The sequence below is a fragment of the Streptomyces flaveus genome (genome assembly GCF_014647675.1).
Taxonomy (GTDB): domain Bacteria; phylum Actinomycetota; class Actinomycetes; order Streptomycetales; family Streptomycetaceae; genus Streptomyces; species Streptomyces flaveus.
Genome location: NZ_BMPQ01000026.1, coordinates 1 through 55,217 on the forward strand (window position 1 = coordinate 1; position 55,217 = coordinate 55,217).

53 protein-coding genes and 4 pseudogenes (1 of these 57 running past the window's edge) are annotated in these 55,217 nt (G+C 69.4%); 27 read left to right on the plus strand and 30 right to left on the minus strand.

From position 1 onward, the window contains the following. A pseudogene (locus tag IEZ21_RS48030) lies at positions 1-164 on the minus strand (phosphotransferase); the annotation flags it as partial. A gap of 630 nt (positions 165-794) precedes the next feature. On the opposite strand from IEZ21_RS48030, the gene IEZ21_RS35100 reads away from it, so the two are divergent. Both IEZ21_RS35100 and IEZ21_RS35105 read left to right on the plus strand, forming a co-directional pair. Beyond that, positions 795-1,406, plus strand: coding sequence for a hypothetical protein (locus IEZ21_RS35100; protein ID WP_246568456.1), 612 nt, complete (start codon positions 795-797; stop codon positions 1,404-1,406). 146 nt (positions 1,407-1,552) lie between these two features. Further along, positions 1,553-2,455, plus strand: coding sequence for an SAM-dependent methyltransferase (locus tag IEZ21_RS35105; RefSeq protein ID WP_189325861.1), 903 nt, complete (start codon positions 1,553-1,555; stop codon positions 2,453-2,455). A gap of 21 nt (positions 2,456-2,476) precedes the next feature. On the opposite strand, the gene IEZ21_RS35110 is transcribed toward IEZ21_RS35105, so the two are convergent. From IEZ21_RS35110 to IEZ21_RS35120, 3 genes are all read right to left on the minus strand, one after another. Continuing rightward, complete coding sequence (locus IEZ21_RS35110) at positions 2,477-3,403, minus strand: aminoglycoside phosphotransferase family protein (protein WP_189325862.1); 927 nt, start codon at positions 3,401-3,403, stop codon at positions 2,477-2,479. Positions 3,404-3,676: 273 nt separating this feature from the next. After that, positions 3,677-4,516, minus strand: coding sequence for a helix-turn-helix domain-containing protein (locus IEZ21_RS35115; RefSeq protein ID WP_189325863.1), 840 nt, complete (start codon positions 4,514-4,516; stop codon positions 3,677-3,679). Positions 4,517-4,544: 28 nt separating this feature from the next. After that, entirely contained in the window at positions 4,545-5,408 is an 864-nt protein-coding gene (locus IEZ21_RS35120) for a peptidoglycan-binding protein (RefSeq protein ID WP_189325864.1), read from the minus strand. A 299-nt stretch (positions 5,409-5,707) separates the two neighbouring features. Between IEZ21_RS35120 and IEZ21_RS35125 the strand changes: the two genes are divergently transcribed. After that, positions 5,708-6,145, plus strand: coding sequence for a peptidoglycan-binding domain-containing protein (locus tag IEZ21_RS35125; RefSeq protein ID WP_189325865.1), 438 nt, complete (start codon positions 5,708-5,710; stop codon positions 6,143-6,145). Positions 6,146-6,221: 76 nt separating this feature from the next. On the opposite strand, the gene argS is transcribed toward IEZ21_RS35125, so the two are convergent. Next, on the minus strand, positions 6,222-8,000 hold the full coding sequence (gene argS / locus IEZ21_RS35130) for an arginine--tRNA ligase (protein WP_189325866.1): 1,779 nt from the start codon (positions 7,998-8,000) through the stop codon (positions 6,222-6,224). Positions 8,001-8,595: 595 nt separating this feature from the next. On the opposite strand from argS, the gene lysS reads away from it, so the two are divergent. After that, positions 8,596-10,341 (plus strand): lysine--tRNA ligase, encoded by a 1,746-nt coding sequence (lysS, locus tag IEZ21_RS35135; RefSeq protein WP_189325867.1) that lies wholly within the window; start codon positions 8,596-8,598, stop codon positions 10,339-10,341. A 101-nt stretch (positions 10,342-10,442) separates the two neighbouring features. Here the strand turns inward: lysS and IEZ21_RS35140 are convergent, their stop codons facing one another. The 3 genes from IEZ21_RS35140 to IEZ21_RS35150 form a co-directional block, all read right to left on the minus strand. Further along, a complete protein-coding gene (locus IEZ21_RS35140; protein WP_189325868.1) occupies positions 10,443-11,840 on the minus strand; it encodes a DUF2637 domain-containing protein in 1,398 nt (465 codons plus the stop codon). A gap of 148 nt (positions 11,841-11,988) precedes the next feature. After that, positions 11,989-12,840 carry a DUF3558 domain-containing protein gene (locus IEZ21_RS35145; protein WP_189325869.1) on the minus strand — a complete coding sequence of 284 codons (852 nt, stop codon included), beginning with the start codon at positions 12,838-12,840 and terminating at the stop codon, positions 11,989-11,991. Positions 12,841-12,958: 118 nt separating this feature from the next. Then, positions 12,959-13,885, minus strand: a complete 927-nt coding sequence (locus IEZ21_RS35150; protein WP_189325870.1) for a DUF3558 domain-containing protein — start codon at positions 13,883-13,885, stop codon at positions 12,959-12,961. 170 nt (positions 13,886-14,055) lie between these two features. Between IEZ21_RS35150 and IEZ21_RS35155 the strand changes: the two genes are divergently transcribed. Further along, entirely contained in the window at positions 14,056-15,249 is a 1,194-nt protein-coding gene (locus IEZ21_RS35155; protein ID WP_189325871.1) for an RtcB family protein, read from the plus strand. Positions 15,250-15,295: 46 nt separating this feature from the next. On the opposite strand, the gene IEZ21_RS48670 is transcribed toward IEZ21_RS35155, so the two are convergent. Both IEZ21_RS48670 and IEZ21_RS48675 read right to left on the minus strand, forming a co-directional pair. Then, positions 15,296-15,727 carry a hypothetical protein gene (locus IEZ21_RS48670; protein ID WP_308429667.1) on the minus strand — a complete coding sequence of 144 codons (432 nt, stop codon included), beginning with the start codon at positions 15,725-15,727 and terminating at the stop codon, positions 15,296-15,298. 279 nt (positions 15,728-16,006) lie between these two features. Next, positions 16,007-16,162: a hypothetical protein gene (locus IEZ21_RS48675; RefSeq protein ID WP_308429668.1), complete on the minus strand. Its 156-nt coding sequence runs from the start codon at positions 16,160-16,162 to the stop codon at positions 16,007-16,009. A gap of 542 nt (positions 16,163-16,704) precedes the next feature. Here IEZ21_RS48675 and IEZ21_RS35165 point away from each other — a divergent pair. Beyond that, positions 16,705-17,562 (plus strand): ChbG/HpnK family deacetylase, encoded by an 858-nt coding sequence (locus tag IEZ21_RS35165; RefSeq protein WP_246568458.1) that lies wholly within the window; start codon positions 16,705-16,707, stop codon positions 17,560-17,562. A gap of 156 nt (positions 17,563-17,718) precedes the next feature. Here IEZ21_RS35165 and IEZ21_RS35170 read toward each other — a convergent pair whose 3' ends face one another. Continuing rightward, positions 17,719-18,348 (minus strand): TIGR03086 family metal-binding protein, encoded by a 630-nt coding sequence (locus IEZ21_RS35170; RefSeq protein ID WP_189325872.1) that lies wholly within the window; start codon positions 18,346-18,348, stop codon positions 17,719-17,721. An 85-nt stretch (positions 18,349-18,433) separates the two neighbouring features. Here IEZ21_RS35170 and IEZ21_RS35175 point away from each other — a divergent pair, with 85 nt between their 5' ends. Next, on the plus strand, positions 18,434-19,255 hold the full coding sequence (locus tag IEZ21_RS35175; RefSeq protein WP_189325873.1) for a helix-turn-helix domain-containing protein: 822 nt from the start codon (positions 18,434-18,436) through the stop codon (positions 19,253-19,255). A gap of 30 nt (positions 19,256-19,285) precedes the next feature. Here the strand turns inward: IEZ21_RS35175 and IEZ21_RS35180 are convergent, their stop codons facing one another. Continuing rightward, the gene (locus tag IEZ21_RS35180; protein ID WP_189325960.1) at positions 19,286-19,786 is read right to left on the minus strand and encodes a MarR family winged helix-turn-helix transcriptional regulator; all 501 of its coding nucleotides are present in this window, start codon (positions 19,784-19,786) and stop codon (positions 19,286-19,288) included. 127 nt (positions 19,787-19,913) lie between these two features. Here IEZ21_RS35180 and IEZ21_RS35185 point away from each other — a divergent pair, with 127 nt between their 5' ends. The 3 genes from IEZ21_RS35185 (at position 19,914) to IEZ21_RS35195 (ending at position 21,312) form a co-directional block, all read left to right on the plus strand. Beyond that, positions 19,914-20,252, plus strand: coding sequence for a YnfA family protein (locus IEZ21_RS35185; protein WP_189325874.1), 339 nt, complete (start codon positions 19,914-19,916; stop codon positions 20,250-20,252). A 110-nt stretch (positions 20,253-20,362) separates the two neighbouring features. Beyond that, positions 20,363-21,133 (plus strand): SDR family NAD(P)-dependent oxidoreductase, encoded by a 771-nt coding sequence (locus tag IEZ21_RS35190; protein ID WP_033319468.1) that lies wholly within the window; start codon positions 20,363-20,365, stop codon positions 21,131-21,133. Next, positions 21,133-21,312, plus strand: coding sequence for a hypothetical protein (locus IEZ21_RS35195; protein ID WP_189325875.1), 180 nt, complete (start codon positions 21,133-21,135; stop codon positions 21,310-21,312). The genes IEZ21_RS35190 and IEZ21_RS35195 overlap by 1 nt, the downstream gene beginning before the upstream one ends. A gap of 24 nt (positions 21,313-21,336) precedes the next feature. Here the strand turns inward: IEZ21_RS35195 and IEZ21_RS35200 are convergent, their stop codons facing one another. Then, complete coding sequence (locus IEZ21_RS35200) at positions 21,337-22,572, minus strand: glycosyltransferase family 4 protein (RefSeq protein WP_189325961.1); 1,236 nt, start codon at positions 22,570-22,572, stop codon at positions 21,337-21,339. Between the two features lie 191 nt (positions 22,573-22,763). Between IEZ21_RS35200 and IEZ21_RS35205 the strand changes: the two genes are divergently transcribed. From IEZ21_RS35205 to IEZ21_RS35215, 3 genes are all read left to right on the plus strand, one after another. Beyond that, positions 22,764-23,471 (plus strand): response regulator transcription factor, encoded by a 708-nt coding sequence (locus tag IEZ21_RS35205; protein WP_189325876.1) that lies wholly within the window; start codon positions 22,764-22,766, stop codon positions 23,469-23,471. Continuing rightward, the gene (locus IEZ21_RS35210) at positions 23,472-24,887 is read left to right on the plus strand and encodes a sensor histidine kinase (RefSeq protein WP_246568460.1); all 1,416 of its coding nucleotides are present in this window, start codon (positions 23,472-23,474) and stop codon (positions 24,885-24,887) included. It begins immediately after the preceding gene. 143 nt (positions 24,888-25,030) lie between these two features. Next, positions 25,031-26,227 (plus strand): MalY/PatB family protein, encoded by a 1,197-nt coding sequence (locus IEZ21_RS35215; protein WP_189325877.1) that lies wholly within the window; start codon positions 25,031-25,033, stop codon positions 26,225-26,227. A 21-nt stretch (positions 26,228-26,248) separates the two neighbouring features. Here the strand turns inward: IEZ21_RS35215 and IEZ21_RS35220 are convergent, their stop codons facing one another. The 4 genes and pseudogenes from IEZ21_RS35220 to IEZ21_RS35235 all read right to left on the minus strand — a co-directional run bounded on the left by IEZ21_RS35220 (position 26,249) and on the right by IEZ21_RS35235 (position 28,654). Then, complete coding sequence (locus IEZ21_RS35220) at positions 26,249-26,959, minus strand: transglutaminase domain-containing protein (protein ID WP_308429669.1); 711 nt, start codon at positions 26,957-26,959, stop codon at positions 26,249-26,251. Between the two features lie 122 nt (positions 26,960-27,081). Continuing rightward, positions 27,082-27,555: pseudogene (locus IEZ21_RS35225) on the minus strand (STAS domain-containing protein); the annotation flags it as partial. A 184-nt stretch (positions 27,556-27,739) separates the two neighbouring features. Continuing rightward, complete coding sequence (locus tag IEZ21_RS35230) at positions 27,740-28,174, minus strand: DUF7144 family membrane protein (RefSeq protein ID WP_373302347.1); 435 nt, start codon at positions 28,172-28,174, stop codon at positions 27,740-27,742. A 222-nt stretch (positions 28,175-28,396) separates the two neighbouring features. Then, on the minus strand, positions 28,397-28,654 hold the full coding sequence (locus tag IEZ21_RS35235; protein ID WP_189325878.1) for a hypothetical protein: 258 nt from the start codon (positions 28,652-28,654) through the stop codon (positions 28,397-28,399). A 235-nt stretch (positions 28,655-28,889) separates the two neighbouring features. Between IEZ21_RS35235 and IEZ21_RS35240 the strand changes: the two genes are divergently transcribed. From IEZ21_RS35240 to IEZ21_RS35250, 3 genes are all read left to right on the plus strand, one after another. Beyond that, positions 28,890-30,290, plus strand: a complete 1,401-nt coding sequence (locus tag IEZ21_RS35240) for a DUF2252 domain-containing protein (RefSeq protein ID WP_189325879.1) — start codon at positions 28,890-28,892, stop codon at positions 30,288-30,290. Positions 30,291-30,790: 500 nt separating this feature from the next. Then, positions 30,791-31,996, plus strand: a complete 1,206-nt coding sequence (locus tag IEZ21_RS35245; RefSeq protein ID WP_213089393.1) for an RNA-guided endonuclease InsQ/TnpB family protein — start codon at positions 30,791-30,793, stop codon at positions 31,994-31,996. Between the two features lie 35 nt (positions 31,997-32,031). Beyond that, positions 32,032-32,403, plus strand: coding sequence for a carbohydrate ABC transporter permease (locus IEZ21_RS35250; protein WP_213089394.1), 372 nt, complete (start codon positions 32,032-32,034; stop codon positions 32,401-32,403). A gap of 144 nt (positions 32,404-32,547) precedes the next feature. On the opposite strand, the gene IEZ21_RS35255 is transcribed toward IEZ21_RS35250, so the two are convergent. Then, positions 32,548-33,306 carry a DUF2382 domain-containing protein gene (locus IEZ21_RS35255; protein WP_189325881.1) on the minus strand — a complete coding sequence of 253 codons (759 nt, stop codon included), beginning with the start codon at positions 33,304-33,306 and terminating at the stop codon, positions 32,548-32,550. A 142-nt stretch (positions 33,307-33,448) separates the two neighbouring features. Between IEZ21_RS35255 and IEZ21_RS35260 the strand changes: the two genes are divergently transcribed. Further along, positions 33,449-34,027 (plus strand): phosphatase PAP2 family protein, encoded by a 579-nt coding sequence (locus IEZ21_RS35260; protein ID WP_246568462.1) that lies wholly within the window; start codon positions 33,449-33,451, stop codon positions 34,025-34,027. Positions 34,028-34,160: 133 nt separating this feature from the next. Next, a pseudogene (locus IEZ21_RS47220) lies at positions 34,161-34,376 on the plus strand (trehalase-like domain-containing protein); the annotation flags it as partial. Positions 34,377-34,480: 104 nt separating this feature from the next. Here IEZ21_RS47220 and IEZ21_RS35265 read toward each other — a convergent pair. The 6 genes from IEZ21_RS35265 to IEZ21_RS35290 all read right to left on the minus strand — a co-directional run bounded on the left by IEZ21_RS35265 (position 34,481) and on the right by IEZ21_RS35290 (position 39,984). Then, on the minus strand, positions 34,481-35,854 hold the full coding sequence (locus tag IEZ21_RS35265; RefSeq protein WP_189325882.1) for a diacylglycerol/lipid kinase family protein: 1,374 nt from the start codon (positions 35,852-35,854) through the stop codon (positions 34,481-34,483). A gap of 22 nt (positions 35,855-35,876) precedes the next feature. Beyond that, positions 35,877-36,344, minus strand: coding sequence for a DUF7144 family membrane protein (locus tag IEZ21_RS35270; RefSeq protein WP_189325883.1), 468 nt, complete (start codon positions 36,342-36,344; stop codon positions 35,877-35,879). A gap of 30 nt (positions 36,345-36,374) precedes the next feature. Further along, positions 36,375-36,842: an SHOCT domain-containing protein gene (locus IEZ21_RS35275; protein WP_189325884.1), complete on the minus strand. Its 468-nt coding sequence runs from the start codon at positions 36,840-36,842 to the stop codon at positions 36,375-36,377. 143 nt (positions 36,843-36,985) lie between these two features. Further along, entirely contained in the window at positions 36,986-37,849 is an 864-nt protein-coding gene (locus tag IEZ21_RS35280) for a YhjD/YihY/BrkB family envelope integrity protein (RefSeq protein ID WP_189325885.1), read from the minus strand. A 3-nt stretch (positions 37,850-37,852) separates the two neighbouring features. Then, positions 37,853-39,202: a hypothetical protein gene (locus tag IEZ21_RS35285; RefSeq protein WP_189325886.1), complete on the minus strand. Its 1,350-nt coding sequence runs from the start codon at positions 39,200-39,202 to the stop codon at positions 37,853-37,855. A gap of 122 nt (positions 39,203-39,324) precedes the next feature. Further along, positions 39,325-39,984, minus strand: a complete 660-nt coding sequence (locus IEZ21_RS35290) for an HdeD family acid-resistance protein (protein WP_189325887.1) — start codon at positions 39,982-39,984, stop codon at positions 39,325-39,327. 222 nt (positions 39,985-40,206) lie between these two features. On the opposite strand from IEZ21_RS35290, the gene IEZ21_RS35295 reads away from it, so the two are divergent. Together IEZ21_RS35295 and IEZ21_RS35300 are read left to right on the plus strand one after the other, a co-directional pair. Further along, entirely contained in the window at positions 40,207-40,848 is a 642-nt protein-coding gene (locus IEZ21_RS35295) for a potassium channel family protein (protein WP_189325888.1), read from the plus strand. A 72-nt stretch (positions 40,849-40,920) separates the two neighbouring features. Continuing rightward, positions 40,921-41,205, plus strand: a pseudogene (locus IEZ21_RS35300) (DUF2252 family protein); the annotation flags it as partial. 55 nt (positions 41,206-41,260) lie between these two features. Here the strand turns inward: IEZ21_RS35300 and IEZ21_RS35305 are convergent. The 5 genes from IEZ21_RS35305 to IEZ21_RS35325 form a co-directional block, all read right to left on the minus strand. Then, positions 41,261-41,458, minus strand: a complete 198-nt coding sequence (locus IEZ21_RS35305; protein WP_030039028.1) for a DUF8691 family protein — start codon at positions 41,456-41,458, stop codon at positions 41,261-41,263. Between the two features lie 137 nt (positions 41,459-41,595). After that, positions 41,596-42,123, minus strand: coding sequence for a hypothetical protein (locus IEZ21_RS35310; protein ID WP_189325889.1), 528 nt, complete (start codon positions 42,121-42,123; stop codon positions 41,596-41,598). Between the two features lie 18 nt (positions 42,124-42,141). Beyond that, positions 42,142-43,770 (minus strand): MFS transporter, encoded by a 1,629-nt coding sequence (locus IEZ21_RS35315; protein WP_189325967.1) that lies wholly within the window; start codon positions 43,768-43,770, stop codon positions 42,142-42,144. A gap of 193 nt (positions 43,771-43,963) precedes the next feature. After that, on the minus strand, positions 43,964-46,654 hold the full coding sequence (locus IEZ21_RS35320) for a winged helix-turn-helix domain-containing protein (protein ID WP_246568464.1): 2,691 nt from the start codon (positions 46,652-46,654) through the stop codon (positions 43,964-43,966). A gap of 500 nt (positions 46,655-47,154) precedes the next feature. Beyond that, on the minus strand, positions 47,155-47,844 hold the full coding sequence (locus tag IEZ21_RS35325) for a hypothetical protein (RefSeq protein WP_189325891.1): 690 nt from the start codon (positions 47,842-47,844) through the stop codon (positions 47,155-47,157). Between IEZ21_RS35325 and IEZ21_RS35330 the strand changes: the two genes are divergently transcribed. Continuing rightward, positions 47,843-48,139, plus strand: a complete 297-nt coding sequence (locus IEZ21_RS35330) for a hypothetical protein (protein WP_189325892.1) — start codon at positions 47,843-47,845, stop codon at positions 48,137-48,139. The two genes, IEZ21_RS35325 and IEZ21_RS35330, sit on opposite strands and share 2 nt — an antisense overlap. 210 nt (positions 48,140-48,349) lie before the next feature. Here IEZ21_RS35330 and IEZ21_RS35335 read toward each other — a convergent pair whose 3' ends face one another. Next, positions 48,350-49,009, minus strand: a complete 660-nt coding sequence (locus IEZ21_RS35335; protein ID WP_078491685.1) for a hypothetical protein — start codon at positions 49,007-49,009, stop codon at positions 48,350-48,352. A 147-nt stretch (positions 49,010-49,156) separates the two neighbouring features. Here IEZ21_RS35335 and hemL point away from each other — a divergent pair, with 147 nt between their 5' ends. The 6 genes from hemL to resB all read left to right on the plus strand — a co-directional run. Then, the gene (gene hemL, locus IEZ21_RS35340; RefSeq protein ID WP_189325893.1) at positions 49,157-50,473 is read left to right on the plus strand and encodes a glutamate-1-semialdehyde 2,1-aminomutase; all 1,317 of its coding nucleotides are present in this window, start codon (positions 49,157-49,159) and stop codon (positions 50,471-50,473) included. Continuing rightward, entirely contained in the window at positions 50,470-51,144 is a 675-nt protein-coding gene (locus tag IEZ21_RS35345) for a histidine phosphatase family protein (protein ID WP_189325894.1), read from the plus strand. The genes hemL and IEZ21_RS35345 overlap by 4 nt, the downstream gene beginning before the upstream one ends. Positions 51,145-51,302: 158 nt before the next feature. Further along, positions 51,303-52,586, plus strand: coding sequence for a polysaccharide deacetylase family protein (locus tag IEZ21_RS35350; RefSeq protein WP_189325895.1), 1,284 nt, complete (start codon positions 51,303-51,305; stop codon positions 52,584-52,586). A gap of 66 nt (positions 52,587-52,652) precedes the next feature. Continuing rightward, positions 52,653-53,294 (plus strand): TlpA family protein disulfide reductase, encoded by a 642-nt coding sequence (locus IEZ21_RS35355; RefSeq protein ID WP_189325896.1) that lies wholly within the window; start codon positions 52,653-52,655, stop codon positions 53,292-53,294. A gap of 6 nt (positions 53,295-53,300) precedes the next feature. Further along, positions 53,301-54,065: a cytochrome c biogenesis CcdA family protein gene (locus IEZ21_RS35360; RefSeq protein WP_189325897.1), complete on the plus strand. Its 765-nt coding sequence runs from the start codon at positions 53,301-53,303 to the stop codon at positions 54,063-54,065. Positions 54,066-54,068: 3 nt separating this feature from the next. Beyond that, on the plus strand, positions 54,069-55,217 hold the 5' portion of the coding sequence (gene resB, locus IEZ21_RS35365; RefSeq protein WP_189325898.1) for a cytochrome c biogenesis protein ResB. 660 nt of this gene lie beyond the right edge of the window; the window shows 1,149 of its 1,809 coding nt (coding positions 1-1,149); it begins with the start codon at positions 54,069-54,071; the stop codon falls past the right edge of the window.

Consider the following 55,217-nt stretch of genomic DNA (forward strand, 5'->3'; position numbering starts at 1 on the left):
ACAGACAGCTCCTCCCCCAGCCGGTGGATCACATGGTCCGAGCCGGCCGGATCAAGTAACTCGAGGGGCAGTTCGGCCCACTGCGGGAACCGCGTATCGACCAGGCGCCTGGCCAGTGCGGCATCGATCGCGGGATGGATGTCCGCGGTTCTCCCGGTCGCCAAGAGCAGCTCCTGCGGTCGGCCCGCTCCGTGCGGCGGGCAGTCTGGGGCCATCACAGTAGGTCGCGACCTCGCCTGTCGACCGGTTTTCTCGACGCATTCGATATCTCGGCCGGCATGTCGGCATCTGACACAGGCACTCATTGATCAGTAACGGATACACCGCGGTCGCGAGGGCAGGCACGCGATCACCCTGAGTGAACTCCACTCGTCCAGGGCCTGGTTCAGAGAAGATCTGTGCAGTGCTTGGTCGTCAACTGGCTGCCGCACCTCGCGCCGGAACCAGTCGTACTCGTGAAGACGGCGGAAGGTGTCCTACGTGGCGGCGGGTCAGTGGGCGCGGTGGTGGGTCCTGGGGGTGTGCAGTCCACGGCGTGAGCATTTCTCCTCGTCGTGTTCACGCGTCGCTCGTTTGAGCGCCTGAAGGGCAAACTCCCCCTGGATGTTCACCCTTTTGCGAAGTGCTTGTCTGGAACGCGCGCAACCCGACCCAGATCGCTTCGGCTGCCTGACGGCCTGTAGCGTGCCAGCGGCCAGGTGCAACGGAGTGGGCACACAGCGGTGGGGATGACAGGGAGCATGATGGCCGGGGGCATACGAAGCAGCCGGATCACGCCACTCAGCAGGATGGGCATGCCGGTCGTCAATCCGTGGAAGTCGGTGCGGCGTACGGCCGCGGTGATGGTGTTCGGGTGGGCGTCTGCGGCAGGCACCACGTGGGTCGCATACCTGGCTCTGGGGATGAAGGCGGTTCCCATCATGGCCGGGGTGCCTCTCTGCATCCTCTTCGCCGTGGCGCTGATCCTGCTCCACCGCGCCGCGTGGCTGGCCGTATTGTCCGCGGTGCCCTCCCTGTTCGTCCTCGTCGGGGCCGTCCAGTACGCCCCCGAAGCAGCCCTGGAGCAGCGCGGAGTGCGCGAGAGCGTTGTCATCGTGGCCGACAGCGCCGCCGGTACATCGAGCGACAACCACCGCTTCACCCTTCGGGGCAAGGACGGAAGCGAGCTCGAGGAGAAGCTGGAGTACAACGGCGACGCTTGGGCTCCAAAAGTGGGCGACCGGCTCGACGTCATCAGTGACCCGCAGGGCGAGGTGCCGATGGAGGAAGCGGACGAGGTGGATGCCTCGGGACGGCTGGACGGCCTGATCGGCGGCACGGTGACGTGGACCCTGATGGTGGTCCTTGCGGGCTGGCGCGGCCATGTCCGCCGCCGCCGAGGCATCGAGTACGACCTGCCGGTGTGACTGACCTCCGTACGGCGGTCAGCGGCTCGCACCGGAACCCCGCCCAAGCCGAGCGCAGCGGCCGGGCACCATCAAGTCGCCCCAGGAGTTAGGTTGTTGCCGATTTGATGAGCTGCGTTCTGATGAACTGAAGAGGGAAGGTCTCCATGAGCAGTGATGCTCTCAGCCAGGACCCCGCCGGGCTGAGGAGGCGGATCGACACCACCAAGGCGCACCCGGCACGCGTCTACGACGTCTTCCTCGGGGGCAAGGACAACTACCCCACCGACCGCGCCGCCGCGGCCGCGGCGCTCGCGGCCAACCCGCGCGGTTACCTCGATGTGCGGCACAACCGTGACTTCATGCGGCGGGCCGTGACCCGGCTGGTCCAGGAGGACGGCATCCGGCAGTTCCTCGACATCGGCACGGGGCTGCCGACCGCCGAGAACGTCCACCAGATCGCCCAGCGGATCATCCCCGAGTCGCGGGTCGTGTACGTCGACAACGACCCGGTGGTACTCGCGCACGCGCGCGCCCTGCTGACCAGTGGGCCCGAGGGGCGTACGGACTACATCGACGCGGACTTCAAGAACCCCGCGCAGATCCTCGAACTGGCCGCGAAGACCCTCGACTTCGACGAGCCGATCGCGCTCGCGCTGGTGGCGATCCTGCACTTCGTCGAGGACGAGGAGGCCTACCCGGTCGTACGCGAGCTGATGGACGCGCTGCCGTCCGGGAGCCGTCTCGTACTCAGCCACATCACCGAGGACCTCAACCCGGACAAGATCCGCGCGGTGCAGCGGACGTACACCGAGCGCGGGTTCACGTTCGTGCTCCGCTCCAAGGACGAGGTCGAGCGGTTCTTCACCGAGACGCCCGGCGTGCAGCTCGACGAGCCCGGTGTCGTCCCCGTCCACCACTGGCACCCCAGCCCGGCGCCCGCCCCCGAAGCCGCGGCCCCGGCCGACTTCGAGACCCTCGACGACATCGAGAAGATCCGCTACCGGGACATCAACGACGTGACGGACGCCGACATCAACGTCTACGCGGCGGCCGGCCGCAAGGCATAAAGGCAGAGGGCCGGGGCGCCGTCAGTACGTGCTGAACCACGTCTCCGCGAGCGCGTCCAGCGTCGGCTTCGGCGGGGCGGGGAGTTCGCGGAGGCACCAGGGCAGATTGCTGTAGATGTGCAGGAGGGCGTACGCCATGAGGGTGCGGGGATTGAACGGGGGGCGGCCGTACGCGTCGTAGAACCGCTTGAACAGGCGTGGGTCGCAGCTCGTCAGGAACAGGCCCGCGCCGACGAAGTCGTACGCCGGGTCACCGATCATGGCCGGTTCGAAGTCGAACAGGCCGGTCAGGCGCCGGCCTTGGGGGTCCACCGTCAGGTGCTGGCGCGTGAACTCGGTGTGCAGGAGCACGCGTCGCGGCGGAGGCGGCAGCGGGACCGTGTCCAGGAACCAGGGGATCTGTTCCAGCCACGCCGGTGAGAGGCCGACGGCCCGTTGCTGCTCGACTGCCTGCGCCCGCTGCGCGGCGATCAGCGTGCGCCAGTCCGCCGGGCCCACGGCGGCCGCGATCGGTGCCGGGTCCAGGGCGTGCAGCGCGGCGAGGGCCTCGGCGGCCTCCGTGATGATCCGGTCCTGGTCCGCGGAAGGGATCCGCGGCCACTCCTGATCGAGGTCCACACCGGGCAGACGGGACATCAGGACGTAGTGCCAGCCGTTCTTGTACGCGCCCGCCGAGTGCAACTGCGGTGTCGAAACCGGGAGTCTGCCGTACAGGTGGCTGAGCACCTTCTCCTCACGTACGCACTCGTTCTGCTCGAACGCGGGATACAGCTTGACCACGTGCGCCTCACCGATGGCGTACACCGGCAGCGAACCCTCCTCGAAGCGGACGATCCGTTGCCCGGCCAGGCCGAGTCGTTCACACAGGTCCGCGACGGCGGGGCGCAGCAGCGCCTCGTCGCGGACGACTGCGTCCAGCTCCTCGCCGGTCTCCACGAGTGGCAGCATGGGTGCTCTCCCAGCTAGCGATCCAAATCGATCCAAAGCGATCAACAGGGCTTTGTTTCCCCGCAGTTGGGGTCCCTCGGAGGTGAGGTTCCTCGGTCGAGGGCCTGCGCCGCCCCGCAGCATCGCATACTCCGGGACAAGATCAGACACTTCAACCTTTGGCCATGACTTGCCATGACTTGCCGTGCCTTTTCGAGAGAGCTTCGAGAGAGCAAGGCGATGTGCGGTGCAGCCGAGAGTGGGGGAGCGGCCGGCCCTCACTGGCCCGCAGGTTCATCGCTGTGCTTCCAGCGGAGCGCTTACGCACTCCTTTTTGCCGCTCGCCCCGGACAGGAGACAGGCCCGGACAGTCGTTCCGGGGCGAGTCGCGGCCATGTCGGTGAAGACGTAGGACTCCGTGTCGATGTCATCCGTGATGTCGGCGCTGCGGACGGGACCGCCCGCCGTCATCTCCAGCCGGTCGCCGATGCGCGTACTCCACGTCCGGGCCCAACTGGCCTCGCACTTCTCGCTGTAGTGCAGTTGCATCCAAGCCCCGGTGGCCGTGCGACGCGTGGCGAGGGTGTCCGCATCGTGGCAGTACATGTGGCTCGGGTTCTGGCCCTCACAGGTGTTTCCCCGACAGCGGGGTCCGGGAGCGGACGATGCCGGGGAGGGGGACCGGGACGACCGCGGTTCGGCGTCCTGGCGCGGCAGAAGAAGGAGGGCCACCGTCACGCTTCCGACGGCCACGGCACACACCGACGCGAGGACGGCCATGACCGCACGCTTGTGACCGGTACGTGTGTCCTCCTGCGGAGTTGGGGCTGAGGTCGGGGCCGGGATCGACGTCGTACCCGTACCCGTCCCGTCCGTCCCGCGCCCGCTCCACCCCGACTCCGCGATCTCCCACAGCGCGAGGCACCGACTGTCCGGTTCGCGGGCAAGACGGCACAGGTCCTGCACCGCCTGGCGTGGCGGCAGCGCCTTGCCGCCCAGGTAGCGGTCCCAGGACGACTTGCTGTACGCGGTCCGCTCCGCCAGACCGGCCAGGCTCAGGCCCGTGCATACCTTCAACTCCCGTAGCGCGGCGGCCAGTCGTGCGCGTTCCGGTGACGGCGTCGGCCCAGTCATCCCGGTGTCATTCCGTGTCGTCCCCCTGTCATCCCTGGTGGGCTTTCCAGGCCTGCGGGCCGGTCCGGAGGGCTTTCCAGGTGTGCGGGCCGACGAGGCCGTCGTTGGGCAACCCGGCCCGCTTCTGGATGATCTTGACCGCGCGTTGCGTCAGCGGACCGTAGATCCCGTCGATCTTCCCCGGCGATATGCCCGCCCGGCGTAGCAGGCACTGTGCCTCGGCCACCTTCGGCCCGGCGTGGCCGTACGCCAGGAGGGCGTCCTGGGTGCGGCTGTTGCCCGCGTACCAGTGGTCGTCGATCCGCTCCACCCGGCAGGCGTACGTGGGCTTCGACCGCGACGACGCTGCCGCGGCGGACGGGGAGAGGGAGTCCGCCGCCGCTCTGCCCGCGCCGTCCGCGGGCCGTGTAACCACCAGGACCGCCGCGGAAGCGGCTACCACCAGGGTCAACGCGCCCGCCACGAGCGCGACGCGCGGTGAAGGTATGTGCAGCCGCGCCTTCTTGGTCCCGGCCGACAGGCTCTCCGGCACGGCCGTGGTCGCTTCCACCGCTTCCGCCGTTTCGGCGGTTCCTGTTGCTTCGGTTGTCCTGGGTGCTTCCGGTGCGGATGCGGCTCCCCGTCTGTCTCCCCAGGCCTCGGCGGCGACCTCGTGCAGCGCGAGCAGCCGTGTCGGATCGTCGCCCTCGATCCGGGCCATCGCCTCGACGGCCTCCCGGGGCGGCAGCGACCTTCCGCCCAGATACCGTTCCCACGACTTCGCGCTGTACCCCGTTTTCGCGGCCAACTGCCGCATGGTCAGCCCGCTGTGGTCCTTCAGCCGACGCAGGCGCACCACCAACTGGCGGACGCGCGGATCAAGTTCGGTGGGCAGCTCTTTCCAACGCGGCATGTTCCCCCACTCGCGTTTGCGGTCCCTGGTCCGGGACCCCGTTCCCCATCGCATTCTGCATCGGCAACCACGGCCCACACCGGACAGCGGTTCCCACACCCGTACGGAATCGGCCACCGCCCGCCACAGCCGTCCCGCCGTACCGACTCGGCAGACAACAACCTCGCAGGTCAGCGCATGGGACGTCCCGCCGTGACGTCACTTCTGCGGCAACTGTGGCGACTCCTCTCCCCCGCCCCGCAGTCTCGTTTCCGAGCCGGCCGGTGCGGTCGGCTCCGCCCATCGGAAGGGGAAACGAAATGCGAGCCATGACCAGGACGCTCGTCAGCATCGCCGCCGTCGTCGGGATCGCCGGCGGAAGCCTGACGGCCGCCGGCACCAGCTTCGCGGCACCCGCGCAGGACACGAAGGCGGTGGCGAGCGCCGGGGCCGTCACGCCGCTCGCGGTGAACAACCTCGGCCTGACCACCGGGGAAGCCAAGAAGCTCCAGGTGTGGCTGGCGAACTACACCGGCCCGATCGACGGGCAGCTGGGCACCGCAAGCTGGAAGGCGATGCAGCGCATGCTCCAGCAGTGGGAGTACGGCGGCGAGATCGACGGGGTGGTCGGACCCGAAACGGTGAAGGCGCTGCAGCGCCTGCTGAAGTACGGCGGCTGGGAGTACACCGGCCGGATCGACGGCATCGCCGGAGACGGGACCAAGGCCGCGTTCAAGCGGTTCGCCAGCGCCCTGTAAGTACCTGGCCGACCGCACGAAACACCGCGGCCCGTCCTCCCTCGGGGGAGAGGACGGGCCGCGGTTCCGTCGGGCGTCAGAGCCGCTCGGGCGTCCTGATGCCCAGCAGGGCCATGCCCTGGTGGAGGGTCCTGGCCGTGATGTCGCACAGGAACAGGCGGTTCTCGACCTGGGCCGGGGTGTCCGCCTTCAGGACCGGGCACTTGTCGTAGAACGACGTGTACAGGGCCGCCAGTTGGTACAGGTACGCCGTCAGCTTGTGCGGCGCGTACTCGGCGGCGGCCTCCGCGAGCGTCTCCGCGAACCGGTCGATGTGCAGGCCCAGGGCCCGCTCGGCGTCGGCCAGTTCGAGCTCCGGGTGCGCGGCCGGTTCGGCGGAGCCCGCCTTGCGCAGGATGGACTGGATACGCGCGTACGCGTACTGCAGATACACGCTCGTGTCGCCGTTCAGCGACACCATCTGGTCCAGGTCGAACTTGTAGTCGCGGCTCGCGGACGTCGACAGGTCCGCGTACTTCACCGCGCCGATGCCGACCTGCGCACCGCGCTCGGCGATCTCCTCCTCGGACAGCTGACCCTGGGTGTCCTTCTCCCGTACGACGGCCGTGGCGCGGTCGATCGCTTCGTCCAGCAGGTCCACCAGCCGTACGGTCTCGCCCTCACGCGTCTTGAACGGCTTGCCGTCCTTGCCGAGGACCGTGCCGAACGCCAGCTGTACGGCTTTTGTGTCGCCGTTCAGCCAGCCCGCCCTGCGCGCCGTCTCGAAGACCATCCTGAAGTGCAGGGACTGGCGTGCGTCCACCACGTACAGCAGGGTGTTCGCCTTCAGGTTGAAAACGCGGTCCCTGATCGCGGAGAGGTCCGTCGCCGCATAGCCGTAGCCGCCGTCCGACTTCTTCACGATCAGCGGGACCGGGTTGCCGTCCGGGCCCTTGATGTCGTCGAAGAACACGCACAGCGCGCCCTCCGAGCGGACCGCGACGCCCGACTCCTCCAGCAGGCGGCACGTCTCGTTCAGCATGTCGTTGTAACCCGACTCGCCGACGATGTCCGGGTCCCGGATGTCCATGTCCAGCTTGTCGAAGACCGAGAAGAAATAGATCTTCGACTCGTCCACGAACTTCTGCCACAGCGCCAGAGTCTCCGGATCGCCCGCCTGAAGGTCGACCACCCTGCGGCGCGCCCGCGTCTTGAACGCCTCGTCGGAGTCGAAGAGCGTGCGGGACGCCTTGTAGAGACGGTTCAGGTTCGACATGGCCTCCTCGCCGGAGACCTCGCTGTCCTTGTGATCGAGCTCGTGAGGGTGCTCGATCAAGTATTGGATGAGCATGCCGAACTGGGTGCCCCAGTCACCGATGTGGTGCCTGCGTACGACCGTCTCGCCGACGAACTCCAGGATCTGGACCAGGGCATCGCCGATGACCGCGGAACGGAGATGGCCTACGTGCATCTCCTTCGCCACGTTCGGCTGGGCGTAGTCGATGACCGTGGTGCCGGGGTTCTCGGCGTACGGCACGCCGAGGCGGGCCACCGGGTCCGTCGCGCGCTGCGCGAGGTTCTCGACGATCGCCCTGTCCGTGATCGTGATGTTGAGGAAGCCGGGGCCCGACACCTCGATGCCCTTGATCACGTCACCGCTCACGACCCGCTCGACGACACTGCTCGCCAGCTCGCGCGGATTGGCCCTCACCTTCTTCGCCAGCGCCAGGATTCCGTTGGCCTGGAAGTCGGCTCGGTCGCTCCGTCGCAGCAGGGGGTCGACGTCGGTGTCGGCGCCGGCCGCCGGGAGGGCAGCCGTGAGCGCGGCCGCCAGGCGCTGGTGGACGTGGGCGGTGAGGGACGTGACCGAGGCCATGGGGTGGGTGCCGTTCTCGTCTTGGGTGCGGGTGGATGTTGCCAGTATCCCATGGGGGGTAAAGGGGTTTTTTGTGCGCGCGGGTGGGTTGGGCGGGGTGTTTTCGCCCCCGCCGCCCCTACCCTCCCCCACTCTCGGCTTCGCTCGAGCGGGGGGACCCCCATCATCCCTGGGGCCGGCCCCAGAGCCCCGCTGGGGGCGGAGCCCCCGGGCCCCCCTCGGGGCTTCGCCCCGGACCCCGTTTCGGGGGCCAGCCCCCGGGCCCCCGCTCCTCAAACGCCGGAGGGGCTGATTTTCCGCGGACCTGGGCTGAATTCCGCAGCTGAGCTTCCGCTGCCCAAGCGGATCCTTGCCCAGGGGGCACTTTGCAGCCCAGGCCGGCATCAATCAGCCCGTCCGGCGCTTGAGGACGAGGCCGTTCAGGCCGATGGGGGTCCAGGGGCGCAGCCCCTGGTGGGGTCTGGGGCGAAGCCCCAGGGACGGGGGCCGTGAAAAGGCGTTTTCGTGGATGGTGGCGGAGCTGGGAGAATGGGATGGTCAGCCCGGCGGAACAACGTCGCGCCGGGCGATGGCGAAACCCTGAGGAAAGAAGGACGTGCCGATCGTGGGTCAGAGCACCGAGACCACCGACTGGGTCTCCCGTTACGCGGATGAGGTCATCGAGGAGTCGGAGCGTCGGACCCCGGGCAAACCTGTCGTCGTCGCGTCCGGGCTCTCCCCCTCCGGGCCCATCCACCTGGGGAACCTGAGGGAGGTAATGACGCCGCACCTCGTCGCCGACGAGATCCGGCGGCGCGGGTACGAAGTCCGGCACCTCATCTCCTGGGACGACTACGACCGGTACCGCAAGGTGCCGAACGGCGTCCCCGGGATCGATGAGTCGTGGGCCGAGCACATCGGCCGCCCGCTCACCTCCGTGCCCGCTCCCAAGGGCTCCCCCCACCCCAACTGGGCCGAGCACTTCAAGTCCGCCATGATCGACGCCCTGGCCGAGCTGGGCGTCGAGTTCGACGGGATCAGCCAGACCGAGCAGTACACGAGTGGCGTCTACCGCGAACAGATCCTGCACGCCATGCGGCACCGGGCGGACATCGACGCGATCCTCGACCAGTACCGGACCAAGAAGGCCCCGACCGGCAAGAAGCAGGGGCAGAAGCCCGTCGACGAAGCCGAGCTCGAAGCCGCCGAGGGGTCGGGGGCCGCCGCCGAGGACGACGGGACCGGGTCCGCCGGGTACTTCCCGTACAAGCCCTACTGCGGCGGCTGCAACAAGGACCTCACCACGGTCACGGCGTACGACGACGACATCACCGAGCTGACGTACACCTGCACCGAATGCGGCTTCTCCGAGACCGTCCGGCTCAGCGAGTTCAACCGCGGCAAGCTGGTGTGGAAGGTCGACTGGCCGATGCGCTGGGCGTACGAGGGCGTTGTCTTCGAGCCCTCCGGCGTCGATCACTCGTCCCCCGGCTCCAGCTTCCAGGTCGGCGGACAGATCGTCGGCAGCATCTTCGGCGGCAAGCAGCCGATCGGCCCCATGTACGCGTTCGTGGGGATCAGCGGCATGGCGAAGATGTCGTCCTCCCGCGGCGGCGTGCCCACGCCGGGCGACGCCCTGAAGATCATGGAGCCGCAGCTGCTGCGCTGGCTGTACGCCCGCCGCCGCCCCAACCAGTCCTTCAAGATCGCCTTCGACCAGGAGATCCAGCGGCTCTACGACGAGTGGGACAAGCTGAACGCCAAGGTCGCCGACAGCACCGCCCTGCCCGCCGACATCGCCGCCCACTCCCGCGCCGTACGGACCGCCGCAGGCGAACTCCCGAAGACCCCGCGGCCCATGCCGTACCGCACACTCGCCTCCGTCGCCGACATCACCGCAGGCCACGAGGACCAGGCCCTGCGCATCCTCAGCGACCTCGACCCCACCAACCCGCTCGCCTCACTCGACGAAGTACGGCCGCGATACGACAAGGCCGAGGCGTGGATCAACACCCAGGTACCGGCCGAGCAGCGCACCGTCGTCCGTCACGAGCCGGACGTCGAACTCCTGAAGTCCCTCGACGACCAGGCCCGCGAATCGCTCCGGCTGCTGATGGACGGACTCGATTCGAACTGGTCCCTCGACGGGCTGACCCACCTCGTGTACGGCGTACCCAAGGTCCAGGCCGGATTCCCCCCGGACGCCACGCCCAAGGAACTGCCGCCGGAGATCAAGTCCGCCCAGCGTTCGTTCTTCGCGCTGCTCTACCACCTCCTCGTAGGCCGCGACACCGGCCCCCGGCTGCCCACGCTGCTGCTCGCCGTGGGGGCGGACCGGGTACGGAAGCTGCTCGGCGCGTAAGCGTCGGAGAGCTGGTGATACGTGTCTGGGGCCCCGGAGCCACGCGGCGGTAGCCGCATATCGGCAAGGTCGGGGCCCCAGACACGTACAGACGACGACGGCTACGCGATGTGGTCCTCCTCCAGTTCCGCGTTCAGGCGGTTCTGGAAACGGTTCATGTAGCGCTTGAGAGAGCTGTCGCTGAGCGAGACACCGTACGCGGCCTCGATGTTCGCGCCGAACTCCTTCGTCGTAGGCAGACCCTGACCGTTGATCGACTGACGGAACACCTGGTAGTACGCGTCCTCGCGGGACATGTCGTCCGGCAGCCTGGGCTCCTCACGCCGCCCCGGGATCGGAAGCTGCTCGGACTCCGGAGGACCGCCACCCTCGCCCAGCTGCCGCGTACGGCCACCCGGGCCCGACGGGATCCGCCAACTGCCCGTGTCCTCAGGACCGGGCTCGTACTCCTGGACCTGCTGGACCTGATGAGCCTGCTGGAATTCCTGGAACTCCTGAGCCTGCTGGAAATCCTGGACCTGCTGGGCCTCGTACCATCGCTCGTCGTTCTGCCGGCCCTCGTACTGCTGCTCCTCGGGCTCGTACGACGGGTCGTAGCCGCCTTCGTAGGAGACCTCCTGCTGCGGGGGCTTGAACCACGGGTTCTGGTCGGGCTGGGGTGCTTCCTGCGCGTACTCCAGCTGCTCCGGAGCGGGAGCGCCCTCGAGGTCGGGGCGCTGCTCGCGCCGGGGAGCCGCCGTGTCCACTGCCCGGTCGGCCCGCTCCAGCTCCAGGTCCGACTGGCGCGGCGCCGGAGGCAGCAGTACCGGCTCTATGCCCGCCGCCGCGAGACCCGAAGGCGCGGTCTCGGCCAGCGGCACGCCATAGCGCGCCAGACGCAGCGGCATCAGGGACTCCACCGGAGCCTTACGGCGCCAGGCGCGGCCGTAACGGGAGCGGAGGCGCGCCCGGTAGACGAGACGTTCCTGCTCCAGCTTGATCACCGCGTCGTACGAACGCAGCTCCCACAGCTTCATCCGACGCCACAGGAGAAAGGTCGGAATGGGGGAGAGGAGCCAGCGGGTGAGCCGTACGCCCTCCATGTGCTTGTCGGCCGTGATGTCCGCGATCCGGCCGATCGCATGCCGAGCCGCCTCCACCGAGACCACGAACAGGATCGGGATGACCGCATGCATACCGACACCCAGCGGATCCGGCCAGGCGGCGGCGCCGTTGAACGCGATCGTCGCCGCCGTCAGCAGCCACGCCGTCTGACGCAGCAACGGGAACGGGATACGGATCCAGGTCAGCAGCAGATCCAGGGCCAGCAGGACGCAGATGCCCGCGTCGATGCCGATCGGGAACACGTAACTGAAGTTCCCGAAACCCTTCTCCAGCGCGAGTTCGCGCACCGCCGCGTACGAACCGGCGAAGCCGATGGCAGCGATGACGACCGCCCCGAAGACGACGACCCCGATGAGGATCCGGTGCGTCCTGGTGAGCTCCATTGGCGCGGCCACCCGTACTCCTCTCCCTTTGCGACATGTTGCGACGTGTTGCGCGGAACAGGGTGGCACACGCGTGCGGCCTACGGGTTGCAAGAAGGGCGCCGCCGCCGCTTCGGTACGGCTTCGGTATACGGCGGAACCGCCCCTTCGGCCCCTCTTCTCAGTCCTTCTTCGCCGGAGACTTGCTGGGCGAGGCGGAAGGCTTGGCATCCTTGGTCGGGGTCTCGCTCGCGCCCTTGCTCGGACTCGCGCTCGCTCCGGAGCCGGAACCCGACCCCGAACCGCCGCCCTGATTGGCGGTCACCACCGCCTCCACGGCCTCCTTCGCCGCCTTCAGCGCCGCCTTCGACAGATCCTCCGCGCTCGGGGTCTTGTCACCCGCGAGACCCGCGCCGTTGTAATCCACCGACACCACGATGTTCTCGGCCCGGGCCACGACCACCTGCTGCCTGAAGGTGCCTTCCTTCTTCTTCAGGTCGTAACTCACCGACGTCGCCTCGCTGCCCATACCGGACACCGGCTCGGACTTGGCGTTCGTCGCACCGGTCTCCGCGCTCGCGTCCTGAACCTGATCGGCGTAGTACGTCGACGCCAGCTTCTCGCCCGTACCCCGGGTCTGGTCCGACTCGAAGCGCAACAGGGACACGCTCAACCAGCGGAACTGGGAACCCTTCACGCCCTTGTCCTCCAGGCTGTCCCACGAACAGCTGCCACGCGTCGCCGTGTCGTCCGACCTGCCCTCCTTGCCGGACTTGGAGGCCTCCGGCACCAGCTCGCCCAGAGTCTTCGACGAGAACACCTTGCACGGCTGAGGCAACTGCGCGTACGCGGCCTCCTTCACCACCGCCGCCTTCGAGGCGGAAGCAGACGCCTTCGCGCCGGAGTCCTTCTTCGCGGAACCACCGGATCCGGAGTCGGAACCGGAATCCGAGGAGCAGCCTGCGGCGACGAGCACCACCGGAACAACGGCTGCGCTGACAAGGATGCGGGTGAGTCGTGCGGGTCGGTGCATGGTTCCTTCACTCAAGACGCGTTTTGTGTGCGTGCGGTCGGGTCCGAGGGGCCACGGTACGCCGTACGAGACGGATGTGACTTCCATTCCGCCCAGCCTCACGACCCCGAGACGACCACTACTCGTTCAACGTGTCGTCGAGCCGGCCCGCCAGTTCCCGCACCTTTTTCTGCATGTCCTCGCTGCTCGGGACGTCCGTCGCACTCGTCGGCTGCTCGTCGTACCGGATCGTCACGATCACATTGGACGTGCGGAACACCACAGTCACCGTGCGCTGCCGAGAAGCGCTCAGCGCATCGTCCAAGAAGGCCTCGTCGCCGAGATCGTCGAGAGTGCGGGGCTGGAGAGCGGCAGGGGTTTCGCTGGGGGAGGGGGTGGAGCTCGACGTGGCGCTCGGGTCGTCGGTGGGGGCGGGAGCGCCGCCGTCGCCGTCATCCGCACCGTCGTCCGCGCCGCCTGTCGCATCGCCTGACGGGTCGCCAGCCGTATCGCCTGCCGCGCCGCCCGTCGCTTCGTCCGCCGCTTCGTCCGACGCGCCGGACTCATCCGCGCTCGGGGTCGTGGTCGGAGAGGCACTCTCGGACGGAACAGGTACGGGCAGATCCGCCACCTCCTCCTTCGCCGCATAGAGCTCCGAGGCGCGACTGTCATCGCTCACGGCGTTCTCGTACGCGGTCACACGATCGAAGTCCACCCACAAGCGATCCGTCGCGCTCGCCGCCTCCGCCGTCCAACGACAGCCGACCTTCCGGTCCGTGTCATACGTCAGCGTCGGCGCCCCCGCATACGCCTCCTCCCGCTGCTCCGCGTCCGTGACCTGCTTGAGCCCCGGCAACAGCGAATCAAGCGTGCCCCGCTCGACGGCACCACACGGCTCCGGCAGCGTGCGATACCGGCCGGGCTCCGCCGCACTGGCCGTCGTACCCGAACCGTCCTGCTTCGAGTCCGGCGGCTCCTCACCGCCGTCCGAACCGGTGCAGCCGGCCAGCGTCACCGTCGCCACGAGGAGCGCGGCGACGCCGAATACGTACGCCTTCCGCTGCACGGGGGCTCCTCTCGCTCTGCTTATTCGCTTGCCGCCCGAAGGCGGCCGATGACCACAATGTCTATCGCACGCACGGCTGTGAACGCCGGTCGGTCACCCCTTTCGTAGACCTTGCCACCGGTATTTGCGATGCCCGAACTTTGTTTGTCTTACGGGGGAATGAGGACGTTATGTCATACGTAGAGGTACCGGGAGCGAAGGTCCCGATCCGCATGTGGACGGACCCGGCGTCGGTCGAGGACGTAGCCCTCCAGCAGCTCCAGAACGTCGCCACGCTGCCGTGGATCAAAGGGCTGGCAGTGATGCCGGACGTGCACTACGGGAAGGGCGCGACGGTCGGGTCGGTCATCGCGATGCGGGGGGCTGTGTGTCCTGCGGCGGTCGGAGTCGACATCGGGTGCGGGATGTCGGCGGTGAAGACGTCGCTGACGGCTAATGATCTGCCGGGGGATCTGTCGCGGCTTCGGTCGAAGGTTGAGCAGGCGATCCCTGTGGGGCGCGGAATGCATGACGATCCGGTTGACCCGGGGCGGCTGCATGGGCTCGCTACTGCGGGGTGGGATGGCTTCTGGGGGCGGTTCGATGGTGTTGCTGACGCTGTGAAGTTCCGCCAGGAGCGGGCGACCAAGCAGATGGGGACACTCGGCGGGGGGAATCATTTTGTTGAAGTTTGTACGGATACCGCCGGTTCTGTCTGGCTGATGTTGCACTCCGGCTCCCGGAACATCGGCAAGGAACTGGCCGAGCATCACATCGGCATTGCTCAGAAGCTCCCGCATAACCAGGGTCTGGTCGACCGTGACCTTGCCGTCTTCATTGCGGACACACCGCAGATGGCCGCGTACCGTAACGACCTGTTCTGGGCGCAGGAGTACGCGAAGCACAACCGCACGCTCATGATGGCGCTCCTGAAGGACGTGGTCCGCAAGGAGTTCAAGAAGGCGAAGCCGACCTTCGAGCCGGAGATCAGCGCTCATCACAATTACGTTGCCGAGGAACGGTACGACGGTATGGACCTGTTGGTGACCCGCAAGGGGGCAATCCGTGCGGGCTCCGGTGAGTACGGCATCATCCCCGGCTCGATGGGCACCGGCTCGTACATCGTGAAGGGCCTCGGCAACGAGAAGTCCTTCAACTCGGCCTCGCACGGCGCCGGTCGGCGCATGAGCCGCAACGCGGCGAAGCGTCGCTTCTCGACGAAGGACCTGGAGGAGCAGACGCGGGGTGTCGAGTGCCGCAAGGACTCGGGCGTCGTGGACGAGATCCCGGGCGCGTACAAGCCAATCGAGCAGGTCATCGATCAGCAGCGCGACCTCGTGGAGGTCGTGGCGAAGCTGAAGCAGGTCGTGTGTGTGAAGGGCTAGCCACGTCGGTGGGGCTCGACGCATGGGCCTCACTCCGCAGTGCTGCTTACTTGGGTAGCGGCACCATGCCGTCGAGCAGCTTCGTGAGCCGTGCTCGGCACGCGTTCTGGGAATGGCCCAACTCGGCGCAGGCGTCGTCGATTGTTGGTGCGGAGAGCAGGATCTTGTCCTTTTCCGAAGTCCATTGGATCCGCTCTGGCCCTGGCTTCCAGCCAGTCGGGCGAACCCAGTTCGCGACGCTATCGGCAGCTGACTGCTTGCGCTTCAGAGACAGGCAGCCCGAGTAATAGAGATGTCCGCTCAAGGCATGGGCAGCCTTACCCGAGTACGTGATGTTGTAGACGCCGTCCCGCTGGTTGGGCCGCGGGTGGCGTTCGGCGCCCGTGATCTTCCTTGCGTAGAAGCACAAGTAAGCGCCGATGGCTGTGCTGGCCGTGGTCAGAGAGATGAAGGGAACGCCCTTGCTCGTGTACCCCACCGAGCCGTCGGCGTCGATGACGCCGCGGAGGTAGTCGCGGCGTGAGAACTCGACACGTGGGGGCGTGATCTTCTTCGACTTGCGACCGTATGGCAGGCCGAGTTCGTTGAGCTTGGTCCTGGCTTCGAGTGAGTGCAGGCTCCAGACGGCTGAGTGGTAGGTGGCCGCGAAGTTGGTGGATCGAGTGCGTTCGGTGATGCTGCTGTTGTACGGCGTCAGCTTCTGAAACTCCCGTAGGAGACCAATGTCTTGCGCGTTGATCTCGACGGTCAGTCGACCTCATTGTCTTGACTGCTGGGAGAGGTGCCCATCGGCCTGCAAGAAGCCAAACATGTAGGCGTAGTTGGGGTCTTCGAGGTCCATGAACCCCGTCGTGTCGACGCCGAGGGCGTCGTCCAGCGTGAATTGGTGCGCGTTAGGCTCGCGTTCAGCCATGGGGAAGTAGGCCTTCCTTGATGGTCAGGCCCTCGGTTGGGATGCCGGTCCCGGCCGAGGGCCGTCGTTTTTGATGTTGTGGCGCGAGCCTAGATCGGGAGTTCAGGTCCCGTATGGGTGATCCATCCGGTTCACCCTTGTGGGTTATGCGATGCGCTTCTTGTCGCCCCGCGCGGGCGTCTGCGGAAGTGACGTACCGCTGGCGGGGCGATTGTCCGGACAGTCCCATGCGGACGTACAACCCCAGGGCGTACACGCGTCGCGGGCTCATGACCCCTGCCCCGCAGAAAGCGTGAACGGTGAGGGGGTGTGTGTCCTTCGGGCGTTCAAATGCGCGATGCGTGAACACGGCGGGGAGATGTGCTCACGCTGTGGGACTCAGCACGCCCAGGGCCCACCACCGCGTCCACTGACCCACCCCCACGTCCCGCCTCCGCAACACCACATCTGTGGACACCACCTCGGCACGCACGCGTGGCCGCGTAAATCGCGAGCGTGTTTTCGTCCGTGGAGTTCACACTGCGGGGGTGACTGAACCCGTCGTGCTGTCCAGTGAGTTGTTGGGATTTCCCGCCGGCGCCCGTGTCCTCATCGTCAACTGCGATGACTTCGGGATGCGTCGCGGGATCAATGTCGCCGTCGTCGAGGCGATCGAGGGCGGGATCGGGAGTTCTTGCAGCCTGATGGTGCCGTGTCCTGGGGCCGGAGAGGCGATGCAGTTGCTGCGGGAGCGGCCGGGGATTCCGTTCGGGATACATCTCACATTGGTGTGTGAGGCGGAGCGGGAGGGTGCGTGGGGGCCGGTTGCCTCGAAGGGGCGGGTGGGGTCGTTGCTCGATGAGGCGGGGGAGTTGTTTTCGCCGGGCAGGTGTGACGAGTTGCTTGGGCGGGCTCGGATCGAGGAGGTCGAGGTCGAGTTCCGGGCGCAGGTCGAAGTTGTGCTGGAGGCCGGGTTGGTGCCTACTCATCTGGACTGGCATTGCCTGGCCGATGGTGGGCGGGAGGACATTTTCGAGTTGACCTTGGCGTTGGCCGGCGAGTACGGGCTGGCTGTACGGGTCTGGGGTGAGGCCGGGCGGCGGAGGGTGCGTGGGCTGCCGGTCACCGACAACGACTTCCTCGACAGCTTCTCGCTGGGGCTTGATGGCAAGGCGGCTCGGTATGCCCGGTTGCTGCGGGAGTTGCCGGTCGGGCTCAGTGAGTGGGCGGTGCATCCCGGGGTGGGGGACGCGGAGTCGCGGGTGGTCGAGCCCGGGGGGTGGCGTGTGCGGCAGACCGACCATGAGTTTCTGATGTCGACCGAAGCTCGTGAACTCCTGCGGGAGGAGGGGGTCTTCGTGATCGACTACCGGGGTGTTCAGGAGTGGTGGTCAGGGAGCCGCCGACCGGGCGGGCGTTAGTCATGGACGGATGGCCAGGACCCGTCGTCGGGAAAGTGTGACACTTCCCGCGGAAGTGTCACACTTTCCCGACTTGCCTCCCCCGGCTCCCGAGGGCAGCCGTCGCGAATTCGCGGCCTGGTGCCTCGGTGATGGTCCGCCCGGTGCCCGCCCCCGTTACCGCCCGGTCCGGGCCCAGCGTGGGTCGCGGCCCGTCTTCGCCAGCAGTCGGTCGAAGGCGTTCGTGCCCTCCGGTACGGGTACCGGCTCGGCGAACATGCCCATCTGCCGGGCCGTGGGCGCCATTTCGGCCACGGTCTCGCCGAGTGTGTGCAGGACACCGGCGCCCTCCGGATCCGGCCGGTACTCCTGGCCGGTCGCCCGTGCCAGGTCCCAGACGTGCGCCGTCAGATCGAGCAGCACCAGGCAGCCGACCGTCCGCGCAGGCAGCCCCATGGCCCCCGTGGTCCCCTCCTCGACCCCCGGCTGTGACCAGGCCTCGACCAGCCGCGCCGCCGCCTCCGCGAACCCGTCCCGCCAGTCGTCGCCCGCTCCGACCCGGTCGGGCGTACTGGTGAAGTCCGCCGGTTTCCTGGCGGCCAGCTCCCGGAACTCCACGACCACATGGAAGAGGTGGTTGACCAGTGCCTTCACGTCGTAATCGGCGCACGGCGTCGGATGGGTGAGGGCCGCGTCCGGGATGGCCCGCACGACGGGCACGGCCTGGGCGGCGGCCGTGCCGAGCAGATCACCGAGTGAGGGCACACCGGCATTGGTCTCACTGATCTCGTTGATCTCGTAGGTCATACCGTGACCGTACGTACGCCCCCTCCCCGGCGGCTTGAAGAAACGCGACAGCCCTCAGCCGCTGCGGACGTCATACGATCCGGCCATGGCCGTTCCCCGACGTGACACGCGAGGCATCGTCGACGCCGCCGAGCTGTTCTCCCGCGTCCGCTTTCGGCGCCGCGAACCCGCCGAGCCGCTGCGCCCGTATCTGGAGCACTACTGGCTGATCGACTGGGACCTGCCCGCGCCGTACGCGTCCCACGTCGTCCCGCACCCCTCCGTGAACGTCGTCTTCCAGGCCTTCACCGGGCGTGAGCCGTTCGGCGAGGTCGCGGGGATCGGCCTGGAGCTGTTCACGCAGAAGCTTCAGGCGCGGGGGCGCGTGTGCGGCGTGCAGTTCCGGCCGGGCGGCTTCCGGCCCTTCGCGCCGGGGCACGCGCTGACGGAGTGGACGGGCAGGCGCCTGCCGCTGGACGAGGTCTTCCCCTCGGCTCTCTCGACCGCGGGCGCCGTCGAGGCCGTACTCACGCCCGATGACGAGGACGCACGGGTCGCGGCCCTCGACGCGTTCCTGCTCTCACTCGCCCCGGGGCCCGACCCGCAGGCCGACCTCGCGATGACCCTCGTCGACCGCATCCGCACCGACCGCTCGATCCGCCGCGTGGCCGACTTCGCGCGCGCCGAGGGCATGTCGGTACGGGCGCTGCAACGGCTCTTCGCGGCGTACGTCGGCGTCAGCCCGAAGTGGATCATCCTCCGTTACCGGATCCACGAGGCCCTGGAGCTGGCCGGCACCCGGCGGGACATCGACTGGGCCGCCCTCGCCGCCGACCTCGGCTACGCCGACCAGGCCCACCTCGTACGCGACTTCACGTCGACGGTGGGGGTGCCTCCGGCGGCGTATGCGCAGGGCGGCGCCCCGTAAGGGACCAGCCCCCACAGGTCCGCAGGTTCGTCACCGTTCCTCCAGCGGAGCGCCCCGCAACCGGGCGGTCTGTGTCGCCGTGAACTCCACCGTCCGCCTCATGTGACCGATGAGCAGGGCGAGTTCGTCGTCCCCGAGTTCCTCGAGGAGGGCGTACCAGTCGCCGCTCAGCCGCCGCCACATCCGGCCGAACTCCTCGGCCTTCTCGGGCACGGTCGCCACGAGTACGCGTCGCCGGTCGCCGGCGTCCCGCTGCCGTACGACGTACCCGGCCCGCTCCAGCCGGTCCACGAGCCGCGTCGCCGATCCGGTCGTAAGGCCTGTCAGCTCGGCGACGTGTCCGGTCGTGACCGGCCCCCTCTCCAGGCTGAGCAGGTTGAGGCACTGGAGGTCCGTGGGGTGCAGGTTCAGCTGGTCGGCGACGGCCTGGTTGAAGAGGGCGTACAGGGCCATGCAGCGGCGTGACTCGGTGGCCAGCTCGGAGAGCAGACGGCTGCGCCGCGCATCGGTGGTTGTGCCGGACCTGGACATGGACATGGGCATGGACCTGGAGAGGGTCATACGGGGATGTATCCCACCGGGTACCCCCGACAAGCCCCGCGAACAGGTGACGGAACCGGCCCGTCGGCACGCTCTCGCCCCGTGCGAAGCTGCACGCATGCTCGTCGCCCGTTCCGCCGCCCTCTTCGTTCTCGCCGCACTCTTCGAGATCGGCGGCGCATGGCTGGTCTGGCAGGGCGTACGCGAGCACCGCGGCTGGTTGTGGATCGGTGCCGGGGTCATGGCCCTCGGCGCGTACGGCTTCGTCGCCACCCTCCAGCCCGATGCGAACTTCGGCCGCATTCTCGCCGCGTACGGCGGAGTCTTCGTCGCCGGTTCGCTCGCCTGGGGCGTGGTCGCGGACGGCTTCCGGCCCGACCGGTGGGATGTGATCGGCGCTCTGGTCTGCCTCGCCGGAATGGCCGTGATCATGTACGCGCCCCGGGGAGGCGGCTGAGAGGGGCGCTGCTGGCCTGAGGGTGTGGCTGTCTGCCTATCCTGGCGGGGATTCGAACGCCGACTCGCGCGAGAGAGCGCGAACCCGTACGCCCGCCCGAGGAGCAGCCCATGACCGCCCCCGCCCCCAACTCCCGTATCGCTGTCGTCACCGGCGCGAGCAGCGGCATCGGGGCCGCGACGGCGCGGCAGCTGGCGGCGGCGGGTTACCGGGTGGTCCTCACGGCCCGCCGTAAGGACCGTATCGAGGCGCTGGCGGAGGAGCTCAACGCGGCGGGCCACCAGGCGGCGGCGTACGCGCTCGATGTCACCGACCGCGCGGCGGTGGACGAGTTCGCCACAGCCTTCAAGACCATCGGTGTGCTGGTCAACAACGCGGGCGGCGCGCTCGGTGCCGACCCGGTCGCGACGGGTGACCCGGCGGACTGGCGCCAGATGTACGAGACGAACGTCATCGGCACGCTCAACGTCACCCAGGCCCTGCTCCCGGCGCTGACGGCGAGCGGCGACGGCACGGTGGTCGTGCTGTCGTCCACCGCGGGCCATGGCACGTACGAGGGCGGCGCCGGTTACGTGGCCGCCAAGCACGGCGCTCACGTACTCGCCGAGACGCTCCGTCTGGAGATTGTCGGCACTCCGGTGCGCGTCATCGAGATCGCTCCCGGCATGGTCAGGACGGACGAGTTCGCCCTTACCCGCTTCGGCGGCGACGAGGAGAAGGCGGCGAAGGTCTACGAGGGCGTGGCCGAGCCGCTGACCGCCGACGACGTGGCCGACACGATCGCCTGGGCGGTCACCCGCCCTTCTCACGTCAACATCGACCTCATGGTCATCCGCCCCCGGGCCCAGGCTTCCAACACGAAGGTCCACAGGGAGTTGTGATGCCCGACTCTCAGGACGTCTCCGCCGAGTCCCCGGACTCTCCCGACTCCCCGGAAAAGCGCCGTCTGGCCCAGGAGAAGAAGAACGAACGCTACGTCTGGTGGTATCTGGCGTACTTCCTCTTCGGCATCCACATCGTGGCGTTCGTCATGATCTTTGCGGTCATGCATGCGAAGTAGGCGCCACGTACGCGAGATTGACGGTCACGCACGCGAAGCAGTCGCCTCGGAGCGCCCGCCCTGCCCCGGAACCACTCGACGAGCCTTCCGCTTCCACTGCTCGATCCTGGCCTTGCGCCGCGCATCCCGCAGTTCCCCGAACAAGCCCTCATAGCGCGCGACGATCGGCTCGGCGTCGTACCGATGCGCGCTCGCCAGCGCCGCCCGCCCCATCTCCTGCCGACCGGACTCGTCCGCGATCAGGTCGAGCATCGCCTCCGAGAGGGCGCGGGTGTCGCCCATGGGGACGAGGCGGCCGTCGACGCCCGAGGTGATGATCTCGGCGGGGCCGAGGGGGCAGTCCGTGCTGATGACGGGTACGCCGCAGCGCATCGCCTCGACGAGTGTCATCCCGAACGACTCCGCGTCCGAGGCGCTGACCACGAGCGAGGACTGGGCGAACTCCGCCTCGATGGGGGTGCGCGGGCCCATGAGCTGGGCGCGGCCGGTCAGGCCGTGGCCGTCGATCAGTGACTGGAGGTTTTCCTTCTGGGCCCCGCCGCCGTAGATCCGCAGCTGCCACTCCGGCTCCTTCGGGGCGACCGCCGAGAACGCCTCGATCAGCAGGTCGAACCGCTTGCCGGGAACGAGCCGCCCCGCCGCCGCGATCACCTTCGCGTCCCCGGTGGAGGGGGCCACGTCGCGTGGCGCCGGCACGATGTTCGGCACGGCCGTGACCCGTACGCCCGGCAGCGGCATCCGCTTCCGGTACACCTTCGCGTCCGCCTTCGTCGTGGTCACGAGCGCGTCCAACTCGCCGTACTCCTCGGCCAGTACGGCCCGCAGCTTCTTGCTGTGCGCATCGTGGCTCAGGTGTTCCTGGCCGATGCGCAGGGCGCGGGGCGGGGCGAAGCGGGAGACGTAGACGTTGATGCCGGGGCGGGTGCCGATGACGACGTCCGCGTCGCTCTTCGCCAGGTAGTCGCGTACGCGGATGTCGGTGAGGCGGTTGTACTGCTTGGACCGCTTGTCGGCGGAAGGGAAGTCGGTCGGCGGCTCCGCGTGCAGGGGGTCCGCGAGGTCCGCGCTGCCTTCCCGTGTGTCCACGAGCGGTACGAGTGTGATGCGGGGGTCGATGTCGAAGCGCGGCACGTCCCGGTGGCGCGACATCGACATGATCGTGACCCTGTGCCGGTCGGCGAGCGCCGCGGCGAGGTTGAGTGTGGTGCGGACGGTGCCCCCGATGGCGTAAGCGTTGTGCAGCAGGAACACGATCCTCATGCGTTTCGCGGTCTTCCTACGCTTCATGCGGTGCGTGCCTTCCCCGTCGCGGCTCGTTGCCCTTGGTCCCTGGGAGACGGTGGCCGGGCGAGGTAAGCCACCGGTCCCTGCGGGGTGAGAACCGGGTAAGAGACCCGGTCGTACCCCTCTCATCAGGTACTACGCGATCCAGGCCTTGGCAGACTGGGCGGGTGCCCCACACTGTGCTGCTCGCCGAGGACGACCGTGCCATCCGCCACGCCCTGGAACGCGCCCTGACGCTTGAAGGGTACGAGGTGACGGCCGTCGTCGACGGCGTGGAGGCGCTCGCGCAGGCCCATCGCCACCCGCCCGACGTACTGGTGCTCGATGTGATGATGCCGGGTATCGACGGCCTCCAGGTGTGTCGGGTGCTGCGTGCGGAGGGCGACCGTACGCCGGTCCTGATGCTCACCGCGCGCGTGGAGACCGCCGACCGCATCGCCGGTCTGGACGCCGGAGCGGACGACTACGTCGTCAAGCCCTTCGACGTCGACGAGGTGTTCGCCAGACTGCGCGCACTGCTGCGACGTACGGACACCCCCGTCGGCGTACCCAGGGAACAACAACGCATGCCCGGCGGCGGGCTCACCGTCGCGGGGCTGCGCATCGATCCGCAGGCCCGGCGCGTCTGGCGGGGGGAACGTGAGATCGAGCTCACCCGTACGGAGTTCGATCTCCTGGAACTCCTCGCCCGCAACGCCGGCATCGTCCTCGACCACTCCACGATCTACGACCGTATCTGGGGCTACGACTTCGGTCCCGGCTCCAAGAACCTCGCCGTGTACGTCGGTTACCTGCGGCGCAAGCTCGACGAGCCGGGCGCGTCCGGGCTGATCCACACGGTGCGGGGTGTGGGGTACGTACTGAGGGAGGACTGAGTGCCTTCTGCGAGGCGGCTGTTCGCGAGGCCGCGGCTGTCCTCGTTGCGGGCCACGTTCGCGGTGTCGTTCGCGGCCGTCGCGGCCGTCGTGACCGTACTCGTGGGATTTCTCTCGTACGACGCTGCCGCCCGGCTCGTCCGTGTGGACCAGCGGACCGTGTTCGAGGACGTGGTGCAGGACCTGCGCGCCCAGGTGCGCCAGGACGCCCTGACGGCACAGGACTTCGCCGCCTCCGGCACCGACGGCGGCCCGCGCGACGACCTGATCCGGCCGAGTGGCACGGTCGTGCAGGTGCTCGGGCCCGACGGCACGGTCGTCGACCGGGGCAGTCCGCCGCTGCCGGTCGATGCCGACGACCGGCGGGCCGCGTCGGCATCGACCGCCGGGCGGCTGGTGGAGCACCGCGACGTCGAGGTCGGCGGCGAGGTGTTCCGGACCGCGACCGTCGCGCTCGGGGGCGGGCGGGGGGCGGTGCAGGTCGCGCAGGAGTTCTCCGGTACGGAGGATCTGCTGCGCGAACTCCAGCAGCGGACCGTGCTGTTGGTGGCCGCGGTCGTGGTCGCCGCGGGCCTCTTCGGCTGGTGGCTGGCCCGCCGGATCACCTCCCGCCTGGTCCGCCTCGCGGGCGCCGCCGAGGACGTGGCCCGCACGGGCCGGCTCGCCACCCAGGTACCGGTCACCGGCCGCGACGAGGTCGCCCGCCTCGGCCGCTCCTTCGACCGCATGCTCGGCCGCCTCGCCCAGTCCGAGGACGACCAACGCCGCCTCGTCCAGGACGCGGGCCATGAACTCCGTACGCCGCTGACGTCGCTGCGTACCAACATCTCGATGCTCCGCCGCATCGACGAACTCCCGCCCGCGGCCCGCGAGGAACTGGTCGCGGACCTGGCCCACGAGTCCCGCGAACTGACCGACCTGGTCAACGAGTTGGTGGACCTGGCGGCGGGCCAGTCCGCCACCGAGCCGCCCCAGCAGGTCGCTGTCGCCGACATCGCGGAGGACGTGGCGGTGGCGGCCCGCCGCAGGACAGGCCGGGAGATCGTCGTACGGGCCGCCGGCGAGACGGTGATGAACGGCCGCCCGGCGGCCCTGCAACGGGCACTGTCCAACCTGGTGGAGAACGCGGCGAAGTTCGACCGGGGTGGGACGGCCCCGATCGAGATCGAGGTGACGGGCGAGGACGGCGGCTCGGTCCGCGTCGAGGTCCTCGACCGGGGTCCCGGCATCGCGGAGGAGGACCTCGGGCGGGTCTTCGACCGCTTCTACCGGGCGCCGGATGCGCGGAGCCTGCCCGGTTCGGGGCTCGGCCTGTCGATCGTGCGGGAGGTGGCGACGGCGCACGGGGGTGAGCCGTTCGCGCACCGCCGGGAGGGCGGAGGCTCGGTGATCGGGTTCACGGTGAGTGGCACGTGAGAGGGGTTGGTGCGACCAGCCTCGCCACGGCCCGTCGCACGCTGCGGACACCGGCGGTGGGCGCGGTGACGCTGGTCGCATGAACGAGGCGTACGAGGTGTGCGGGGAAGATTCTTCCGCCCATACGGGGAAGAATCTTCCCCATGCTGCCTGAAACCGCCCCTGACGCCACTCCAGCCGCTCCCGCCCACCCCAACCCCCTGAGCCAACTCTCCCTCGAGCAACTCCGCCGCCGTACGAGCATGAAGTGGCGTACCTACCCGGAGGACGTACTGCCCCTGTGGGTGGCCGAGATGGACGTGCCGCTCGCCGAGCCGGTCGCGCGGGCCGTCACGGACGCGATCGCGCTCGGCGACACGGGCTACCCGGCCGGGACGGCGTACGCCGAGGCGCTGGCGGAGTTCGCCGGGAAGCGGTGGGGCTGGGACGATTTCGCCGTGGAGCGTACGGCGATCGTGCCGGATGTGATGCTGGGCATCGTCGAGATGCTGAAGCTGGTGACGGGGCCGGGGGACCCGGTGGTCGTCAACTGCCCGGTCTACCCGCCCTTTTACCTGTTCCTGCGGAACATGGACCGCACCGTGGTCGAGGCTCCGCTGGGCGAGGACGGACGTCTGGACTTCGCGGAGCTGGAGTCGGCGTTCGACCGGGTCACCGAGGGCGGGCGCCGCCGGGTCGCGTACCTGCTCTGCAACCCGCACAATCCCACCGGCACGCTCCACACCACCGCCGAACTGACCGCCGTGGCAAGGCTTTCCCACGCGTACGGCATACGTGTGGTGGCCGACGAGATCCACGCCCCGCTCGTGTCCCCGGGCGCCCGCTTCGTCCCGTACCTGACAGTCCCCGGCGGCGAGAACGCCTTCTCCCTGATGTCCGCTTCCAAGGCCTGGAACCTGGCGGGCCTGAAGGCGGCCCTGGCCATCGCGGGCCCCGACGCGGCCACGGAGCTGGCCGCTCTCCCCGAGGAGGTGAGCCACGGCCCCAGCCACGTGGGCATCCTGGCCCACACGGCGGCCCTCCGGGACGCGGGCCCCTGGCTGGACGCACTGCTGACGGGCCTGGACGAAAACCGCCGGCTCCTGTCCACCCTCCTGACCGAACACCTCCCCGCCGTCCGCTACACCCCCGCCGAGTCCACCTACCTGGCCTGGCTGGACTGCCGGGCCCTGCCCCTCGGCGACGACCCGGCGTCCGCCTTCCTGGACCGGGGCCGAGTAGCCCTGAACTCCGGCCTCCCCTTCGGCACGGGCGGCTCGGGCCACGTACGCCTGAACCTGGCGACGTCCGAGGAACTGCTCACGGAGGCGGTGCGGCGGATGGCGCGGGCGGTGGGCTGAGGGGGGCGCGGCGGGCCCGGCTCAGGCCGTCGTTGCGCGGGCGCCCGCGCTCCAGCGCCCGAGTACGGGTTCCGCGAGGAGGCGAACCGGGCGGCACAGTGTCTGTCCATGCTGCTCGAAGAGCTCGTCGCGAGAGTCGAAGTACCCGAGATCGACGAGGACTTGGGCGGACAGATCGCAAGCCGTGCCGCCCTGCGCACCGCAGCTCACCGACCCGCTCCAGTCCACGCCGACCCGCGCTACCGCGTCGAAGAGCGTCTCACCGCCGCGATTGCTGAAGGCCTCGCCGCCTCCGGCCACCCCGTCGAACAACTCCCCGACCGGTACCCACTCCCGCTCTTGCTCCCGCTCCAGCAGAAACTCGGGCCAGGCGAGCAGCACATGCTCCGGGACGAGGGGCTTGAGCCGGGGAAACCGCGGATACCAGAAGACCCCGTCGACGAGCAGCCCGCGCACCCGCGTCCGTATGCCCATCGCCCGAGCGACGGACTCCAGCACAGCCATCCGCTGACTACACGAACCACGCCCCAGCCGCAGCGTCCGCGAGGCCGGATGCCGGTCCTCCACGGAGTACACGGGCCGCACCTCACGCGCGATGATCCCGTGCGCCACCTGAAGCGCCGCACGAGCCTCGGCCCCCGGCCCCGCCTCGCGCCGTACGCGCTCCACGAGGGCCGCCACGACGGGCTGCTCCCAGTCCAGAACGGCGGTGGCCCGCGCCGAACCACCCACGCCGGCCGCCGTTTCCGGCCGAACCTTCGCACCCCGCCACGGCATCAACAACCGACTTGTCACGCCCACCCCCGCCTCCGGCTCCGTTTGCCAGCAGCGTATGCGAGAGGTCCTGCCGCCGGTCAGTGGCTTGCGAGCTCCCCGCTGAGCGTGCCGTGGATCCGGGCGCTGGGCTCGTTCAGGCCGATGATCTCGACGGTCTTGCCGCACTGGGCGTACTTGGTCTCGATGGCGTCCAGGGCGGCGACGGACGAGGCGTCCCAGATGTGGGCGGCGGACAGGTCGATGACGACCTGGTCGGGGTCGGTGGCGTAATTGAACTGCCCGACCAGGTCGTTGGAGGAAGCGAAGAACAGCTCACCCGTGACCCGGTAGACGACCGTGCTGTCGTCGGGGTCGGTGACGGCGGTGACCTCGGCGAGGTGAGCGACGCGCTTGGCGAAGATGACCATCGCGGTGATCGAACCGACGACGACGCCGATGGCGAGGTTGTGGGTGACGACCACGCACGCGACGGTGATCACCATGACGGTGATCTCCCCGGCCGGCATCCGCCGAAGCGTCTTCGGGGCGATGGAGTGCCAGTCGAAGGTGGCCGCGCAGGGTAGATGCCGGAGGCCCTTGACCCCTGTCGCGCAGAGTGTGAGCACGTAGGGGGAGGATGTTCTCCAGGTGCTCAAACGAGCGACGCTTGAACACGGCGAGGAGACGTGCTCACGCCGTGAGACCAGCCCTCACAGGGCCCGCGCCGGCCGAGCTCCCGCGACCGGCTGCCGTGCTTCACCGCTCCGACGGACTGGGAGCCGTGCACAGTGCACAGATCACGATGGCGTTGATCGCGATCAGGACGAAGGCCCAGAACGGCGCGTAGGGGATCCAAAGGAAGTTCGCCAGCATGGCCAGGCCGGCCAGCCCCACACCGACGACCCTCGCCCAGGTGGCGCCCTGGAACAGGGCGGCGCCGGCGAGAGTGATGACTACACCCATGACCAGGTGGATCCAGCCCCATCCGGTGAGATCGAACTCGAACACGTAGTTGCGGGTGGCGACGAACAGATCGTCACCGGCGATGGCGGCGATGCCCGCGAAGAGCGTCATCAGGCCACCGAAGATCATCATTACGCCCGCGAAGACCACCCAGCCGCTGCCGAGACCGGCCCTCTCCGAACTCCGCACCGTCGCTCCCGAGCGGGCCCCACTCACATGACTGGTCATCGCCGGCTCCTTTGTGTCGTACGGCTGTGTCGTACGGCCCGCACAACCGCGCGTTCGCGTTCGGCCGGTCGGGCTACTTCCAATCTCACCCTGTGGAGTGCGCTGCGCACCTCGGGGCGCCTGACGGGTAGCTCTTGATGAGTAGTTCGCAGACCATCTGTGCAGGCCAGGGCTATATCGACGCGGTTGCGGGGCAGGGGCCGCAGGCAATCACACACCCGGTCATCGTGTACGCCGGTCCCGGCGCCGACGCACGGTAAAGGCACTGGCGAGCATGCCGAGGCCCCAGGCGATCAGAAGAGCACCCCATAGCGGCATGGTCACCTCTGGGACGAGAAGACGGATCTTGATACTCGCGCGGTTCTCGAAGATGAAGACCAGAGCGATCGCAGTGATCAGAATGAACGGTGCGAGGCGGCGGACACCGGGGCGGGAAAAGAATGGCGTGTGCGGCTTTTGGTCTGTGCTGGTTCGAGCCATGAGATGTCTCTCCATCACGTTGCCCCTTCATCCAGCGTCCTCTTCCAGTACGCGGATCGCTACCGAAGGAGCGGCGGGACCGCATGTTGCCACGGCGGCTCGGGCCGTCCCGTCGCAGCGACGCCGACGGCCGAGATGCCTGCTGGTGCGGGGTGTGGAACGGTGGGAGAGGGCCGGGGGCCAGGCTCGGACAGGGGCAGTTGCTCCGCAGGGCCGCCCCCCAGGAGGTGGCGTCATGGCTGACCAGGTCAGCGGGAGGCTTCCGGAGGAGCGGGCGGCGCGGGGCCGGGCGGCGCGGGCGGACGCGCCGCGCTCCGCTCACGCGGAATACCAGCCCTCGGCGAAACGACCGGACCCGGTGGACACCATCGAGGCGCAGTCGGCCGCCCGGCTGCCGGAACTCGTGCCCATCCGGTACGGGCGGATGCTGGAGTCCCCCTTCCGCTTCTACCGGGGTGCCGCCGCCATCATGGCCGGTGACCTGGCCGACACTCCCCGCTCGGGAATCACCGCGCAGCTCTGCGGGGACGCGCATCTGCTGAACTTCCGGTTGCTCGCCTCGCCCGAGCGGCATCTGGTGTTCGACATCAACGACTTCGACGAGACCCTGCCCGGCCCCTGGGAGTGGGACGTCAAGAGGCTGGCCGCCAGCCTGGCCATCGCCGGACGCGAGAACGGCTACACGGATGCCGAGCGGGCCTTGGTCGTACGAACCACCGTACGGTCCTACCGCGAACGGATGCGCCACTTCGCCGGCCTGGGCAACCTCGCCGTCTGGTACACCCAGGCCGACGCGGACACGCTGCGGGCCCTGGCGGACCGGAAGCTGGGAGCGCGGGGCCGCGAGCGTACCCGGCGGGCCATGGCCAAGGCCCGCAGCCGCGACAGCCTCCAGGCCTTCGAGAAGCTGACGCGGGTGGCCGACGGCCGACGCAGGATCACCCCCGACCCGCCCCTGATCGTGCCGCTGCAGGACCTGCTGCCGGGCGTCGAGCGCGACGCGCTGGAGGAGCAGCTGCGCGAACTGATCGAGCGGTACAGCCACAGCCTGCAGTCCGACCGCCGCCATCTGCTGCGGCAGTACCGGGTCGTCGACATGGCCCGCAAGGTCGTCGGGGTCGGCAGCGTCGGCACCCGCTGCTGGATCATCCTGCTGCTCGGCAGGGACGACGAGGATCCGCTGCTGCTCCAGGCCAAGGAAGCCGACCGGTCGGTGCTGGCCCCGTACGCCGGGACGAGCGGCTACGACAACCAGGGCCAACGTGTCGTCGCCGGGCAGCGCCTCATGCAGGCCGCCGGCGACATCTTCCTCGGCTGGGAACGCGTCACCGGCATCGACGGACGCCAACGCGACTTCTACGTACGCCAGTTGCGGGACTGGAAAGGCATCGCCGAACCCCAGCTCATGGTCCCCAAAGACATGCGCGCCTTCGGTGAACTCTGCGGCGCCACCCTCGCCCGCGCCCACGCCCGCTCCGGAGACCGCATCGCCATCGCCGCATACCTGGGCGGCGGAGATGTCTTCGACCACGCGCTCACCGAGTTCGCCGAGAGGTACGCGGACCAGAACGAACGCGACCATCAGACACTTACCGACGCCGTACGTACCGGCCGGGTTCCCGCCCAAAACGCGTAGCGCCTGCAGGGGGCGGAAACGACTGCCGCACGGCACGGCAAAGGCAGGAGGACGACTCGGATGGCCGGGTAATGGCCGAGTAGGAGGTCCTGTCGCCGGCCGTCGGCCGGGGTGATCCTCAGGACCGCGACGCCGCGTGTTCCTCGACGATCAGTCCCGCAGGGACTGAAACCGACGCGGTCCGGCCGTCGGCCTGAGCAGCGTCGCGCAGCCGTACGACGAAGCCGCCGCCTGCCTGCGGATGCTCCAGGAACTGCTGGCGGCTCCCGAACCACTGCCCAACCCGCCCACCCCTATCTTGCTGCCGCCCCAGCTCGTCGTCCGTTCAGCCAACACCTGCGATCCCGCTCATCAGAGTCTTTTCGTGGATACCTCCGGCTTTGGCCGGGGGAGGAAACGAAACCCCTGCGGAACAGGGCGAGGAGCTGGGATTCGCCGCCAGGGTGGATCGCAGTGCCTTGACCCACAGGTTTGATCTTTACCTATGGTCAGGCTAGTTTGTGAGCGTGACCACGAACCATGTGAAGCGGGCGTTCAAGTACCGCTTCTATCCGACCGATGCGCAGGCAGCCGAGCTGTCGCGCACGTTCGGTTGCGTGCGGAAGGTCTACAACCTCGCCCTCGCGGCCCGCACCCAGGCATGGGCGCGGCAGGAGCGGGTCAACTACAACGCCACCTCCGTGATGCTGACGGCATGGAAGAAGACGGAGGAACTGGCGTTCCTCAACGAGGTGTCGTCGGTGCCGCTCCAGCAGGCGCTGCGGCACCTGCAGACCGCGTTCACCCACTTTTTCGCCAAGCGGGCCAAGTACCCGCGCTTCAAGTCGCGCAAGAAGTCGCGAAAGAGCGCGGAGTACACCACCAGCGGGTTCCGCTTCCGCGACGGGGAAGTGACCCTGGCGAAGATGACCGGACCGCTGGACATCGTGTGGTCCCGGCCATTGCCCGAAGGGGCGAAGCCGTCGACGGTGACCGTTTCCCAGGACGCGGCCGGACGCTGGTTCGTCTCCCTGCTGTGCGAGGACCCGGCCGTGAAGCCGCTTCCCGCCACCGATGCGGCGGTCGGAATCGATGTCGGCCTGGACCACCTGCTGACCCTTTCCACCGGGGAGAAGATCACCAACCCCCGGCACGAACGCCGCGACCGCGCCCGACTCGCCAAGGCCCAGCGGGAGCTGTCCCGCAAGGCCAAGGGTGATGGAACCAACCGGGCCAAGGCACGGCGCAAGGTCGCCAAGGTCCACGCCCGGATCGCCGACCGGCGCCGCGACATGCTCCACAAACTCACCACTCGGCTCGTGCGTGAAAACCAAACGCTCGTGATCGAAGACCTGACCGTGCGCAACATGGTCAAAAACCACACGCTCGCCCGGGCCATCTCGGACGCGAGCTGGAGCGAGTTCCGCTCCCTGCTGGAGTACAAGGCCACCTGGTACGGGCGGGAAGTGATCGCCGTAGACCGCTTCTTCCCCTCCTCCAAGCTGTGCTCCGCCTGCGGCACCCTGCAGGACAAGATGCCGCTCAGCGTCCGCACATGGACGTGCGACAGCTGCGGTACGACCCATGACCGGGACGTGAACGCAGCGAACAACCTTCTGGCCGCCGGGCTGGCGGTGACAGTCTGTGGAGCCGGTGTAAGACCTCAACGGAGTTCTCCGGACGGGCAGTCGGCGACGAAGCAGAAAACCCCACGGCGCGAGCCGTAGGACTCCCCCTCGTCTACGAGGGGGAGGAAGTCAACATGAAGCAGTTCTTCGAGTCGATCCCCATCAGCCTCGAGGAAGCAGCGCGAATAGACGGCGCGAGCACCTTCCGGACCTTCTGGTCCGTCGTGCTGCCGATGGCCCGGCCGGCACTCATCACCCTGACCATCCTGTCGTTCCAGGGATCGTGGAACGAACTCGCGCACTTCATCGTGTCCCGGCAGAGCCCGGAACTGAACACCCTCACATCCGGGGTCGCCTCGCTCGTCTCCGGCCAGCTCGGCTCGGGCAACCAGTACCCGCTCAAGCTCGCGGCGACCCTGCTCATGACCATCCCCGTGGCACTGGTGTTCTTCGCCTTCCAGCGACACTTCGTCCGCGGCGGCACGGCGGGCGCGACCAAGGGGTAGCCGGGCGAGCACCCCGCGCCCAGTGGCGCCCGAATCCGCCAGGGCCTGTCCGGTGTCACTCCCCGCTGACCGGACAGGCCCTGGTCCATCTGTAGAAGCGACGGTGGTCGCGTCGGCTCGAGCTGATCAGCCCGGAACGGCCGTTCACCGTCGGCGCTTGTCCTCCTCGTCGGGAACGTCGGCTTCGATCTTCTCTTTGCGGACCTTGCCGGTGACAGTCTCCTGCTCGGTCTGCTCGTCGGTGGTGAGCCGTACCCGCTCGACGGGCTCGGCCTCGGTCTGCGTCACGGGGCGCTCGGCGTGCAGGGTCACTTCGTGCTCGGCTTCGCTGATATCCGGGCCGGCCGTGGCGGCGTCGCGGTTGGCGTCGGTGACTGGTTCGCGTTCGACGCGGACTTCCTCGTGCCGTACGGGGACGGTCTGCTGGACATCCTCGGTGACGACGTACTTGCGCAGGCGGGCCCGGCCGGTCTCCTGGCGTTCGATGCCAACGTGCATCTGTTCCTCGGAGCGGGTCATCGCGTCATCCGCGGTTCCTGCCTCGCGGTCGGCGCCGGGCCGGTTGGCCTGCTGCCAGGCGGCGTCCCAGTCGAAGCCGTAGTACTCGTACAGGCGGTGCTCCTCCTGTTCGGACAGGTGCCCCCCGGCGTCGACGTCGACATTGGGGGCGTCCTTGACCTTGTCCTTGGGGTAAGGGACCTTGAGATGGTCTTCGACCACGCTGGCGTGGGTGATCGGCACAAACGACTCGCTGGTGCCGAACAGGCCGGTCTTGACGCTGACCCATTCGGGCTGGCCGGTGACGTCGTCGAGGAAGACGTGCCTGGCGTCGCCGATCTTGTTGTCGTCGGTGTCGTAGACCGGGTGGTCCAGTACCGTCGGGATCTGCTCTCGGGTGATCATCGTGATCTCCCTTCTGCTGGCCTCCCGACCCGACTAACCTCGTAAAACAGTACAAAACACACTGATTGTCCTGATCTGTCGTGAATGTGTGTGGGTGGGGTTCGGCCGGATACTCGTGCGGCATGGTTTCGATCACGTACCGGTGGAGAGTGCCCTGGGCGGGAAGTCGCTGGTCATGGGTGTAATGGCGGGTCTGCGCACCGCCGATCGCCGGCTGGCCAGGCGGGCGATCGCGTGGGGGCCGCCGTGGGTGCGGCAAGTCGCGCCCGCGGTGGAGGAAGCGGCCGAGCACACCAAGCTGTGGTGGGCGGCTGCCGCAGTGATGGCAGCCACGGGCAGGTGGCGCGGCCGCACGGCTGCCGCCGCCGGGGTGACGGCCATGGTGACGGCTCAGGTGCTGTCCAACGCGGTCGCCAAGCAGCTGTACCGGCGGCGCCGCCCGCCGCAGGAATGGGTCCCGCCAAAAGAGCTTCGAGACCGCCCGGACACCTCCTCCTTCCCCTCCGGGCATACGGCTGCCGCCTTCGCCTTCGCCGGAGCCGTTGCCACGGTGTGGCCGGCCGCCGGTGCGGCTTGCGGGGTGTCAGCGGTGACGGTGGCTGCGGAGCGGATCCACAGCGGTGCCCACTACCCCGCCGACGTGGCCGCCGGCGGCGTGATCGGGCTGGCCACGGTCCCCCTGGTGCGAGCCGCACCGCATCTGCTGCGGCGTGTGCTCTGACAGGCGGTTACTGGAAGCTCGCTCTGGCCTCCGTCGGCGTGATCCCTCCCCGCGAGCGCGGTGCGAGGTATCTCCAGGCTGCGCTTGAGCGGGGTGTCCCGGCGCGTCGGGCCCTGGCGAAGGAGGTGTGCCGGTGAACCGTTACCCGCCGATAGCCGACCACGGCATAGTCGATGATCTTCAGACCGCCGCGCTGGTGTCCTCCGAGGGATCGATCGACTGGTGGTGCACGCCACGCTTCGATGCGCCCAGCGTGTTCGCCTCCCTCCTCGACAGCGAGCGGAGAGGTTACTGTCGGTTTGCCGCTGATCTTGCGGGCGAGGCCGAAGCCACGGTGCGGCAGCCGTATCTGTCGGACACTGTGGGCGGGCAGGACCACCGCGCGCTGCACCAGCACCCTGGCGGCATCAGCGAGGAGGAGCCGGATCGCAAGAAGGAGCCGGACCAGAAGTCTCAGACCGCCGTGACGTGCTGTTCCCGGCCCGGGAACAGACGGCCCAGCGCCAGCCGTGCCACGCGCGGCCAGTCGGCCGCCGTCCCGCCCGCCTGTGGCGTGCCGGGGCGGCGGCGTGGCACGCGGACCCGGAGCGCCCCGGGCGCGCTGCGGCATACGACGGGTGACGGCAGAACGACGTGTTCTCCGTCGATGCCGACCGGGAGGGCGCCCGTGTCGGCTTCTACGACGACTTCCCCGGCGCTCAGCCGGATGAGTCCCCCGGGGCGCGGACCGCGGACCATGCGCGCCGCCTGAGCGGTGTTGCCGACCCGCACGCACACCACACCGAGGAGTCCCGAGTCCAGCCGCTCCCTGCGCCCCGGATGGGCCGCGTCGACGGCACGGCCGTAGGGATTGTTACTGACGAGCAGCGCCTGAAGTCCATCGACGTACGTCCGGTCGGCCCGCGTCCGCAGCCTGGGCGCGTCCTCACCGGTGAGGAGGCCGGGGAGGGTTCGCAGGGTCGTGCGGGCTTTGGCGTCCCGGTACGCGGGGTCGGTGACGACGGACGCGTACGTGCCGAACGAGGCGTTGTTGACGAAGACGCGGTCCGCGGCGTACCCGAGGTCGATGCGGAGTTCGACGCCGTGGGTCAGGGCTTCCAGGGCGGCCGCCGGATCGTCACGGTCGAGGCCGAGATCGAGGGCGAAGTGGTTGCGCGTACCGGCGGGAATCACCACGAAGGGAAGGTCGTGGAGCGCCGCGACCTCGGCCACCAGCGCCTGGGTGCCGTCGCCGCCCGCCACCGCCAGCAGATCGGCCCCCTCGGTTGCGGCCTGCCGGGTCAGCTCGGCGACATCCTGGCCTGCGTCGAGCAGGGCCACCCGGCAGCCTGCGGCCCGGGCCTTCTCCACCAGGTCGAAACGACCCACCTTGCCGCCGCCGGAGCGCGGATTCATGAGGACCCAGGGGGCGCGGGGCGCCTCGACGACAGCCTGTTCGGAGGCGGTGTGACCAGGTGTCAGGGCCGTACGTGCCGCCGTGACGGCCAGCAGCCACAGGCCCAGGGACAGCAAGGCCGGCCCGAGCATGCCGAACGTGGCATACAGGGCCAGGGCAGCGACCGGCGCGGTCACCGACAGAGCCACGCCGAGGGCACGGACCACTCCGGTGTGCGCCAGGGTCCACCACACCCCGACGGCGGCGAGCGCCAGTCCGGCGATGCCGACCAGGGCCCACAGCACGCTCCGCAGACCGGCGGCGACGAGCGGCACCAGGATGCTGCCCAGCAGGGCGAGCACGGCGAGGCGAGCCCGTCCGGCGCTGTCCTCGTGTACGGCTGCGGCCCCTGCCTCTCCCGACCCCCTCGTGTTCCAGCCGTGTCGTCCCACCGGTCGGCCCTTCTCTTCTGCCTCACACCTTGTGCGGCGGGCGCTCCTCGGACAGTGGGCGCTCCTCGGACAGGTCGAAGAGGTTGTCGCGCCGGACCACGCACAGGGCCCAGATGATGAAGCCCGAGAGCGCGATCATCACGACCGACCACACCGGGTAGTACGGCAGGGAGAGGAAGTTGGCGATGATGACGAGTCCGGCGATGGCCACGCCGGCGACACGCGCCCACACCGAGACCTTGAGCAGTCCGATGCTGACGATCACGGCGACCGCGCCCAGAGCGAGGTGGATCCAGCCCCAGCCGGTCAGGTCGAACTCGAACACGTACTGGCGCGTCGTGACGAAGATGTCGTCCTCGGCGATGGCCATGATGCCCCGGAAGATGTCGAGCAGGCCGACGAGGAAGAGCATCACGGCCGCGAAGACCGTCAGGCCGGTTGCCCATTCCTGCTTCGCCGTGTCTGCCGGCCGGGTGTGTGTCGCGGTCATCTTGTGCCTCGATTCGTGTCGTCCGGATGCTCAGCGACCGGAGGTGTGGGTGGTGGAGCCCGGGGGCTCCGCCGGGCCGTGGCCGGTCAGGACCAGTTCCTTGGCCCTGCGGAACTCCTCGTCCGTGATGTCGCCGCGTGCGCGGATCTCGGACAGCTTGCTGAGTTCGTCGGCGCTGCTGGGGCGGCCCATGCCGCCTGCGGCCTCCCTGATGTGGGCGTCGAAGGCTTTCTGCTGTGCTCGGGCCTGCGCTATTTCCCGGCGGCCCATGTTCTTGCCGCGGGCGATCACGTAGACGAAGACGCCCAGGAAGGGCAGCAGGATGGTGAGCACCAGCCAGCCGGCTTTCGCCCACCCGCTCATCGCGTCATCGCGGAAGATGTCGACGACGACGCGGAAGAGCAGGACGAACCACATGATCCACAGGAAGAACAGGAGCATGCTCCAGAAGATGCTCAGCAAGGGGTAGTCGTACGCCAGGTACGTCTGCGCGCTCATGTCACTTCTCCGTCCCGGGCGCTCGCCCGGCCGCCGTTGCGTGCTGTCTTCAGCGTGGGCACGGCCAGGGCCGGGTGGCCTCACCCGACGCGGGTGAGCCTGCGGGCGGCCCGGCACTTGATGGATGCGCTCCTGCGGCGGGATCAGGGTTCGGCCCGCGTGCGGCAGGGGACGGCGGCCGTCCGGTACCAGTCGGAGGAGGCGACGTACTGGCCGAGGGCGAGGCCCGATACGGCCACCAGGAACACGGCGATCAACCAGGAGAGAAACGTGAAGACGGGCCCCAGCGGGCCGAACTCCTGCAGGCTGCGCTCCATGACCGTGGGCACGAACAGGCCGGCGGCCCAGCTCAGCACGACCGTGCCCGTGCCCGCGAACAGCGCTCCCGGCAGCAGGTTCCGCCAGCCGATCCTGCCGCCCAGCAGGAGGTGCTGGGACCACCACCACAGCAGAGTCGCCGACAGCACGGACAGCACCCATCCGATCACCGCGCCGCCGCCGAACCCGCTGCGCAGCGGTGCCTGGACCAGGAGGACGCCCAGCCAGACGAGCAGCCAGAGCAGCCAGCGCCAGACCGCGGCCCGCACCGGTGTCCGTGGCAGGTGCCAGCACCGCTCGCAGACCGCCTGAAGCGCCCGGCTGAAGGCCGTGGCGGACACGAGAGTCACCACCACGCCCACAGCTCCGGCGGCGTCCCGTGGTGTGCCGGTGGCGGTGAAGGCACGGCGTACCTCGTCGAGCGTGTCACCGCGCACCCCCAGAACCGCACGGAGGGAGTCGGCCAGCAGGTCCTGCACCCCTCGGGGGGCGAACGCCGCGACGGTCATCAGCAGCGGCAGCGCGGTGATGAAGGCTTGCGCGGCCAGCCTCACGGAGCCCTCCACGACGTTGAGCGCCGACAGGCGGGGAAGCAGCCGGGCCACCGGACCGGACCGCAGGCTCGCCCGGACCCGCTCCACCGCCGTGTGCCTGCGGGACGCCGGGGCGGGTCCGGGTTTCCTTGCCATGGCTCACGGGGCCGCCGCCCGGTCCTCATGCCCGGCGGTCGGGCCCGCGGCGGCCGCGAGGACCGCCACCACGATCAGGACGGCCAGGGCGATGCCCAGAACTAGCGCCACCGCTCCGACCGTGGGGTGGTTCCAGAGCACCAGCGCCAGCGCTCCGGCCGCGATGACGCCACCGGTGGTCCATGCCCGGTGGTCCGTCAGCCAGCGTCCGGTGGACCCGGTGCGCACTCCGGCGCGGTGCAGCCCCCGGCCGGCGGCCGTCGTGCCCCTGTTCGTCGCCGTGCGGACGGCGCGGGCCGGACGTCCGGGACCGTACAGGTACGCCACCAGAGCCGTGACCACCGCGACGACCAGCAGGGTGCGTGTGCTGTCGCGCAGGAACCGGACGAACGTGTCGTAGATCGCCGCGGCCGCGTCGGTGGGCAGCGTCGTGGGCGGGACCGAGTCCAGATAGACCCGTCGGACCACGGCCAGCGCGACGAGCAGCACCACCATCATCACGCCGACACCCGTCGCGGTGATCATCAGCATCACCCGGTGTGCCGGAGCGGTCCACACGGCGAGCGCGGCGAGTACGACGGTCAGGACGGGCAGCCAGGTGCCGAGGATGTCCAGCAGCCGCATCATGTCCTGCGCCTTGCCCAGTTCCTCGGTGTGGAACAGCGTGATGGTCCGGTCGGTGTCCGGGATGGCGGCGGCCTTGTCGAAGCCCGCGTCGACGAGCCGCTCCCGTACTTCGTTGACGACCTCTCCCACGTCCAGTTGGACGGTGTCGCCCTCGGCGCGCACGGCACCCTCGCGCTCTCCGGTGAGCATGTTCACCACCGCGGCGTGCGACCGCCGGTTGGCACCCTCCCACACCTGCTGGAAGGCGTCGCTGGTGATCACACGGGTTACGGTGCGGTCCACGACCGTCCTGACCGCGTTGCGCAGCGGACCCTCCAGGGACTCGGCCCCCTCCACGACGCGGGGTGGTGCCCCGGAGTCCTGGAGGACCCTGGTGAGCGAGTCCGTCACCGCTTTGACGTCCACGTTGGCCACCACGCGGTCCGTGAGCCGGTTGATCACGACCTCCTGCACGGGCGGCTCGGACGCCAGCGGCGCGACGGTCTCCACGTACCTGTCGGTGTCGGAGACCGTGTCCTGGACCCAGGCCGCGACGACGGCCAGGGGCGCGAGCAGCAGGGCCAGCAGGAGGAGGACCGAGGAGCCGGCCTGGCGTACCCGCCGGTGGCGCACCGTGGCGTGACGGCGCAGTCGCTCGTATTCCGCTCGCTCCTCGGCGGTCATGACGTGTTTCTGGTGTGAGGCTCCGCCGGAGTCCGGCGGAGCCGGGGTCGCGGCCGGGTTCATGGGTGCTCCTTTCCGTGTGTGCGCCGCCCCGGCCGCGAAGGCCGCCGGTCGGGACGACCGTGGCGGGGCGACCGCACGGGCCCGGTGCGTTTGTCGCGCGCGCCGGAGCGGCGGGTGCGGTGTCAGTCCGTCTCGGCGGGGGCCCGCGGCTCCGTGGGGTGCGTCTTTCGGAGCGCGGCCCGCCACGCGAGGGCGACCACCGCCTCGCCCAGGCCGAGCAGGACGAGCCACAGACCGAGCAGCCGGGTCAGGGCGCGGGCAGACTCGGCCGGCAGCGCGAGCACCACGATCCCCGCGACGATGCCGAGCACCGCGGCGCCCAGGACGACCCCGCGGTGCGGCAGGTCCTTGGTGGCGATGGCCGTGTAGAGGGTGAGGATGCCGGACACGAGCCAGACGACCCCGGTGATCAGCGAGAGCGCGGCGATCGTCTGCAGCGGGTTCCGCAGGCACAGCACCCCGGCCAGGACGTACAGCACGGACAGGAGCAGCCCCGCGAGCCGTTCGTGCCCCTCCCTCGAGAAGACGGCCACGAACCGGAACGCCCCTGTCACCAGCAGGTACAGGCCGATGAGGACCGCCAGGACGTGCAGAGTCGCCTCCGGCCAGACCAGTACCAGGACGCCCAGCACCAGCGTCGCGACGGCCGAGGCCAGGAGCCAGGTCCATGAACGGCCGAGCCGCGCCAGTGCCTGCGCGGGGTCGTCCACCGGACCGGGGGCCGCCCCGTCGGGTTCGTGTTCCTGTCCGGTGCGCGGTGCCGGACCGTACGGCATGGCCATGGCTCCTCCTCGCGTGATCGAGTGGTCGCCTCCGGACCGCCGGCGGGGCGGAGTGTGATGGGGCGGTGTGCGAGGACCTGACCGCTCCAGGCTCACGCCTGTCACCGGGTGCCGGGGTCACCCACCACGGGTGATCCGGCGACGCCGCCGTGGCGGTGAGGTGGGAATCTCCCGGCGCCCGGCCCATCGGCTTTCCGGCCGGACGGAACGAAGAGACACGAGATGAGCGATCCGAGCACTGCCCGGACGGACCGCGCCCGGTCCGGGCCGGACGCGCACCGGCGGCGCCTTCCGCTCCGCCCTCGCCGGTGGGCGGCGGTCGTCGCGGTCGCCCGCACCGTGCTCATCGCCGTCGGTCTCGTCACCGCCTACTACCTGCTGCCCCTGGACGAGCGCGGTACGGCTGGTGCGTCGGTGCTGCTCGTGTGCGGCCTGGTGGCGGTGCTGCTGGTGTTCGGGTGGGAGGTGCGGGCCATCGCGCGCTCATCCCACCCGCGCCTGAAGGCCGTCGAGGCCCTGGCCGCCACGCTGGTGCTGTTCCTGGTCCTCTTCGCCGGCGCCTACTACCTGCTGGACCGCTCCGCCCCGGGCTCCTTCAGCGAGCCGATGACCAGGACGGACGCCTTGTACTTCACTCTGACCACGTTCAGCACCGTCGGCTACGGGGACATCACGGCACGCTCCCAGACCGGGCGCGTGCTGACGATGCTGCAGATGGCTGGAGGGCTGCTGCTCGTGGGCGTCGCCGCACGGGTGCTGGCGAGCGCGGTCCAGGCGGGGTTGCGCCGACAACGCCAAGGGCCGTCGGCGGAGCCGCGTTCCGGTACCGACGCCGGGGCGCCGGACCGGGAGGCCGGACCATGACCGTACCCAGCGCTTTCACCGCGTCCCTGTCACCGGCCGAGCGAGCGGCTACGGCAGGAATGCGAGGGCGGGGATTCCTACGTGCGCCAGCTGTGGCACTGGAAGGGCATCGCACGGCCGGAGACCATGGGGCCGGACCTGCTCTCCCTCTTCGGCCGGCTGTGCGGGGCGTCCCTGGCACGGGCCCACGCCCGCTCGGGTGATCCCATCGCCCTCGCCGCCTACCTGGGCGGCAGCGACCGCTTCGACCGCGCGCTCACCGAGTTCGCCCAGTTCTACGCCGACCAGAACGAGCGGGACTACGAGGCGCTGGAAGCCGCATGCTGCTCCGGCCGGAGCAGTGCGGAGCGGCGCTGACGCTCCGGCCCGTCACCACGCGAGGCCGCCCGGCACCGCACACCGCCCGGTCCTGTCACTCCGGCAACTGCCGCATCTCCACGACACGCAGTCCCAGTGACTGGCAACGTGCCAGCAGCCCGTACAGGTGCGCTTCGTCCACGACAGGGCCGAACAGGACGGTCTGGCCGGACATCACCACGTGGCCCAGCTCCGGAAAGGCTTTGGCCAGCGTTTCCGACAGGTGTCCCTCGACTCGGATCTCGTAGCGCACGAGCTGTCCTCCCATGGACTGCCTGGGACAGGCGGGCGGCACTCATCCCTACGACCGTGCGCTTCCGTGCTCCTTCGGGCCTCACCCGGTACAGGTGACCCGTGGCCTGGCGACGGACCCCACGGACCAACGCGTTCTCAATGCTTCAGAACGATCTTGAAGGAGATGATCAGCAGGCCGAGCAACAGGTTGACCGACGCGGTGGCGGCCACAAGCCGCCGCGAAGCACCGGCGCGGCGTGCCGCGGCCACGGACCAGCCCACCTGGCCGGCCACGGCGACGGAGAGCGCCAGCCAGAGGGCACCTCGCACGTCGAGGCCCAGGAGCGGGCTGACGGCCACCGCGGCGGCCGGCGGGACGGCAGCCTTGACGATCGGCCACTCGTCACGGCACACCTGCAGCACGACCCGGCGGTCCAAAGCCTGTTGCGCCAGGCGCGCCCCGAACAACTGGGCATGCACGTGCGCGATCCAGAACACCACGCCGGTGAGCAACAGCAGCAGCACCAGCTCGGTGCGGGGGAACGAGCCCAGGGAGCCGGCGCCGATCACCACAGAGGCCGCGAGCATGGATCCGTAGACTCCGCCCGTGTAGTCCGCGCGGGCTCGGCGCTCGGCTCGGCGCTCCCCGCGGGCCGTGGCCGGGCCGATCCTGGTCCTGGACACCGGTGACTCCCTCCGGACTCAGCGCGTCGATCCGGTCGCTCCGGCCGGAGCGTCGGCGTCCGGCTGCCGCGGACGGCTGTCCCGGGCGGTCGGCAGGTGCGGTGTGACCAGGAAACTGGCGAGAGCGATGCCGCCGGTGGCCAGGATCGCCGCCTTCAGGCCGTCCAGCTGCGCGGAGGCGTAGGAGTCCGCGACGGCGTCGACCTCGGACGGTGGCAACCCGGCACGCTCGGCCGCCGAGCGCACCTGATCGGTGGCGACGAAGGTGATCCCCGCCTGGAGGGCGACACCGACCTCCTCACGGGTCTCTTCGGACAGCTGCGAATTGTCCGCCACCTGCGTGGTGAAGGCGTGGGCGAGCGCACCGATGAGGATCGACCCGATGAGTGCGGTGCCCAGCGCGGAGCCCAGATTCTGTGCCGTGAACTGGAGTCCTCCGGCCTCACTGCGTTCCTCCTCGCCGACGCCGGACTGGACGACGTTGCCCAGTTGCGAGGCGAGCAGGCCGACGCCCACGCCCAGCAGGGCCATGGCTCCGGCGAACTGCGTGTCGTCGATGACCGGGTCGATGGTGGCCAGCAGCCACACGATGGCCGCCGCCAGGGTCGCCAGGGCCAGCCGGACCACCCTGCGCGGCCCCCACACCCGTCCCAGCGAGGACGCGGAAAGAGAGGTCACCAGCATGGTGGCGGACACGGGCAGCAGGCGCAGCCCCGTCTCGAAGGCGTCGAACCCCTGAACCACCTGCAAATACAGCGGGATGGTGAAGAACAGCCCCAGCAGGATGAGGTTCTGGCTCAGCAGCGTCATCAGGCCGGACCGCAGCACGGGTCTGCCCAGCAGGGACAGGTGCACGAGGGGGTCGGCGCCCTGGTGCTCCCGCCGCCGCTCCCAGTGCCGGAAGAGGGCCAGGACGGCCGCCCCGGCCCCGACGACGAACAGCGTCGGGGCGAAGCCGAGGACGGTGAAGGGAGGGTTGCGGGGCTGCACCCATCCCCAGGTGCTGCTCTGCAGCACCCCGAGCACGCCCAGCCCCAGTCCGGCCGCGGAGAGCGCCGCACCGACCCCGTCCAGCCGGGGGCGCGGGCCGGTCCGGGGGGACTCCGCGATCACCCGGCGGCACAGCAGGACGGCCACGACGACCACGACCTCGCCGGCGAAGACCAGCCGCCAGGTCAGGTACGTCGTCACCCAGCCGCCCAGCAGCGGGCCGACCGCGATCCCGGCGCCGGCGAGCCCGCCGATGACCGCGTAGGCGACGGCCCGGTCCTTCCCGCGATACGACTCCGCGACGAGGGCGGCCATGGCCGGCAGCACCATGGCGGCTCCCAGTCCCTCGATGACGGACCAGCCCAGTGTGAGGACCCACAGCGTGGGTGCCGCGGCGGTCAGGGCCGACCCCACGCCGTAGACGACCAGCCCGAGCAGGAACATGCGGCGACGCCCCAGGATGTCGCCGCACCTGCCGCCGATGATCATGAACGCCGCCATGACCAGCGCGTACAGAGTGATGACGGCCTGGATGGCGGTGACCTCCGTGTCGAAGTCCTCGACCAGCTGACTGATGGACACGTTCATGACCGAGGTGTCCAGGACCATGAGGAACTGGGCCGTACCGAGGACGATCAGAGCCCGCCAGTGCTTCACGCTGTCCACCTCGCCGAGTCGGCCGGTACGCCGGCGGAGTCGGCCGGGCAGTGGCCTGCACATGCCCCGCCGCTCCTGCCCATCGCATCCGAAGTACGTGCCTCGTGCCTCACCCGCCACGGGGGAAGGGCAGCACGCCTGTGATGTCCGGCCGGCGGGGAGGGCGGGCGCCGGACCCTCTCACCGCCCGTGTTCACAGCAGCCGGAGGTCGCGCGCGCGGCGCACCGCGTCGCCTCGCCGGTTCACCGCCAGCTTCCGGTAGACGCTCTTGAGGTGGGTCTTCACCGTGTTCACCGACACGTAGAGGTCGGCGGCGACCTCCTCCGTCGACATCATCCGGGCCAGCCGCTCCAGGACGTCGCGCTCGCGTCCGCTCAGCTCCACCGCGACGAGCGGCGGGGGCAGCGACTCCGGCCGGGGTTGCTCACCGTGTCGCGGCAGGCCGGGCGTGAGCCAGCCCGCTGCCAGCTCGTGGAGCGGAGGCATGGCCAGGAGGGGCCGGATCCACGCTCCCGCATCGAGGAACGGACGTCGCAGCCGCTCCCGCCGAGCGTCGAGGAGCGCCTGCGCCACGAGCCTACGGGCGGTGGCGGTGTCTCCCGACCCCTCCGCGGCCTGAGCCCTCACCAGCGCTGCTCTCACGGTCACCGCCGGCCCGGTCCGGCCCCCGGTGCGGATGCTGTCCAGCAGGTCGATGGCCGCCCCGGTACGGCCTGCGGCGACCTGGATCGCCGCGGCCTCAACGGCACACGCCGGCTGGTCGCCGGACACGCCCTGGAGCACCTCGGCCGCTTCGTCCGGCCGTCCTTCGGCCAGGTGAGCGGCGGAGGTGACGAGCGCTTCATGGCCTGCCGCCCAGGGTGAGGCCACGACCGCGGAGACGGCCGGGTCCGCCGCCTGGACGGCGGCTCGTGCCTTGCCCCTGACCAGCAGGAGGCGAGCTGTGGCGAGGGCTCGTCCCGCCGCCGTCACCGGATCACGCGTTCCCGATGAGGGCCGGGCCGCCTCGTCGATGAGGGCTTGGGCCCGGCTCAGCTCATGGCGGTCGACGGCCACGGCGGCCAGGACCAGCTGCCCGATGCCGGAGCCGGACGGCTGGGGAAGGCCGACCCGTTCCGCCTCGGACACCGCCGCCAGGGCCTTGCGCTCCGCCCGGCCGGGCCAGCCGTTCAGATAGTCGAGCAGGGCCAGGTGCTCCATCGAGTCCTCCCGGGGCAGCACGGTGGAGGCCCCGCCGGGAGCGCCGGCTGCCGTGGTCAGGGCAGCACGCGCGTCCTCGAAGCGCCCGGCCCACAGTCGGGCCGAGCCCAGATGGGTCAGCAGGAGGGCGGTGAGTTCGGGATGCTTGTCCAGGAGGTGTGCCGGGACTTCCTGCCGCAGTTCATCGGCCGCTTCGGCGGCTCTTTCGGCCTGTGAGGGACATCCGGTCAGCCGGGCGGCCAGTGCCTCGAGCAGCGCACAGCTCAGCTGGACGGCCGCCGGCTCGGGCGCCGCTTCGGACGCGTCGTCGGCCAGATGCTCCTCGGCGTGGCGCAGGCGGGTCAGTCCGCGGTCGAGGTTGTATCGGGACAGGTCGCGGGCCGCGCGTACGAGGTCTGTCGCCGGACTCCTGGCCTCGGGCCCCATGCGGGAGAACAAGTCGGTCAGGTCACCCGAGCGCAGGCCGGTGAAGAGCTGTCCGATCGCCAGGTCGTCGACGAGGGCGCCGGCGGCGAAATCCCAGTCGCCCGCGGCGGCGCCGTGAGCGAGTGTCTCCGGCAGGAATCCGGAACGACGCAGCCACCGCGCGGCCCGCCGGTGGAGTTCCGGCTCCAGGCCGGGCAGGCGCTCGCGCAGATGGGCCCGGAGTATCTCCCCGAACAGCGGGTGGAGCTGGTACCACGAGTGCCCGAGGTACTCGACGAACGCGTTGCCGCGGTGCAGCCCGGCGAGAATGGGCCCGGCATCGGTCCGGAGGGTCAGCGCGTTGGCCAGACCGGGACAGAAACGCTCCAGGACGCTGACGCGCAGCAGGAGGTCCTGTGTCTCTTCCGGCTGTCCTTTGAGGACCTCGGCCAGCAGGAAGTCCGCGACCGTACTGCGATCCGCCTCGAACTCCTTCAGGTAGAGCTCCGGGTCGGCGCTCTCCAGAGCGGCCAGGGCGGACAGGCGCAAGCCGGCGGCCCAGCCCCGGGTGCGGTCCACCAGGGCGCGCGCGGCAGGGACCGGAAGGCTCAGACCGTGCAGCTCAAGCAGTGCGGCGGCCTCCTCGGGGGTGAACGCCAGCTCGGCGGCGCGGATCTCCGTCAGCTCGTCGGCCGCCCGGTAACGGTGCAACGGAAGCAGCGGTTCGGTGCGGGTGACGAGGACCAGGCGCAGCCCCCGCCCGGCGTGGTGCAGGACGAACTCCAGCTGCTCCGCGACCTCCGGAGCGGTCACGCGGTCGTACTCGTCGAGCACGAGGACCACGGGCCGGTCGCGATCGTTCAGCTCGGCGGCGAGCGCCGCCAGCAGCCTTTGGTCCACCCCGGTCGCATCCGCGGGGGCTTCGACCGCATCGGATGCGGGCGCACCGCAGGCGCGCAGGGACTGAATGACGTACGCCCAGAACACCCCGGGACGCCGGTCCCCCACTTCGACGGTGAGCCAGGCGACGGGCTGCCGCAGGCCGGCTGCCCAGTCGGCGGCCAGCAGGGTCTTGCCCGCGCCGGCGGCACCGTTGAGCAGGGTCAACGGTGTCCGGAGAGCTTGGTCGAGGTGGTCGACGAGCCGCTGCCGCCGCAGGTACGTGGCGGGTCTCGTCGGCAGCACGATCCGGGTGCGCAGAAACGGGTCCCCCAGGGGACCGGTGCACGGAACGGTGGGACCGGTCAGTCCTGGAGCGTTCTCGTCGGTTTCTGCCACAGGGCTCACCACCACTGTCCGTCAAGGTCAGGTCATGGGCTGCGCCTCTTCACCCAGCATCCCAGTCCACCTGCCCCTGCGCGCGGCGCACAGGGGCCGATGCCCCGTTCACCAGGGCATCGCCCGCCCTTGCCCGGCTGGCTCCACACCTACGCCCGCGCCCTGGTGACCGTCGCGGAGGACGGCCCCTCCGAGGGGCCGCTGCTCACGGTGTCCTTCCCGTCCCCGGAACGGATCAGGGCCGCCGCCAAGGAGGCGTTCCACATGCGGTTCGTCGCTCAAATGCGCCGTCCCGGACGCGCAGATGACGACCGTGAGCGAGGTGGTGCACCTGGTCGACGCTCTCGACCCGTCGGTCATATGAAGACGAGTACGAAGCGCGACACGGGGGGTTGGGGGAGTCCCACGGCGCTGGAATCCCCCGGCTCGATCCGAGCCGAGAGCTTGAGAGGGCGGGATGAAAGTGGAGAGAAGAGATTATTCATTCCTATTAGTGCTATTTATGATAGATGCGATTTGTGTCGCACCGGGAGAAGCTGAACACTGCGGGTTCCCGCAAGGAGCCCTCCCCTGAACGCTCGCTGCTGGCGTCGGTCGTCACCGATCCCGGACACCTCCCCGAACTCCTCGCCGACTTCGCCGTCCGCCGCATCGGTCCGGCCGTGCCCGAAGCAATCGCCTCGCTTCGGCGGAACCACCCCAACGCCACCGAGGCGGAGCTCCGGGCCCGGGTGGTCGCTCGCGGCCGACGGACCGTCGTATCGGAGGGATCCCTCGTGGGCGGCCCGTTCCTCGTGCTCATTCCCGTCGCGTTCTGCGCGGCGCTGCTCCGCCAGGCACGTACGGTCCTGGAGCTGGCCGCCCTCGACGGCCGCGACCCCACGGCGAGCGCCCGCGCCGGCGAACTCCTCGTCCTCCAGGGCGTGTACGAGGACACCCGGCAGGCGCAGGACGCGCTCGCCCGCACCGGACGCGCCGCCGGCGCACCCGCCCGCTGGAAGCGATGGGTGGCCCTGTGGGACGTCACCCTGCGCATGGCCCACCTCCTCGGCGTGCTCACGCCAGGCGACGAGAGTCAGGCCGCGGGCCGGCGCGTACGCCGGGTCGCCGTCCAGGCCTGGCGGTGGCTGCTCCTCGGCGTGGTCTTCCTGGTCGGACTGGTCGCCCCCCCTCGTCTGGCTCCCGTACATGGCGGTGACCTACCAGCGCGCCGACGCCCGCCTGGCAGACCGCGTTCTCGCCTACTACTTCGCCGACACCGCACCCGCCCCGCGCCACCGGACCTCCCGCCCCGAACCGGAAGTCCTGGCGGCCGCACTCCGCGCGTTCCTCTCCCTCCTCGTGCCGCTCGTCCTGACCGCCGTGACCTTCCTGACCGGTCTGCGCATCGCCGACAGCCGCTGGCCGGTCCTCGGCATCACCCTGGCCACAGCGTCCGCCGCGGTCGGCGCGCTCTGGTACTGGCGCCGCCACCGGCGCCTTTGACCGTCCTCCAGCAGTTGACGCGGAGCCCACCCCGGGACGCCGGTCCCCCACTTCGACGGTGAGCCAAGGGCAACAAGATCCGGTCAGTGCCCCTGCCTGCTCAGCCGGCCGCCGCCCTCAAGGCCCACATGAAGGAGTTCCCGCCGGTCGAGGCAAGGCATGAAAGAGGCGGGGTTCGAAAACCCCGCCCGATCTGAAAGAAACCCCAGGTCAGGGCCACACCAAGCAGTACGGCTGGTGCCCGGCCTCGTGCAGCCTGTGGCTGAAGTCCTGCCACTCGTGCAGCAGCTGGTACACGTTGAACGCGTCCCGAGGCCCACCCCGGTCCGGCACCGTCGACCAGATGAAGGCCGCCGCGCCGACCGCCTCCTCGCCGATTCCGCGTAGGGGGTCTACGACCGTCATGGGGAGCTTGACTACGGCGTAGTCCGGATGCAGGACTACGAGTTCGAGCGGCGGGACCTTGTTCAGCGGGACGCCCTCTATGCCGGTGAGGACCATCGCGGCCATCGTCTCCGGCTTGATCTTCGTGAACATGCCGTTCATGCCGAGCTCGTCGCCGCCGAGTTCTTCCGGGCGCATGGAGATGGGGACTCGCGCGGCGGTCGCACCGTCCGGGGCCCCGAAGTATTTGTAGGTCACCCCCACCCGGCCACCATTCCTGCTCTCTGCCCGTGGGGCGTCGATCCGACGGATTCCGTTGAGGCCGTCGATCCGCTCGCCCGGCTCGGGCTCACTCTCCGTCTGCCGTACCTCGCGGGTTTCGCGTGTCTCGGCCGCCGCTTCCGCCTCGCGCCGGTGCCTTCCCCGTTGGGCACGCCGAGGACCGAGGTCATCGGTCCCCTCGCCCAGTCCGCCACCGCGATGCATATCTCCACCCGACTGCTTATCTAAGGTGCGCCATCTCCGCCACGCAACCCGATCATCATGTCAGTGACCTCCCCCGCGACCGCCCGCCGAAACGTGCGTTGAAACACGTGTCCGCAGGATCTTCGAGGCCTCTGACAACATGGCTGTGTGAACTATCCGTACGAATACGACGCCCCAGTTTCTCATGCTCTTTTCAACCGTGCGGCGGCCGTCACACCCGGCGGCGTGAACTCTCCCGTGCGAGCGTTCCGCGCCGTGGGCGGTACGCCCCGGTTCATGGTGTCCGGCACCGGTCCGTACCTGACCGACGCCGACGGAAGGGAGTACGTGGACCTCGTCTGCTCCTGGGGGCCGATGATCCTCGGCCACTCCCACCCGGAGGTGATCGCGGCGGTCCAGGCCGCCGTCGCCCGCGGTACGTCCTTCGGTACGCCCGGTGAGGGCGAGGTCGCGCTCGCCGAGGAGATCGTCGCCCGCGTCGAGCCCGTCGCCCAGGTCCGGCTCGTCTCCAGCGGCACCGAGGCGACCATGTCCGCCATCCGTCTCGCCCGCGGCTACACGGGGCGCGCCAAGGTGATCAAGTTCGCCGGCTGCTATCACGGGCATGTGGACGCCCTGCTCGCCGCCGCGGGAAGCGGACTCGCCACGTTCGCGCTGCCCGACACCCCCGGCGTCACCGGCGCCCAGGCCGCGGACACCGTCGTCCTCCCGTACAACGATCTCGACGCCGTCCGCGAGGCCTTCCGCGCCCACCCCGGCCAGATCGCCTGCGTGATCACCGAGGCCGCGCCCGGGAACATGGGCGTAGTGCCGCCGGAGCCCGGCTTCAACCAGGGGCTCAAGGACGCCTGTGCGGACAACGGCGCGCTGTACATCTCCGACGAGGTCATGACCGGGTTCCGGACCAGCAAGGCCGGATGGTTCGGAATCGACGGCGTACGTCCCGATCTCATGACCTTCGGCAAGGTCATGGGCGGCGGCTTCCCGGCCGCCGCTTTCGGTGGTCGGCCGGATGTCATGGCGCACCTCGCGCCCGCCGGGCCCGTCTACCAGGCCGGCACCCTCTCCGGGAACCCGGTCGCCACCGCCGCCGGGCTCGCCCAGCTGCGACTCCTCGACGACGCCGCGTACGACAAGGTCGACGCGGTGTCCGAGCAGCTCCGTACGCTGGTGTCGGACGCGCTCACCAAGGAGGGTGTGGCGCACCGCGTGCAGAACGCCTCCAGTATGTTCTCCGTGTTCTTCACCGACCGCCCCGTCAAGAACTACGAGGACGCGAAGGCACAGGAGTCGTACCGCTTCACCGCCTTCTTCCACTCGATGCTCGCGCAGGGCGTCTATCTGCCCCCGTCGTCCTTCGAGTCCTGGTTCGTCTCGACGGCGCACGACGAGCGGGCGGTCCAGCGGATCGCCGACGCCCTTCCGGCGGCGGCACGGGCAGCAGCGGAGGCCACGGCAGCATGAGTGACATCACCGTCGTACACGTGGTGCGGCACGGCGAGGTCGCCAACCCGGACGGGGTCCTGTACGGGCGCCTGCCCGGCTACCACCTGTCCGAGTTGGGGCTGCGGATGGCCGAGCGGGTCGCCGAGCACCTCGCCCCCAGGGACATCACGCACGTCGTCGCCTCCCCGCTGGAGCGGGCGCGGGAAACGGCCGCCCCGATCGCCGAGAGCCACGGCCTCGACCTCACGACCGACCGCCGGCTCATCGAGGCCGGCAACGTCTTCCAGGGCAAGGCCTTCGGGGTCGGTGACGGTGCGCTGCGCCGGCCCGAGAACTGGAAGCACCTCCTCAACCCCTTCAGGCCGTCCTGGGGCGAGCCGTATCTGGAGCAGGTCATACGGATGATGGGGGCGCTGGACGCCGCCAAGGACGCGGCACGCGGGCATGAAGCGGTGTGCGTCTCGCACCAGTTGCCGATCTGGATCGTGCGCTCCTACGTGGAGCGGCGGCGGCTGTGGCACGACCCGCGCAAGCGGCAGTGCACACTCGCCTCGCTGACGACGTTCACGTACCAGGGCGACAAGATCGTCTCCGTCGGCTACACCGAGCCCGCCCGGGATCTCGTACCTGCGCATCTGCTGGCGGGGGCGAAGCCGGTCAAAGGCAAAGGCAAGGCTTTCGGAGCGTAGGCGACGGCCAATCACGCCCTCTCGTTCCATTTCGCCTGTAACAAGTTCATCCCCGTCCCGCACGGGAAATGTGACGCTCTCTCCAGGAACCCCCATGTTCGTCGCGCCCTCTAATCCGGTGTCATCCGGAACGGAACAGCGCGACGAACGGGGCGGGAATGCGCCACATCACTCGAAGGGGAATGCTGGGACTCGGGGCCGGTGCTGCGGCGGCTGTGGGACTCGCGGGCTGCGGTACCGAATTGGGAAATGGTTTCAGCGGTGACGAAGGTTCCGAAAAAGACCCCGGCAGCGACAAGGGCAACGGCAAGGGCAAGGGAAACACCGAACGCCCCATAGGCGACGGCTCCACCGCCTACACCGGCAGGCAGCCCAACCAGCCCGCGAAGCCCGAACCCCTCGAACCCGGCCAGACCCCGCCGCAGTTCGTGGTGTTCTCCTGGGACGGCGCGGGAGACGTCGGCAACGGACTCTTCGAGCGGTTCCTGAAACTCTCCGAAGAGCACGACGCACACATGACGTTCTTTCTCTCCGGGCTGTATCTCCTGCCCGAGTCGAAAAAGCGCAAGTACCTTCCGCCGAACAATGCGCCGGGCGCCTCCGACATCGGTTATCTGACCGACGACCACGTCAAGTCGACGCTCAAGTACGTACGACAGGCCTGGCTCGACGGCCATGAGATCGGCACGCACTTCAACGGCCACTTCTGCGGCGGTACCGGCACCGTCGCCAACTGGACGCCCAAGCAATGGCGCAGCGAGATCGACCAGGCGAAGTCCTTCGTCAAGGAATGGCGTACGAACACGGGCTGGACCGATCTGCCCGCGCTGCCCTTCGACTACGACAAGGAACTCATCGGCGGCCGTACGCCCTGCCTGCTCGGCCAGGAGAACCTGCTGCCCACGGCCCGCGAACTCGGCTGGCGCTATGACGCCTCCTCGCCCGGCGGCCGTCAGCAATGGCCCGGAAAGAGTCAGGGGGTGTGGGATCTGCCACTCCAGGCGATCCCGTTCCCCGGCCACACCTTCGAGGTCCTCTCGATGGACTACAACATCCTCGCCAACCAGTCCCTCAACTCCACCCAGGCCCCGCCCGCCAACTACCCGGGCTGGCGCAAGCAGGCCACCGAGGCGTACATCACCGGATTCAAGCGGGCATACGAGACGAATCGCGCACCTTTCTTCATCGGCAACCACTTCGAGGACTGGAACGGCGGCATCTACATGGACGCCGTCGAGGGAGCCCTGAAGCACATGGCCGGCAAGAAGGACGTACGACTCGTGTCGTTCCGGCAGTTCGTGGACTGGCTGGACGTACAGAAGCCGGAAGTGCTGGAGAAGCTCCAGGCGCTGGACGTCGGGCAGCAGCCGGTGGGTGGCTGGAACGAATACCTCGGGGACACGGCCGCGAGCTCCTCGAAGGAGCCCGAAAAGGCCGCCTGAAATGCGGGTTTCCACCCGTGAGGGGGGTGCGCAAGATCCCCGGAACGGACATGCGAAACTTTTCACATGAGTGCCGCAAGCCACGACCCCCAGCGCTCGAAACGCACCCGCTCGTCCATTCGTACGCGTAGTCGCGCCGCCCTGTTCACCTGCGGGGCCGCCGTCGCGGCACTGCTGCTGTCCGCGTGCGGATCCGGGGGTACCAAGGGGGGAGGCGGCGGCACCGGGTTCGTCACCGGCACCGACGGCATCGCCACGGTCGAGAAAGCCGAGCGGGCATCGGCACCCGACCTGTCCGGCAAGACCATCGACGGCAAGCAGCTCGATGTCGCCGACTACAAGGGCGACATCGTCGTCCTGAACGTCTGGGGCTCCTGGTGCGGGCCCTGCCGCCTGGAGGCGAAGAACTTCGTCAAGGTCTCCGAGGACCTCAAGGACCAGGGCGTACAGTTCGTCGGCATCAACACCCGCGACACCAGCACCAAACCCGCGGTGGCCTTCGAGAAGGAGTACGGGGTCACCTATCCCAGCCTGTACGACCCGACGGGCAAGCTGATGCTCCGCTTCGAGAAGGGCACGCTCAACCCGCAGGCGATCCCCTCCACGATCGTCATCGACCGGGAGGGCAGGATCGCGTCCCGCTCGCTGCAGGCGCTCAGCGAGGACAAGCTCCGCAAGATGCTCAAGCCGATCCTCGCGGAGAAGTGACGGCTCGTGTCCCTTCTTGCCGCAGTCACCGACAACAACCAGACAGTCCTCAACGGGGCCCTGCTGCTCGCCCTGCCGGTCGCCGTGCTCGGCGGGCTCGTGTCCTTCTTCTCGCCGTGCGTCCTGCCGCTCGTGCCCGGCTACCTCTCGTACGTCACCGGAGTCACCGGCACCGACCTGGCCGAGGCCCGGCGCGGGCGGATGGTCGTGGGTGCCTCCCTCTTCGTGCTCGGCTTCACCGCCGTGTTCGTCTCCAGCGGGGCGCTGTTCGGCTACTTCGGCTCGACCCTGCTGGAGCACCAGAGCACGCTTTCCAAGGTGCTCGGCGGGCTCATGATCCTCATGGGCATCTTCTTCATGGGCCTGATGCCCTGGCTCACCCAGCGTGAGTTCCGTTTCCACCGGCGGCCCGTGACGGGGCTGGTGGGTGCCCCCGTCCTCGGCGCGCTCTTCGGGATCGGCTGGACGCCGTGCATCGGCCCGACCCTCGCCTCCGTACTGGCGCTCTCCTCCAGCCAGGCGAGCGCGGGCCGTGGGGCCCTCCTGACCGTCGCGTACTGCCTCGGCCTCGGCGTGCCCTTCGTGCTCGCCGCGGTCGCCTTCCGCAAGGCACTCGGCGCCTTCGGCTGGGTCAAGCGCCACTATGTCTGGGTGATGCGCATCGGCGGCACCATGATGATCGTGACCGGGGTGCTCCTGCTGACCGGCGCGTGGGACCGCATCTTGCAGGAGATGCAGGTCTGGTCCAACGGCTTCATCGTAGGGATCTGATCCATGAGCACCACTGAGACCGGCAAGCGCTCCGCGGCGCGGGACGACGACTCGGCCGTACGGGACGACAACGAGCTCGGCGCCGCCGGCTCCCAGCTCTCCACCGCCCCCCGCGAGGACGCGCCCAACCTGCCCTCGCTGGGCGTCATCGGCTGGGCCCGCTGGTTCTGGCGGCAGCTCACCTCCATGCGGGTCGCGCTGATCCTGCTGTTCCTGCTGTCGCTCGGGGCGATCCCCGGCTCGCTGATCCCGCAGAGCGGGACCGACGAGATGAAGGTCGAGCAGTTCGCGCAGGACCACCCGACGCTCACGCCGATCTACGAGAAGCTCGGGCTGTTCCACGTCTACAGCTCCGTGTGGTTCTCGGCGATCTACATCCTGCTGTTCGTCTCGCTCATCGGCTGCATCGTGCCCCGCACCTGGCAGTTCGTCGGCCAGCTGCGCGGCCGGCCGCCCGGCGCACCCCGCCGCCTGACCCGGCTGCCCGCGTACACGACATGGCGTACCGAGGCCGAGCCCGAGCAGGTCCGCGAGGCCGCGCTCACGCTGCTGAAGAAGCGGCGCTTCCGCGCGCATCTCGCCGGGGACGCCGTCGCCGCCGAGAAGGGCTACCTCCGCGAGGTCGGCAACCTCGCCTTCCACATCGCGCTGATTGTGATGCTGATCGCCTTCGCCTGGGGCCAGCTCTTCAAGTCCGAGGGCAACAAGCTGATCATCGAGGGCGACGGTTTCGCCAACACCCTCACGCAGTACGACGACTTCAAGTCCGGGAACCTCTTCAGCTCCGACGACCTGAATCCGTTCAGCTTCACCCTGAAGGACTTCAAGGGCACGTACGCGAGGACAGGGCCCAACAGGGGCACACCGCGCATCTACGAGGCCGCCGTCACCTACAGCGAGGGTGCCGACGGTGCGGAGAAGAAGCGGACGATCGAGGTCAACGAGCCGCTGAAGATCGACGGCTCGAACGTCTACCTCGTCAGCCACGGTTACGCCCCTGTCGTCACCGTCCGCAACGGCAAGGGCGACGTCGTCTTCAGCCAGGCCGTGCCGATGCTGCCGCTCGACGCCAACGTCACCTCCTCCGGTGCGATCAAGGTCCTCGACGGCTACACGAACGCCAAGGGCGAGAAGGAACAGCTCGGCTTCAAC

What these genes read in the sequence shown, in the direction of transcription:
- IEZ21_RS35100 (WP_246568456.1), top strand. Translation starts at nt 795, where the DNA reads ATGCCGGTCGTCAATCCGTGGAAGTCGGTGCGGCGTACGGCCGCGGTG.
- IEZ21_RS35105 (WP_189325861.1), top strand. Translation starts at nt 1,553, where the DNA reads ATGAGCAGTGATGCTCTCAGCCAGGACCCCGCCGGGCTGAGGAGGCGG.
- IEZ21_RS35110 (WP_189325862.1), bottom strand. Translation starts at nt 3,403, where the DNA reads ATGCTGCCACTCGTGGAGACCGGCGAGGAGCTGGACGCAGTCGTCCGC.
- IEZ21_RS35115 (WP_189325863.1), bottom strand. Translation starts at nt 4,516, where the DNA reads ATGACTGGGCCGACGCCGTCACCGGAACGCGCACGACTGGCCGCCGCG.
- IEZ21_RS35120 (WP_189325864.1), bottom strand. Translation starts at nt 5,408, where the DNA reads ATGCCGCGTTGGAAAGAGCTGCCCACCGAACTTGATCCGCGCGTCCGC.
- IEZ21_RS35125 (WP_189325865.1), top strand. Translation starts at nt 5,708, where the DNA reads ATGCGAGCCATGACCAGGACGCTCGTCAGCATCGCCGCCGTCGTCGGG.
- argS (WP_189325866.1), bottom strand. Translation starts at nt 8,000, where the DNA reads ATGGCCTCGGTCACGTCCCTCACCGCCCACGTCCACCAGCGCCTGGCG.
- IEZ21_RS35145 (WP_189325869.1), bottom strand. Translation starts at nt 12,840, where the DNA reads ATGCACCGACCCGCACGACTCACCCGCATCCTTGTCAGCGCAGCCGTT.
- IEZ21_RS35155 (WP_189325871.1), top strand. Translation starts at nt 14,056, where the DNA reads ATGTCATACGTAGAGGTACCGGGAGCGAAGGTCCCGATCCGCATGTGG.
- IEZ21_RS48675 (WP_308429668.1), bottom strand. Translation starts at nt 16,162, where the DNA reads ATGGCTGAACGCGAGCCTAACGCGCACCAATTCACGCTGGACGACGCC.
- IEZ21_RS35170 (WP_189325872.1), bottom strand. Translation starts at nt 18,348, where the DNA reads ATGACCTACGAGATCAACGAGATCAGTGAGACCAATGCCGGTGTGCCC.
- IEZ21_RS35175 (WP_189325873.1), top strand. Translation starts at nt 18,434, where the DNA reads ATGGCCGTTCCCCGACGTGACACGCGAGGCATCGTCGACGCCGCCGAG.
- IEZ21_RS35180 (WP_189325960.1), bottom strand. Translation starts at nt 19,786, where the DNA reads ATGTCCAGGTCCGGCACAACCACCGATGCGCGGCGCAGCCGTCTGCTC.
- IEZ21_RS35185 (WP_189325874.1), top strand. Translation starts at nt 19,914, where the DNA reads ATGCTCGTCGCCCGTTCCGCCGCCCTCTTCGTTCTCGCCGCACTCTTC.
- IEZ21_RS35190 (WP_033319468.1), top strand. Translation starts at nt 20,363, where the DNA reads ATGACCGCCCCCGCCCCCAACTCCCGTATCGCTGTCGTCACCGGCGCG.
- IEZ21_RS35195 (WP_189325875.1), top strand. Translation starts at nt 21,133, where the DNA reads ATGCCCGACTCTCAGGACGTCTCCGCCGAGTCCCCGGACTCTCCCGAC.
- IEZ21_RS35200 (WP_189325961.1), bottom strand. Translation starts at nt 22,572, where the DNA reads ATGAGGATCGTGTTCCTGCTGCACAACGCTTACGCCATCGGGGGCACC.
- IEZ21_RS35215 (WP_189325877.1), top strand. Translation starts at nt 25,031, where the DNA reads ATGCTGCCTGAAACCGCCCCTGACGCCACTCCAGCCGCTCCCGCCCAC.
- IEZ21_RS35230 (WP_373302347.1), bottom strand. Translation starts at nt 28,174, where the DNA reads ATGACCAGTCATGTGAGTGGGGCCCGCTCGGGAGCGACGGTGCGGAGT.
- IEZ21_RS35235 (WP_189325878.1), bottom strand. Translation starts at nt 28,654, where the DNA reads ATGGCTCGAACCAGCACAGACCAAAAGCCGCACACGCCATTCTTTTCC.
- IEZ21_RS35240 (WP_189325879.1), top strand. Translation starts at nt 28,890, where the DNA reads ATGGCTGACCAGGTCAGCGGGAGGCTTCCGGAGGAGCGGGCGGCGCGG.
- IEZ21_RS35250 (WP_213089394.1), top strand. Translation starts at nt 32,032, where the DNA reads ATGAAGCAGTTCTTCGAGTCGATCCCCATCAGCCTCGAGGAAGCAGCG.
- IEZ21_RS35255 (WP_189325881.1), bottom strand. Translation starts at nt 33,306, where the DNA reads ATGATCACCCGAGAGCAGATCCCGACGGTACTGGACCACCCGGTCTAC.
- IEZ21_RS35270 (WP_189325883.1), bottom strand. Translation starts at nt 36,344, where the DNA reads ATGACCGCGACACACACCCGGCCGGCAGACACGGCGAAGCAGGAATGG.
- IEZ21_RS35275 (WP_189325884.1), bottom strand. Translation starts at nt 36,842, where the DNA reads ATGAGCGCGCAGACGTACCTGGCGTACGACTACCCCTTGCTGAGCATC.
- IEZ21_RS35280 (WP_189325885.1), bottom strand. Translation starts at nt 37,849, where the DNA reads ATGGCAAGGAAACCCGGACCCGCCCCGGCGTCCCGCAGGCACACGGCG.
- IEZ21_RS35285 (WP_189325886.1), bottom strand. Translation starts at nt 39,202, where the DNA reads ATGAACCCGGCCGCGACCCCGGCTCCGCCGGACTCCGGCGGAGCCTCA.
- IEZ21_RS35290 (WP_189325887.1), bottom strand. Translation starts at nt 39,984, where the DNA reads ATGGCCATGCCGTACGGTCCGGCACCGCGCACCGGACAGGAACACGAA.
- IEZ21_RS35295 (WP_189325888.1), top strand. Translation starts at nt 40,207, where the DNA reads ATGAGCGATCCGAGCACTGCCCGGACGGACCGCGCCCGGTCCGGGCCG.
- IEZ21_RS35330 (WP_189325892.1), top strand. Translation starts at nt 47,843, where the DNA reads ATGGCGGTGACCTACCAGCGCGCCGACGCCCGCCTGGCAGACCGCGTT.
- IEZ21_RS35325 (WP_189325891.1), bottom strand. Translation starts at nt 47,844, where the DNA reads ATGTACGGGAGCCAGACGAGGGGGGGCGACCAGTCCGACCAGGAAGAC.
- IEZ21_RS35335 (WP_078491685.1), bottom strand. Translation starts at nt 49,009, where the DNA reads ATGCATCGCGGTGGCGGACTGGGCGAGGGGACCGATGACCTCGGTCCT.
- IEZ21_RS35345 (WP_189325894.1), top strand. Translation starts at nt 50,470, where the DNA reads ATGAGTGACATCACCGTCGTACACGTGGTGCGGCACGGCGAGGTCGCC.
- IEZ21_RS35350 (WP_189325895.1), top strand. Translation starts at nt 51,303, where the DNA reads ATGCGCCACATCACTCGAAGGGGAATGCTGGGACTCGGGGCCGGTGCT.
- IEZ21_RS35355 (WP_189325896.1), top strand. Translation starts at nt 52,653, where the DNA reads ATGAGTGCCGCAAGCCACGACCCCCAGCGCTCGAAACGCACCCGCTCG.